39 protein-coding genes and 1 riboswitch are annotated in these 57,671 nt (G+C 63.1%); of the genes, 21 read left to right on the forward strand and 18 right to left on the reverse strand.

The annotated features are described in order from the left end of the window. Positions 1-196 precede the first annotated feature (196 nt). Complete coding sequence (locus ACVOLR_RS08755) at positions 197-2,839, reverse strand: PAS-domain containing protein (protein ID WP_481536107.1); 2,643 nt, start codon at positions 2,837-2,839, stop codon at positions 197-199. Positions 2,840-3,022: 183 nt separating this feature from the next. Here ACVOLR_RS08755 and ACVOLR_RS08760 point away from each other — a divergent pair, with 183 nt between their 5' ends. Together ACVOLR_RS08760 and ACVOLR_RS08765 are read left to right on the forward strand one after the other, a co-directional pair. Next, positions 3,023-4,354: a dicarboxylate/amino acid:cation symporter gene (locus ACVOLR_RS08760; RefSeq protein WP_481536108.1), complete on the forward strand. Its 1,332-nt coding sequence runs from the start codon at positions 3,023-3,025 to the stop codon at positions 4,352-4,354. 233 nt (positions 4,355-4,587) lie between these two features. Further along, entirely contained in the window at positions 4,588-6,879 is a 2,292-nt protein-coding gene (locus tag ACVOLR_RS08765; RefSeq protein ID WP_481536109.1) for an NADP-dependent malic enzyme, read from the forward strand. A gap of 237 nt (positions 6,880-7,116) precedes the next feature. Here the strand turns inward: ACVOLR_RS08765 and ACVOLR_RS08770 are convergent, their stop codons facing one another. Then, positions 7,117-7,482, reverse strand: a complete 366-nt coding sequence (locus ACVOLR_RS08770; RefSeq protein ID WP_481536110.1) for a helix-turn-helix transcriptional regulator — start codon at positions 7,480-7,482, stop codon at positions 7,117-7,119. 399 nt (positions 7,483-7,881) lie between these two features. On the opposite strand from ACVOLR_RS08770, the gene ACVOLR_RS08775 reads away from it, so the two are divergent. The 5 genes from ACVOLR_RS08775 to ACVOLR_RS08795 all read left to right on the forward strand — a co-directional run bounded on the left by ACVOLR_RS08775 (position 7,882) and on the right by ACVOLR_RS08795 (position 14,877). Beyond that, the gene (locus ACVOLR_RS08775; protein WP_481536111.1) at positions 7,882-9,033 is read left to right on the forward strand and encodes an HlyD family secretion protein; all 1,152 of its coding nucleotides are present in this window, start codon (positions 7,882-7,884) and stop codon (positions 9,031-9,033) included. 184 nt (positions 9,034-9,217) lie between these two features. Continuing rightward, the gene (locus tag ACVOLR_RS08780; RefSeq protein ID WP_481536112.1) at positions 9,218-11,962 is read left to right on the forward strand and encodes a M16 family metallopeptidase; all 2,745 of its coding nucleotides are present in this window, start codon (positions 9,218-9,220) and stop codon (positions 11,960-11,962) included. 279 nt (positions 11,963-12,241) lie between these two features. After that, a complete protein-coding gene (locus ACVOLR_RS08785; RefSeq protein WP_282267169.1) occupies positions 12,242-12,439 on the forward strand; it encodes a zinc-finger domain-containing protein in 198 nt (65 codons plus the stop codon). A 10-nt stretch (positions 12,440-12,449) separates the two neighbouring features. Then, positions 12,450-13,562 carry a glycosyltransferase gene (locus ACVOLR_RS08790; protein WP_481536113.1) on the forward strand — a complete coding sequence of 371 codons (1,113 nt, stop codon included), beginning with the start codon at positions 12,450-12,452 and terminating at the stop codon, positions 13,560-13,562. Continuing rightward, positions 13,543-14,877, forward strand: coding sequence for an O-antigen ligase family protein (locus ACVOLR_RS08795; protein WP_481536158.1), 1,335 nt, complete (start codon positions 13,543-13,545; stop codon positions 14,875-14,877). The genes ACVOLR_RS08790 and ACVOLR_RS08795 overlap by 20 nt, the downstream gene beginning before the upstream one ends. A gap of 13 nt (positions 14,878-14,890) precedes the next feature. Here the strand turns inward: ACVOLR_RS08795 and ACVOLR_RS08800 are convergent, their stop codons facing one another. Next, entirely contained in the window at positions 14,891-15,811 is a 921-nt protein-coding gene (locus ACVOLR_RS08800; protein WP_481536114.1) for an LpxL/LpxP family Kdo(2)-lipid IV(A) lauroyl/palmitoleoyl acyltransferase, read from the reverse strand. Between the two features lie 449 nt (positions 15,812-16,260). Between ACVOLR_RS08800 and waaA the strand changes: the two genes are divergently transcribed. Together waaA and ACVOLR_RS08810 are read left to right on the forward strand one after the other, a co-directional pair. Further along, positions 16,261-17,568 (forward strand): lipid IV(A) 3-deoxy-D-manno-octulosonic acid transferase, encoded by a 1,308-nt coding sequence (waaA, locus tag ACVOLR_RS08805; protein WP_481536115.1) that lies wholly within the window; start codon positions 16,261-16,263, stop codon positions 17,566-17,568. Positions 17,569-17,884: 316 nt separating this feature from the next. Next, entirely contained in the window at positions 17,885-18,205 is a 321-nt protein-coding gene (locus tag ACVOLR_RS08810; protein WP_481536116.1) for a hypothetical protein, read from the forward strand. Between the two features lie 55 nt (positions 18,206-18,260). Here ACVOLR_RS08810 and ACVOLR_RS08815 read toward each other — a convergent pair whose 3' ends face one another. The 3 genes from ACVOLR_RS08815 to ACVOLR_RS08825 all read right to left on the reverse strand — a co-directional run bounded on the left by ACVOLR_RS08815 (position 18,261) and on the right by ACVOLR_RS08825 (position 21,069). Further along, complete coding sequence (locus ACVOLR_RS08815) at positions 18,261-19,601, reverse strand: TolC family outer membrane protein (protein ID WP_481536117.1); 1,341 nt, start codon at positions 19,599-19,601, stop codon at positions 18,261-18,263. A 20-nt stretch (positions 19,602-19,621) separates the two neighbouring features. Beyond that, complete coding sequence (locus tag ACVOLR_RS08820) at positions 19,622-20,269, reverse strand: protein-L-isoaspartate O-methyltransferase family protein (protein WP_282267184.1); 648 nt, start codon at positions 20,267-20,269, stop codon at positions 19,622-19,624. Positions 20,270-20,394: 125 nt separating this feature from the next. Next, positions 20,395-21,069, reverse strand: a complete 675-nt coding sequence (locus ACVOLR_RS08825) for a TetR/AcrR family transcriptional regulator (protein WP_481536118.1) — start codon at positions 21,067-21,069, stop codon at positions 20,395-20,397. 106 nt (positions 21,070-21,175) lie between these two features. Here ACVOLR_RS08825 and ACVOLR_RS08830 point away from each other — a divergent pair, with 106 nt between their 5' ends. The 3 genes from ACVOLR_RS08830 to ACVOLR_RS08840 all read left to right on the forward strand — a co-directional run bounded on the left by ACVOLR_RS08830 (position 21,176) and on the right by ACVOLR_RS08840 (position 28,563). Further along, positions 21,176-22,303, forward strand: coding sequence for an efflux RND transporter periplasmic adaptor subunit (locus tag ACVOLR_RS08830; protein WP_481536119.1), 1,128 nt, complete (start codon positions 21,176-21,178; stop codon positions 22,301-22,303). 3 nt (positions 22,304-22,306) lie between these two features. After that, on the forward strand, positions 22,307-25,468 hold the full coding sequence (locus ACVOLR_RS08835; RefSeq protein WP_481536120.1) for an efflux RND transporter permease subunit: 3,162 nt from the start codon (positions 22,307-22,309) through the stop codon (positions 25,466-25,468). 206 nt (positions 25,469-25,674) lie between these two features. Further along, a complete protein-coding gene (locus tag ACVOLR_RS08840; protein ID WP_481536121.1) occupies positions 25,675-28,563 on the forward strand; it encodes a diguanylate cyclase in 2,889 nt (962 codons plus the stop codon). 166 nt (positions 28,564-28,729) lie between these two features. Here the strand turns inward: ACVOLR_RS08840 and gdhA are convergent, their stop codons facing one another. From gdhA to ilvC, 9 genes are all read right to left on the reverse strand, one after another. Further along, positions 28,730-30,073, reverse strand: coding sequence for an NADP-specific glutamate dehydrogenase (gene gdhA, locus ACVOLR_RS08845; protein WP_481536122.1), 1,344 nt, complete (start codon positions 30,071-30,073; stop codon positions 28,730-28,732). Between the two features lie 120 nt (positions 30,074-30,193). Beyond that, positions 30,194-31,255, reverse strand: a complete 1,062-nt coding sequence (gene leuB, locus ACVOLR_RS08850) for a 3-isopropylmalate dehydrogenase (RefSeq protein WP_481536123.1) — start codon at positions 31,253-31,255, stop codon at positions 30,194-30,196. Positions 31,256-31,426: 171 nt separating this feature from the next. Continuing rightward, positions 31,427-32,005 carry a 3-isopropylmalate dehydratase small subunit gene (gene leuD, locus ACVOLR_RS08855; RefSeq protein ID WP_481536124.1) on the reverse strand — a complete coding sequence of 193 codons (579 nt, stop codon included), beginning with the start codon at positions 32,003-32,005 and terminating at the stop codon, positions 31,427-31,429. Beyond that, on the reverse strand, positions 32,005-33,423 hold the full coding sequence (gene leuC / locus ACVOLR_RS08860) for a 3-isopropylmalate dehydratase large subunit (protein WP_481536125.1): 1,419 nt from the start codon (positions 33,421-33,423) through the stop codon (positions 32,005-32,007). The genes leuD and leuC overlap by 1 nt, the downstream gene beginning before the upstream one ends. Before the next feature lie 35 nt (positions 33,424-33,458). Then, the gene (locus ACVOLR_RS08865; RefSeq protein ID WP_481536126.1) at positions 33,459-35,012 is read right to left on the reverse strand and encodes a 2-isopropylmalate synthase; all 1,554 of its coding nucleotides are present in this window, start codon (positions 35,010-35,012) and stop codon (positions 33,459-33,461) included. Continuing rightward, a complete protein-coding gene (locus tag ACVOLR_RS08870; protein ID WP_481536127.1) occupies positions 35,009-36,109 on the reverse strand; it encodes a threonine dehydratase in 1,101 nt (366 codons plus the stop codon). Before ACVOLR_RS08870 ends, ACVOLR_RS08865 begins: the two co-directional genes overlap by 4 nt. Before the next feature lie 111 nt (positions 36,110-36,220). Next, the gene (locus ACVOLR_RS08875) at positions 36,221-36,472 is read right to left on the reverse strand and encodes an ACT domain-containing protein (protein ID WP_481536128.1); all 252 of its coding nucleotides are present in this window, start codon (positions 36,470-36,472) and stop codon (positions 36,221-36,223) included. Beyond that, on the reverse strand, positions 36,456-38,183 hold the full coding sequence (gene ilvG, locus ACVOLR_RS08880) for an acetolactate synthase 2 catalytic subunit (RefSeq protein ID WP_481536129.1): 1,728 nt from the start codon (positions 38,181-38,183) through the stop codon (positions 36,456-36,458). Before ilvG ends, ACVOLR_RS08875 begins: the two co-directional genes overlap by 17 nt. Positions 38,184-38,315: 132 nt before the next feature. Continuing rightward, a complete protein-coding gene (ilvC, locus tag ACVOLR_RS08885) occupies positions 38,316-39,290 on the reverse strand; it encodes a ketol-acid reductoisomerase (protein WP_481516359.1) in 975 nt (324 codons plus the stop codon). Between the two features lie 641 nt (positions 39,291-39,931). On the opposite strand from ilvC, the gene ACVOLR_RS08890 reads away from it, so the two are divergent. Both ACVOLR_RS08890 and ggt read left to right on the forward strand, forming a co-directional pair. After that, a complete protein-coding gene (locus ACVOLR_RS08890) occupies positions 39,932-40,759 on the forward strand; it encodes an AfsR/SARP family transcriptional regulator (RefSeq protein ID WP_481536130.1) in 828 nt (275 codons plus the stop codon). Between the two features lie 272 nt (positions 40,760-41,031). Further along, positions 41,032-42,735, forward strand: coding sequence for a gamma-glutamyltransferase (gene ggt / locus ACVOLR_RS08895; protein WP_481536131.1), 1,704 nt, complete (start codon positions 41,032-41,034; stop codon positions 42,733-42,735). Between the two features lie 112 nt (positions 42,736-42,847). On the opposite strand, the gene ACVOLR_RS08900 is transcribed toward ggt, so the two are convergent. Further along, positions 42,848-44,428 carry a BCCT family transporter gene (locus tag ACVOLR_RS08900; protein ID WP_481536132.1) on the reverse strand — a complete coding sequence of 527 codons (1,581 nt, stop codon included), beginning with the start codon at positions 44,426-44,428 and terminating at the stop codon, positions 42,848-42,850. A gap of 270 nt (positions 44,429-44,698) precedes the next feature. Next, a riboswitch (TPP riboswitch) is annotated at positions 44,699-44,800 on the forward strand. A gap of 115 nt (positions 44,801-44,915) precedes the next feature. On the opposite strand from ACVOLR_RS08900, the gene thiC reads away from it, so the two are divergent. From thiC to ACVOLR_RS08930, 6 genes are all read left to right on the forward strand, one after another. Continuing rightward, entirely contained in the window at positions 44,916-46,790 is a 1,875-nt protein-coding gene (thiC, locus tag ACVOLR_RS08905; protein ID WP_481536133.1) for a phosphomethylpyrimidine synthase ThiC, read from the forward strand. Between the two features lie 139 nt (positions 46,791-46,929). After that, positions 46,930-47,487 (forward strand): DUF4136 domain-containing protein, encoded by a 558-nt coding sequence (locus ACVOLR_RS08910; RefSeq protein WP_481536134.1) that lies wholly within the window; start codon positions 46,930-46,932, stop codon positions 47,485-47,487. A gap of 56 nt (positions 47,488-47,543) precedes the next feature. Then, a complete protein-coding gene (locus tag ACVOLR_RS08915; protein ID WP_481536135.1) occupies positions 47,544-48,227 on the forward strand; it encodes an ion channel in 684 nt (227 codons plus the stop codon). Between the two features lie 247 nt (positions 48,228-48,474). Continuing rightward, positions 48,475-50,742, forward strand: a complete 2,268-nt coding sequence (locus ACVOLR_RS08920) for a winged helix-turn-helix domain-containing protein (RefSeq protein WP_481536136.1) — start codon at positions 48,475-48,477, stop codon at positions 50,740-50,742. Between the two features lie 133 nt (positions 50,743-50,875). Next, entirely contained in the window at positions 50,876-51,778 is a 903-nt protein-coding gene (locus ACVOLR_RS08925; RefSeq protein WP_481536137.1) for a helix-turn-helix transcriptional regulator, read from the forward strand. Between the two features lie 62 nt (positions 51,779-51,840). Then, positions 51,841-54,711 carry a TonB-dependent receptor domain-containing protein gene (locus tag ACVOLR_RS08930; protein ID WP_481536138.1) on the forward strand — a complete coding sequence of 957 codons (2,871 nt, stop codon included), beginning with the start codon at positions 51,841-51,843 and terminating at the stop codon, positions 54,709-54,711. Between the two features lie 312 nt (positions 54,712-55,023). Here the strand turns inward: ACVOLR_RS08930 and ACVOLR_RS08935 are convergent, their stop codons facing one another. Next, on the reverse strand, positions 55,024-56,139 hold the full coding sequence (locus ACVOLR_RS08935) for an HDOD domain-containing protein (protein ID WP_481536139.1): 1,116 nt from the start codon (positions 56,137-56,139) through the stop codon (positions 55,024-55,026). Between the two features lie 161 nt (positions 56,140-56,300). After that, positions 56,301-56,846, reverse strand: coding sequence for an inorganic diphosphatase (gene ppa, locus ACVOLR_RS08940; RefSeq protein ID WP_481536140.1), 546 nt, complete (start codon positions 56,844-56,846; stop codon positions 56,301-56,303). Positions 56,847-57,067: 221 nt separating this feature from the next. Here ppa and ACVOLR_RS08945 point away from each other — a divergent pair, with 221 nt between their 5' ends. After that, the gene (locus tag ACVOLR_RS08945; RefSeq protein ID WP_481536141.1) at positions 57,068-57,568 is read left to right on the forward strand and encodes an RNA polymerase sigma factor; all 501 of its coding nucleotides are present in this window, start codon (positions 57,068-57,070) and stop codon (positions 57,566-57,568) included. The last annotated feature ends 103 nt before the right edge of the window (positions 57,569-57,671 follow it).

The raw sequence follows: 57,671 nt of genomic DNA on the forward strand, positions 1-57,671 counted from the left end.
TCGCGTGGGGTGTCTTCAAGAGCGGCCGGGATTTCGATCCGACCATGCTGAGAGTAGGTCAAGCCTGCTTCCAGCAGGCTTGACCGCGAACATAGGATCTCGGCTCTACAGTGAGGCCTTCCTGGTAAGGCCCAGCGCAGCATGGCTGCGCATCTATAGATGCAGGAGTGGCTATTGCCCGTGATCAGCACCGCAATCAGCTCCCACGCTGATATAGATGTGTCATCAGCGAACGCAGCGCGGCAGTCCGCGCCTGCTTGGAAACAAAGCCCCAGTTGCGGTCGCGTGCGAGCTCGCACAGGTCTGGGTCTTGTTCGGCGGTGAACAGGATCACGCCGGGCTCGCTGCCCCAGCCTTCCACCAGCAGGGGCAGCAGGTCGGGGCCGCTGATATCGCCCATGCGTACGTCCAACAACAACAGGTCGGGAACATCGTCGCCCCGTGTTGCTGCCCGTGCGTCGTCCACGCCGCCGGCGAACTCCACCTGGCAGTCCCAGCGTTCCAGCAGCAGGCGGGTGGCCAGGCTGATGCGCGGGTCATCGTCGATGCACCAGACCCGGCATCCGGCCAGCAGAGAGTCTGCTTGTGGTTCTTCCGCCGGCGTCACCGGCAGCGTGCAGCTGCCGACATCGCCGCGTGGCACGGTGACCGAAAATACGCTGCCGCGCCCGGGCGTGGAACGCAGGCCGATGCGGTGACCCAGTAGGTGGGCGATGCGGTCGACGATGGCCAGCCCCAGGCCGGCGCCGGGCTCTTCGCTGCCGGCGTTGTCGAGCCGACGGAACTCTTCGAAGATTTCCTGCTGGCGCGCTTCTGGAATGCCGGTGCCGGTGTCGTGTACTTCGATACGCAGTTGTTCACCGTCGCGGCGGCAGCCGATGACGATGCGGCCGCTGCGGGTGTAGCGCACTGCGTTGGACAGCAGGTTCTGCAGAATCCTTCGCAGCAGGGCCTCATCGCTGCACACCACCGCGGTGGTAGGGACATGGCTGACCAGCAGGCCACGCGCATTGGCGAGGATGCCGAACTCGATGCTCAGCGCGTCCAGCAGCGGTTCCAGCGCGAAGTCACGGACCCGCTTCTCAAGTGCACCGGATTCAAGTCGCGAGATATCGAGCAAGCTGGTCAGGATGCCGTCCTGCGCGGTCAGCGCGTTGTCGACGTTGTCGGCGATATCGCGGCTATCGTTGTCGGTCAGACGGCTGCGCAGTGCTGACAAGAACATGCGCGCTGCATTCAAGGGCTGCAGCAGATCATGCACGGCAGCGGCTACTAGTCGTGTCTTGGCTTGATTGGCTTCTTCGGCATCACGCTTGGCGCCAGCAAGATCGCGCGTGCGCTCGTTTACGCGCAGGCTTAGCGTGTCAGCCAGTGAGCGCAAGTCGCGCGCGGCATTGCGGTAGGCGGTGATGTCGGTATAGCTGGTGACAAAGCCGCCGTCCGGCAGCGGATTACCGCGGATCTCGATCACGTTGCCGTCGCCGCTCTCACGCTCGTGCATATGCGGGGTGGCCGAGCGCAGGTGATTGAGCCTGCGTTCGATGGCTTCCTCCACCGGGCCGGGACCGAGCAGGCCGCGGCGTGCGTTGTAGCGGAACACGTCGGCAATCGGCCGGCCTACCTGGATCAGCCCGGGCGGGAACCGGAACAGTTCGATATAGCGTCGGTTCCAGGCCACCAGGTTGAGTTGTGCGTCAACCACGCAGACGCCTTGTGGCAGGTGCTGCAGGCTGGCGCTTTCGCCATGGTCGGTGGCGTGGGCGGCATGCACGACGCCATCCTGGGCGGTGCGTAGTTCCAGTGCATGGTGCTCAACCAATTGTTCCAGCTCGCGCCGACTGCGCTCGCGCAGACGTGCCAGGCGTTGCCGCTGCCACAGCACGTAGCCCAGCAGTAACACCGCTATCAGGCTGGCCATCACCGCGCCGGCAAAGGTGCGCGCGGTGTTGCTGCTGCTGGCGGTGCTGCGCAGCAGATGCAGGGTCCATTGCTGTTGCGGCAGATGTTGCGATACCCAGATCACATCGCCGGCGTCGGGCAGTTTCACCCGCTGTTGGTTTGGCCCCAGTCGTACGCCCTGCGAGTACTGCAGTTGCTGCTGCGGCAGATGCGTGTACTGGCGGGTGCGCAGCAGTTCTTCGCGGACACCACCATCAAGCGCATGCAACGCCAGATAGCGCCACGGGCGGTGGCTGGAGAGAAAAATCACGCCATTACTGTCGCTGACGAAGACGGTGTCGGTGGTATCTGCCCAGGTCTGTTCCAATGGCCGCAGGATGACCTTCACCACCACCACGCCCACCGGCTTGCCACTCTCCTCGTGCACCGCCTCGGACAGGAAATAGCCCGGCATGGCGGTGGTCACGCCTTCGGCATAGAAAGTGCCGTTGCCTTGCTGCATCGCCTGGCGGAAATACGGGCGGAACTTATAGTCATTGCCGACATTGTTGCTGCCGGGCGTGCGCCAGTTGCTGGCGGCCACCGCTACGCCATTGCGGTTGAGCAGGGTCAGGGTGGAGGTGGCAGCCACGCCGTTGACCCGCTCCAGCTTGCGGTTCAGGCGGTCCAGCTCTGCGCTGTCCAAGGTGGCTCGCGCCAGCGTGGTGCGTACATCCGGATCCAGCGCCAGCACTGCTGGAAGCACCCGGTGGCGTTCGATCAGTGCCTGCAGGGCCTCGCCATGCAGATGCAATTGGGTCGCCGCCCGCCCGGCATCGCTGGCAAGGCTGCTGCGCTCGAAGTGACGCAGCGCCGTCAGGCTGATCGCAGCCACGACCAGCGTGGCTGCGAGCGGTAGCAGCCAGCGCATGCGGCGCCGTTGGGTGGGGAAGAACGGCATGGCTCGATGGTCCGGCAGGGCTGCCGTGGGGGGCCATAGGTCTTGTCCGGTTATTGGCGCTGTTAGTCCGGAATCGTTGATCCGGTCCCGCTTGTGTGCGTGCAGTAACACCAATGCGTTATCGGCGACGCGCGGTTTGGCGCGTAAAAAACCTCCTAGTAGCGAAATTCGAGGTTCCCCGCCATGCACGCCCCTTCCGCCGTTGTTGCCAGCCAGCCCGCGCGCCGGCTGCCGTTCTATCGTCAGCTTTACGTGCAGGTGCTGGTAGCGATTGCGCTGGGCGTGCTGCTTGGCCATTTCGAGCCGGTGTTCGCCGAGCAGCTCAAGCCGCTGGGCGATGCCTTCATCAAATTGGTGAAAATGATCATCGCACCGGTGATCTTCCTTACCATCGTTACCGGCATAGCCGGCATGACCCACCTGCGCAGTGTTGGCCGGGTGTTCGCCAAGGCGATGGCCTACTTCATGTTCTTCTCCACCCTGGCCTTGGTGGTCGGCATGGTGGTGGCACATGTGGTGCAGCCTGGCGCCGGCATGAACATCAATCCGGCCGATCTGGACCAGGCTGCGGTGGAGGGCTATGTGGCGCGCTCACACGAGCTGAGCCTGGTGGGCTTCGCGCTGGACATCATTCCCAAGACCCTGGTCAGCCCGTTCGTTGGCGACAACATCCTGCAGGTGCTGTTTGTCGCGGTGCTGTTCGGGATAGCGCTGGCCTCGGTCGGCGAGAAGGGGCGTCCGGTGTTGACCCTGCTGGAAGCGCTGACCACGCCGGTATTCAAGCTGGTGCACCTGCTGATGCGGGCTGCGCCGATTGGTGCGTTTGGCGCCATTGCCTTCACCATCGGCAAGTACGGCATCGCCTCGCTGGTCAACCTGGCCTGGTTGGTCAGCTCGTTTTACCTGACATCGCTGCTGTTCGTGACGGTGATCCTGGGCGCGGTGGCGCGCCTGTGCGGGTTCTCGGTTTTCAAGCTTGCCCGTTACCTCAAGGCCGAACTGCTGCTGGTGCTGGGCACCTCCTCATCGGAGTCGGCACTGCCTTCGCTGATGGAAAAAATGGAAAAGGCCGGCTGCAGCAAGTCGGTGGTGGGTCTGGTGGTGCCGACCGGTTACTCGTTCAACCTGGATGGCACCAACATATACATGACCTTGGCGGCCTTGTTCATCGCCCAGGCCACCAACACCGAGTTGAGTCTTGGCCACCAGGTCGCGTTGTTGTTGGTCGCCATGCTCAGCTCCAAGGGCGCGGCCGGGGTCACCGGCGCAGGATTCATCACCTTGGCCGCGACGTTGGCGGTGGTGCCGGAGGTTCCGGTGGCAGGTATGGCTTTGATCCTGGGTGTGGACCGGTTTATGAGTGAGTGCCGCTCGTTGACCAACTTCATCGGCAATGCGGTGGCGACCGTGGTTGTTTCGCGCTGGGAAGGCGCGCTGGATCGGCAGCGCCTGCGCTCGGTACTTGATGGGGCGGAGCCGTCTGAACTGCCGCCGTCGCCATCGGTCAAGGCCTGAGGTTTACCTGTGTGTGCTGTTTTTGCGCGGGGCCAGCCACCGAGCAGGCGGCCCCGCGTTTTTTTTCGTCCCGAGCTTGTCATGCTCAGGGACGAAACTGACGCGCATGCAGTGGCGTGGAAAGGTCCGAATTGTGCGGTTGCAGCATGACTGCGACAGCGTAGCGACAGGTCCAACTGCCTTAACGGCGTTATCATCTCCCGTCCTTCTTGCCCATTAGCGCCCACAACTCGATGTCCAACGAAGATTTCAAGCAGGCCGCCCTCGAATATCACCGGATGTCGCCGCCAGGCAAGATCAAGGTGGTGGCTACCAAGCCCATGTTGACCCAGCGTGATCTGTCGCTGGCGTATTCGCCGGGTGTGGCACATGCCTGCGAAGCGATCATGGCCGACCCGGCCATGGCCAGCGAGATGACCGCACGCGGCAACCTGGTCGGCGTGATCACCAACGGCACTGCGGTGCTGGGCCTGGGCAATATCGGCCCACTGGCCGGCAAGCCGGTGATGGAAGGCAAGGGTGTGCTGTTCCAGAAGTTCGCCGGCATCGATGTGTTCGACATCGAAATCAACGAGAACGATCCCGACAAGCTGGTCGAGATCATCGCCTCGCTGGAGCCGACCTTTGGCGGCATCAACCTGGAAGACATCAAGGCACCGGAGTGCTTCATCGTCGAGCGCAAGCTGCGCGAGCGGATGAACATCCCGGTGTTCCATGACGACCAGCACGGTACCGCGATCATCGTCGGCGCTGCCGTGCTCAACGCCATGTGCATCACCGGCAAGAAGATCGAAGAGGTCAAGCTGGCCACCACCGGCATGGGCGCGGCGGGTATTTCCTGCGTCAATATGCTGGTTTCGTTGGGTTTGAAGCCGGAAAACATCCTGGCCTATGACCGCGACGGGGTTATCCACACCGGTCGTACTGATCTGGACCCGGAAAAGGCCCGCTACGCCCGCGATACCGACAAGCGCACGCTGGCCGAGATCGTCGACGGTGCCGATATCTTCCTGGGTCTGTCGGCTGGCGGCATCCTCACCAAGGACATGGTCGCCAGCATGGCGCGTGACCCGGTGATCTTCGCCCTGGCCAACCCCTACCCGGAAATCCTGCCGGAAGACGCCAATTCGGTGCGTTCGGACCTGATCATGGGTACCGGCCGTTCGGACTACCCGAACCAGGTCAACAACGCGCTGTGCTTCCCCTACCTGTTCCGCGGCGCGCTGGACGTGGGCGCAACCACCATCAACGAAGAAATGAAGGTTGCCTGCGTGCGCGCGATTGCCGCGCTGGCCCGCAAGGAAGCCTCCGACCTGGGCGCCGCTTACGGCGGTGACGTGCCCAGCTTCGGCCGCGACTACGTGATCCCGCGCCCGTTCGATCGCCGCCTGCTGGTGGAGCTGTCGGCCGCCGTGGCCCAGGCCGCGATGGATTCGGGCGTTGCGACGCGCCCGATCGCCGACATGGGCGCCTACCGCGACAAGCTGGCCCAGTTCGTCTACCGCACCAGCCTGTTCATGAAGCCGGTCTACGACCGTGCGCGTTCGGACAAGCAGCGCGTGGTCTACGCCGAGGGCGAAGAAGAAGTGGTGCTGCAGGCGGTGCAGAACGTGATCGACGAAGGTGTTGCCTTCCCGATCCTGATCGGCCGTCCAGACGTGATCGAAGCCCGCATCGAGCGCTTGGCGCTGCGCATGCGTGCCGGAGTCGATTTCGAAATCACCAACATCAACGACGACCCGCGCTTCAACGAGTATTGGCAGTACTACCACGAGATGACTGGCCGCAAGGGCGTCACCGTGGCCGCTGCCAAGAACCTGATGCGCTCGCGTCCGACCCTGATCGCGGCGGTGATGGTTGCCCGTGGCGAGGCCGATGCGATGTTGTCGGGCCTGGTTGGCCGCTTCCACAAGAAGCTGGGTTATGTGCGCAGCGTGATTCCGCTGGAGGCCAAGGTCAGCTCGACCTCGGCGATGACCGGCGTGATCAACAACCAGGGCGTGTTCTTCTTCGTCGACACGCACGTGCAGGAAGATCCGACTGTCGAGCAGATCGTCGAATCCACGCTGCAGGCGGCGTTCCGCATGAAGTTGTTCGGCATCGAGCCGAAGATCGCGCTGCTGTCGCATTCCAATTTCGGCAGCCACGATTCCAAGGACGCGTTGAAGATGCGTCAGGTGCGTGAGGCGCTGCTCAAGCGCAACCCGCGCTTGAACGTGGATGGCGAAATGCAGGGCGATACCGCATGGGATGAAGCACTGCGCGACAAGCTGTTGCCCAACAGCACGCTCAAGGGCCGTGCCAACCTGTTCGTGCTGCCCAACCTGGAAGCAGCCAACATTGCCTACAACCTGGTGCGCGTGTTCACCAATGGTGTGGCGATTGGTCCGATCCTGATGGGCATGACCAAGCCGGTGCATATCCTGACCAGCAGTGCCAGCTCGCGCCGGGTACTGAACATGACTGCGATTGCTGCGGTCGATGCGCAGATCCGCAAGCAGATGGAAGCCGATCGCGCGGGTTGATTGCCAACCAGCACGTGTCTGAGCAAAGCCGGCCTTGTGCCGGCTTTGCTTTTGCGGGTGAGCGAGGCCGCTGATCTCTTGTGGGAGCGGCGTCAGCCGCGAAGCAGGTGGCTCATCAGATCGAAAAATCGCCTGATACTTCGGCAATGCCAGCTTCGCGGTTTACACCGCTCCCACAAGCAGTGGCATGTGTTTCGGACGGGCGGCGCCGATTGAATGCTCGGTCGCCGCCGAACATCAGAACTGTGGAATCTTCTGCGCCTCCACTATCTGCAGCACCAGCTTGCGGGTGGCGGCGCGGCAGGACCGGTATGCCAACAACAACCTGCGCTCCGATGGGTCATCCACCAGCTCCGCGTTCTCGCTGGGTATGGCAGCAGAGATTGCATCCAGTTCCCCTCGTCCCGTCGCCAGCCTTTCAAATGAAACATCCGTCACCAATGCAATGGTGATCAAACGCATCGTGCTGGGTGATATTCCCGTCGGACTTTCCCAGTTTCCCACCGCGCTACGGCTTACTTTCAGTTGGCCTGCCAACTCCGCCTGCGTCATCCTCATCTTTCTCCGCGCTTTGCGGATGCGGATTCCCAGATGGTCATGCATAAATTTCTCCTCGAGCGTTGACCATGAGAGCCGACTAAAAGCCTAAGCCATTGCGAGCTTGCGCAGTCGGCAAAGACTTATTGTCAATGTTCATTACGTCCGTGGATTATCGGAACGAAACTCGTCATCGATATTGACGACTTTTGCCAATGTAAATTGCACCCTCTGTTCGCGCGGCTCGATGCCGTTAGGCTGCGGCGGAGGCGGCAATTAATGATGGATGGTCGTTGGTATAACGCTGACAGATTGATAAGTTTTTTTCTTAAGCGTTGAACTGTTGGTGTACGCGTGGCGCAAACCGAATCGAATGAAAAACTGCAGGTTGTCGATCATCGCTGGTGGTCATGGATGGAATTGAAACGGTCCGCAAAACTGTGCCTGTATTCAGCAGGTACATTCGTGTTCTTGGTTGTCGTTGCGATGGCATTGGCCATCCGTGACGGCAATGAGGCCGCCGTGGTGGTTGGTCGGCTCGTCCCGGTACAGGGAATGGCAACGGTGTTGGCGCCGGTGGGTGGTGTTGTGCGTTGGCTGGACGCTGATGACGGCAAGCGTGTGGTCGAGGGCGATACGCTTGCCCTGGTAGCCACGCCGCGCGCGATGCCCGAACTCGGGGACGCCAATCTGGCGCTGGAACATGGCCTGCAGCAGAAGCAGGATAGTTTCGTATTGGCGCGCGACGCGTTGAAAGAGCAGTTGGCGGCACAGGCCACAGGTCTGCATGAGCAGATGCAGGCGGCACGCGCAGAGGCGCAGCAGATCGCACTGGAGGTCGCCACGCGGCGGGAGCAGATTCGGGTCGCAGGCGACGTGTTGACGCGACGAAGAGGGTTTGAAATGGCATCTGCCGCGGGTCTTGCCGCTGCGGAACAGCAGGAGGCGCTGGTGCTGGAGTACACCGTGCAGCTGCAATCGCTGCGCCGGCAGCAGGCCGCGACGCAACGCCTGATCGCCCAGCTGAAACAAGCCAAGCAGGAATTGCCCGGACGGCAGAAGGCCAACGATGCCGCCTATGCGGAGCATCTGGCGCAGTTGCGCCTGGATCAGGTTGAGAATGAGGCCAGTGCTGCGTTGTTGGTGAAAGCGCCGGTTGATGGTGTGGTGGTCGCACGGATGGTCAAGCCGGGGCAGTCGGTGCAGCTGGGCCAGCCGATGCTCAGCGTATTGCCCGGCGATGGCCGGCTGGAGGCTGAGCTGATGGTGCCGGGGCGCACGATCGGGGCGATGGCGCCTGGCGACCGCGTGGTACTGCGCTATCAGGCATTCCCGCATCAGAAGTTTGGTACGCAGCATGGCGTTATTGCGCACATCAGCCGCACTGCGGTGGATAGTGAAGAGGCCAGTTTCGCGCCGGGGCTGCCGGCAATGAAGGAGGCCTTCTATCGCGTTACGGTCGAGTTGGCCGCCCAGGCCATTGTGGCCCACGGCCGCTTGGAGCCGCTCAAGCCCGGGATGATGCTGGATGCGCAGCTTTACGGTGAGCGCGAGCCGCTGAGTGATCGTTTGCTGCAGCCGATGTATTCGTTCGGCGGCTGGTTGGGCGGGCGTTGAGCGGTGATGCTGGTCCAGCTGGTTGGATGTGGCTGGATGCTGGAATGTTGGTTCGCGCACCCCGGAATCTCCCGCTTTTGCGATGATGCGTGTTGCTGCTTGGCTTCCCCTGGTGTGGCCTGGGGAGTGCCAGGCGTATGGATTCGTGTGTTGAGCGCAAACTACCGAGGACTGGATTCCGATGATGAAGCTTTCTTGTTGTGCTTGGGCGGTGGCGCTTTCGCTGGCATTGTCGCCGATGGCACAGGCAAAGCAGGCCGCCGCTGGCTTGCCTGGCAACCTGCAGGCAGGTCCCTGCGTCGAGGGGGTGTGTGAGTACCGCTTGCAGAATGGCCTGCGCGTGCTGCTGTTTGCCGATGCCAGCAAGCCAACCGTTACCGTCAATCTGGTCTACGGCGTGGGCTCGCTGCATGAGAACTACGGCGAGACCGGCATGGCACATCTGCTTGAGCACCTGATGTTCAAAGGCACGCCCAAGCACCCGGATATCCCTGGCGAAATGCAGCAGCGCGGGGTCAGCAAAAATGCGACCACCTCGCTGGACCGCACCAATTACTTCGCCTCGTTCCCGGCCAATGACGACACCTTGGACTGGTTGCTGGGGCTGGAGGCGGACCGCATGCTCAACTCCAAGGTGGCCAAGGCCGACCTGGACAGCGAGATGACGGTTGTCCGCAACGAGATGGAGGCTGGTGACAACAACCCTTACGGCGTGCTGATGAAGCGCATGCGTTCGGTGGCCTTTGATTGGCACAACTACGCCAACATGCCGATCGGTGCGCGCTCGGACGTTGAGAACGTGCCGATCGAAAATCTGCAGGCCTTCTACCGCACCTGGTATCAGCCGGACAACGCATTGTTGATCATCGCTGGTCGCATCGACGGCGAGCAGGCGCTGGCGCGGGTTGCTGCGCATTTCGCACCACTGAAGAAGCCCGCGCGGACCATGCCCGTATTCCACACCGTGGAGCCAGTGCAGGACGGCGAGCGCGAAGTAAGCGTGCGCCGTAGCAGCGATCTGTCATTGATTGCTGCCAGCTACCACGTTCCAGCGTTGGCACAGGCTGACAGCGCGCCGCTGGCCGTGTTGGGCAACGTGCTCGGTGACAACCCCAATGGGCGGCTGTACAAAGCGCTGATGGAAACCAAGCTGGCGGCATTTGCCGGCGCCAGTAGCGAGACCCTGCACGATCCGGGCTTGTTCACCCTGCTGTCGGCGGTACCCAAGGACGGTGACCCGGACAAGACCGCGGCCGAGTTGTTGAAGCAGGCTGAAGCGATCGCCGCAACGCCGGTAAGCGAAGCGGAAGTGAGTGCTGCCAAGCAGCGCATCGGCAATGCAGTTGAAAAGCGCGCCAGCGACGTCAACGCAATGGCGATGGCCTTGTCCGAATATCAGGCCGCCGGTGATTGGCGCTTGCTGTTTGTGCAGCGTGATGCGATCGAGGCGGTGACTGCTGCCGATGTGAACCGCGTCGCGGCGGCCTACCTGAAGCCGCAGAACCGTACCTTGGGCCGCTTCGTACCTACCGCCGCGCCGGACCGCGCGGTGATTCCAGCCGCGCCGCCAATTGCGACGCTGGTGGATGGCTACAAAGGCCGCGCCGCGGTCAGCGCGGGTGAGGCGTTTGATCCAAGCGTGGAGAATATCGCGGCGCGTACCGAGAGTTTTGTCATCGGCGATGGCTTGCGGGTTTCATTGCTGCCCAAGCGTAATCGCGGGCAGACGGTGACGTTCACGGCCACGTTCCGGTTTGCCGACGAGCAGACCATCACTGGCCGCAGTGAAGCCGGTAGCTGGGTTGGGCCGATGCTGATGATGGGTAGCCAGCGCCTGGATCGTGGCCAGATCGCAGCCCGCTTCGATGCGCTCGGCACCCGGGCGCAAGTAAGTGGTGGCATGCAAGCCGCCAGCATTGGCCTCAGCGGCAAGCGCGATACCTTGGCCGAAGCCCTGCGGCTGGCGGCCGACGTGCTGCGCCACCCGTCATTCCCGCAGGCCGAGTTCGAGCAGTTGCGGCTGCAGGCGGTCACCGGGCTGGAGTTCCAGCGCAAGGAGCCGGGCACCTTGGCGTCGCTGGCGCTGAACCAGTATTTCGATCCGTGGCCGGTCGGTCACCCGCTGCACGTGCAATCGATCGATGAGTCGCTGGCGCGGGTGAAGGCGGTCAAGCTGGAGGACGTGCGTGCCTATCATCAGGACTTCTACGGCACAGCCGTGGGTGAGATCGCAGTGGTGGGCGATTTCGATCCGGTGGCGATGAAAGCGGAGTTGCAGGCCCTGTTCGCCGACTGGAAGTCGCCCAAGGCCTATGCGCCGATCAGCACTCATTACCGCGATGTCGCTGCAACGAACGAGCGTTTCACCACCCCGGACAAGCCCAATGCGGTGCTGCTGGCGCGGCAGAACATCTCGATCAATCTGGCCGACGCGGACTTTCCTGCGCTGAACATCGCCGTTGCCATCCTCGGTGGCGATCCGCTCAAGGCGCGTCTGGCCGAGCGCATCCGCCAGAAGGACGGTCTGAGTTACAACGTCGGTGCCGGGTTGAGTGCCGATGAAAGCCGCATAGGCCGTGATGACAATGGCAGCCTGAGCATCCAGGCCATCGCAGCACCAGAGAACATGGGCAAGCTGGAGGCCGCGCTGCGTGAGGAGCTGGCGCGGTTGGTTGCCGACGGCATCAGTGTGGAGGAGCTGCGCAGCGCCGTGGCCGAAAAGAAGGTGGCACGTGAGCAGTCGCGGGCGGCCGATGGCGCCATCGCCGGGCTGCTGAGTGATCACCTGTACTACGGCCGCGACATGACCTTTGAAGCGCAGCGTGACGCCGCCTACCAGGCGCTGACGGTGGAGCAGGTCAATGCTGCCATCCGCAAACACCTCAAGCCGGAGCGGCTGAGCGTGTTTGTCGCAGGTGACTTCAAGTAAAGGCGGCTTCAAGTAACAGGGCAACGGGGTGGTCAGCCGCCGCCCCGTTGCTGGCAGCAATCGATCGCTCAGCGTTGCTAGCGGGCCGCCGCGGCTGTTGTGACCGGCAGGGTCGCTGCCTGCTCAGCTGAGGCTGAGCTCGGGAGCAGGGCAGGGCGGTGCTTTCCCGGTCGCGGCGGGGTCGTAACCGGCTTTTTGCTGCCCGCGCTGGATTGGCGCGGCCGCGTCGGCCCGGCGCTGCTAGAATTGCGCTGACCTGGTTTTTTTGTGAATGACGCCATGAGCCATACCGCCACCGCGCCCGCCAACGCCGAGAAGCGTTACACCGTGCACCGCGCTGACCTGCCGCTGAGCTGCCCGACGCCGGAAATGGCGCTGTGGAACTCGCACCCGCGGGTTTACCTGCCGATCGAGAACGAACCCAATGGCGAGGCTGCTTGCCCGTATTGCGGTTCGGTATTCGTACTGGCCGACTGATCGCTGACCGATGCGCCGTTTGACGGTGGTGCAGTTGCTGCCGGCGCTGCATTCCGGCGGCGTCGAGCGTTCAACTCTGGAAATTGCTGCGGCACTGGTGGCTGCCGGTCACCGGGCCATTGTCGTGTCCGCGGGCGGGCGCCTGCTGCAGCCGCTGCTGGACAGCGGTGCCGAGCACCTGACCCTGGATATCGGCCGCAAGTCGCTGCTGACCCTGCGTCACGTGGCGTCGCTGCGACGCCTGTTCAGCGAAACCGGCGCCGACATCGTGCACGCCCGTTCGCGTCTGCCAGCCTGGCTGGGCTGGTATGCGTTGCGTGGCATGCCTGCGAGCCAACGTCCGCGCTGGATGACCACCATGCACGGGCTGAACTCGCCTGGTCGCTACAGCGGCATCATGGCCAGTGGTGAACGGGTGATCTGTGTCTCGCAGACCGTGCGCGACTATCTGCTTGAGCATTATCGGCATACCGATCCGGCCAAACTGCGGGTGATACCGCGCGGCGTGGATGTGGCCCAGTTTCCGCGCGTGGAGCGCAGCGACCGCCGGTCGCGTCTGGCCGTGGCCGCGCAGCATCCGCAGCTGGGCACGCAGGCGCCATTGCTGCTGTTGCCCGGGCGCGGCACCCGCCTGAAAGGGCATGCGCATGCCGTGCAGTTGCTGGCGGCCTTGCAACGCGAAGGCCAGCCGGCGGTGTTGTGGATGCCCGGCGTCCGTGAGCCCGGCCGCGAAGCCTATGTGCGCGAGCTGGAACAGCTGGCGCAGACGCTGGGTGTAGCCGATCAAGTCGTTCTGAGTGAACCCACCAACCATATTGCCGAGGCTTACGCCGCCAGTGATCTGGTGCTGCAGCTGTCGGACAAGCCGGAAGCATTCGGCCGCACCGTGCTGGAAGCGCTGTCGGTAGGTCGCCCGGTAGTTGGATGGAACCATGGCGGGGTGGGCGAGTTGCTCAGCCAACTGCAACCTTCCGGCGTTGTCGTACACGCTGACCAACAGCAGCTGACGCAAAGCGTGCTGCAGCTGTTGCAGAATCCACCGTCACTTCCACGACGAATTCCCTATACGTTGCAGTCCATGCAGCGTGCGACCCTGGATGTCTATGCAGAACTCGGTAACTGATCGGTCTTATGTAGCGAGGCCACGGCAGGCGGGCTGGTGGGCGCCGATATGGGTGGTCACCTATGTCGCGTTGTTGCCGTTGCCTGGCATCGCCGAGTCAGTGCTGGTGCTGGGCGCCTTGTTCGCCGTGCTGCGCTTGTTGCTGTTGCGGCTGAAAGAGGGTGACGGCATCCGCAGTCTGTTGGGCGTGCCGGCATTGGCACTGACCAGCGTGCTGTTCTGTGCGTACTGGCTGCCGCAGCTTGGCTCGGCGCTAGGTGCGGAGGATCCGGGCAAAGTCTGGGGCAAGGTCGCCGCGGGGCTGCGCTACCTGCCTTTCATGTGGCTGGTGGCGATAGCGGTAGGTACAAGCCAGCGACGCAGTACAACTTTTACCGGTCTGGCGATGGTCACCGCGCTGTGGACGCTTGATGCCTTGCTGCAGGCGGGTATTGGCACCAGCCCCTTGTTCTGGAGCCTGGATCAGCTCAAGTGGCTGAGCAGTGGGCACGGCCTGTGCACCGTGCAGGAAGTAGCCGCGGCCGATCGCCTACCCGGCATCTTCGGACCGTGCAATCTGAAATTCGGCCAGGTACTGGCCAGTCTGTCGCCGTTCCTGTTGTTTTTTGTCGGCGCACGTTTTGGACGTTGGGGCTGGTTGTTGAGCGCCGCTGCAGTCGGCGTGGTGCTGGTGCTCGCCGGTTCGCGCGCCTCGCTGATCACCTATGCGCTGGTCCTGCTGATTTCCGGTTGGCGCCTGCTGGGGGCCAAGTGGATGTTGCTGGTGATGCTGGCCGGCGTTGTCGGCATTGGCGCATTGGTGGCGGGCTCGGCGCAGGTGCGTGAGCGTTTTTCGCGCACCGCGATGGCTTTCAGCGGGGGCGCCAGCGGGGTCAACGAGGCCTTGTCCGGGCGTAGTCAGATATGGTCGGCAGCGCTGTGCATGGTGCGCGAACACCCGATCAATGGCGTTGGCGCGCGCGGTTTCCGCGATGCCTATCCGCGCTGCAACCCGAGCCCGGAGCAGAATCCGGTCTGGGGCGAAGGCCCAGCCTTGCACGCCCACCAGATCGTGCTGGAGATCCTCGCTGAGACCGGTGTGCTTGGTCTGTTGCTGTGGATTGCCGGGGCGGCGATGGCGCTGCGCGCCTGGATCTACTCCGGGCCGCAGGCGCGTGATCGGGCGCGTCCGGCGGCGCTGGCCTTGGCGGTAACGGTATTTCCGCTCAATACCCATCTGGCGTTCTATTCGGCCTTCTGGGGGGGGCTGACGGTGCTGCTGGCGGCGCTGTACGCCGGCGCCCTGCTGGCCGAGCCAAACGAGCGCAATAGCTGAGCCGGCAGCCGCTTCAGTCGTAGAAGTGGCTGCGGCCTTCGGGCTGACGCTTGAAGCGGCGGTGGATCCACAGATACTGCGAAGGCGCTTCGCGCACCATCTGTTCGATGGCGGCGTTGACCTGGGCGGTATCTGCAACCGCGTCGTCGGTGGGGAAGTCGGGTAGGGGCGGTGCGATCTTCAGCACATAGCCACTGCCTTCGCGCCGGTGGAAGTAGGGCACCACGGCACAGCCGGTCATCCGCGCGAACTGATGGGTGGCGGTGATGGTGGAGGCTTGCATGCCAAAGAACGGCACGAACACCGAGTCCTTGCCGCGCATGTCCTGGTCCGGTGCGTACCAGAGAAAGCCGCCTTTCTTCAGATGGCGCACGGTGGCGCGGATGTCCTCGTTGGCAAACATCGCGCAGGCGTATTTCAGCCGGCCGCTCTTCACCGCCCATTCCATCACCGGGTTGCGGTACTTGCGGTACATGCCGGCCAACGGCACGTGATCGCAGAGCAGGCGGCCGCACATCTCCAAAGTCATGAAGTGGCCTGACACCAGCAGCACGCCACGGCCTTCGGCCTGCAATGCCTTGAGATGCTCCAGCCCTTCCCATTGCACCTGCGGGCGGATCACGTCGATCTTGCCCCACCAGGCGCGGGCAAATTCAAATATCCCCACACCGAGTGCGTCGAAGCTGTCGCGCAGCAGGCGCTGCCGCCAGGCCTCGTCCTGCTCCGGGAAGCACAGTTTGAGGTTGACCTCGGCGGCATGGCGGCGGCTGCGGGCCAGATGCAGGGCCAGCCAGCCAATGCCGCGGCCGAGGGCGCGCTGCAGCGTCCATGGCAGGCGCGCGGCGACGAGGGCGATGCCAAGCCAGGCAAAGGTGGGCCAATGACGTGGCTGCAGCAACGAGGGCCGGGTGGCGGTGGAGGGTGAATCGGACATGGGTCGATTCTAAGCCACGGGGATGACGGCTGGAGCAGGGTGTAGTGCTGTTGACTTAAGCGTTTGAGCCACTCAGAACTCGATGCCAGACTTCTGGCGCCGGATTTTTTGTGGGAGCGGCGTAAGCCGCGAAGCGTGAACATCATCAGATGGCGCAGGTTTCGGAGGGGGGCAGCGTCAGCTTCGCGGCTTACGCCGCTCCCACAGGCAAACGCCAGGCCGGTGCACTACCTGCTTCGCTTGCGTGAACAGCATTAGGAGCGGGGTCGGGTTTGTTGGAGTGCCGGATGTGGGTGCTGGATCAGGGCGGGGCTCGGGGGTGAAGGCAAAAAGCCGGTGCACCCCTCCTCAATCCTCCCCTGCGCTGCGCGCCAGGGAGGAAGCAAAGCAGGCGCGGTTGGCGGCTCTTCGTCTCACGCAGTTCCGCTGTTCTCCCGTATCCTTCGCCGATGCGTAAGGATCCAGTCGAATTTCTGCTGCGCGGCATCTATTCCGTCGTGCTCTATCTATTGCTGCCCATCACTGTGTACCACCTGGTGTGGCGCGGGTTTCGTGTGCGCGAGTATTTTCAGCGCTGGGACGAGCGATATGCCTCCTACCCGGAAAGTGGCGGTCAGCCGCGGGTGTGGTTGCATGCGGTGTCGGTGGGAGAGGTCAATGCGGCCGCGCCGCTGGTCAATGCCCTGCGTGCGCAGCGGCCGGATATCCGTTGGATCATCACCACCATCACTCCGACCGGTTCGCAGCGGGTGCGCGCGCTATGGGGTGATGCGGTCGATCATGTGTATCTGCCCTATGACGTGCCCGGCAGTGTCAGTCGATTTCTGGGCCATTTCCAGCCCAGCCTGGCGCTGATCCTGGAAACCGAGTTGTGGCCGAACATGTTGTTCGGTTGCCGCGATCGCGGCATTCCGGTGTACATCCTCAATGCCCGCCTGTCGGCGCGGTCGCTGAAGGGCTACCGGGCGTTGAAGGCGCTGGTTGGTCGCGCGCTGCGCACGGTCACCTGCGTGGCGGCGCAGTCGCAGGCCGATGCCGACCGCTTTATCGAGCTGGGGGCGATGCCCGAGCAGGTGCAGGCCTTGGGCAATCTGAAGTTCGATATCCATCCGCCGGATCCGACGGCGGTGCTGCAGGCCTTCCACCAGCACGTGGCGGCGACGCGGCCGATATGGATTGCCGCCAGCACCCACGAAGGCGAAGAGCAGGCGGTGATCGAAATCCATGCGCGTTTGTTGCAGCAGCATCCGGATGCCTTGCTGCTGTGGGCGCCACGTCACCCCGAACGTTTCGCCAAAGTTGAAGCATTGGCGCGCGAGCCGGGCTGGCGGGTGGCCACGCGCAAAGCGCAGCAATGGCCGGGCGCGGATGCGCAGGTATTCGTGATCGACACGCTGGGTGAGTTGATGGCGTTCTATGCCTGCGCGCAGGTGGCGTTTGTCGGCGGCAGTCTGCAGGCTATCGGTGGCCATAATCTGCTGGAGCCGGCGGCGATGGGCACGGCAGCGGTTACTGGCCCGCATCTGCATAACTTCGCCGAGATCTCGCGGCGGATGGATGAGGCTGGAGCGCTGTGCATCTGTGCTGATGCGGCGGAAGTGGGTGCAGCCGTGTCGCGTCTATTGCAGGACGAAGCCGAGCGCGAACGCATGGTTGCTGCGGGACGCGCACTGGTGGCCAATGGCCGTGGCGCGCTTGAGCATACGATTGCGTTGATCACCCCGCAGTTGCCGCCGCCGAGTGAGTCCGCGTCGTAGCGGTTTACCCGCTGCCTTGGTGGTGATTGTCTGTGGGAGCGGCGTAAGCCGCGAAGCTGACCTTGCTGAAGCCCTTGGTTCCGGTGCCATCTGATGATGCCCATGCTTCGCGGCTTACACCGCTCCCACAAATGAGCAGTGTCGGGCGACATGGCACGGGTATGCACAGTGAGCCGGGAAGGCGTGCACAACGTTGTTTCCTGTGCGCGCTACGCCTGGCTGAGCTACGGTGCCGACGGCAATTTTGAAGGCTGCCACTACCGAGGATTTTGTGCCCGGAGTGTTGCCACATCATGTCCGGAATCTTTGCCGGATCATGATCTCGCTGCACTTTCGCAGCGATCAAGGAGAATGTGTGATGTTGATGAACATTACCCCGAAACTGCTGGTAGCCGGAATCTTGGCTACGGCGTTGGGCGCTTTCTCTGCCCCCGCGTCTGCTTCATATGGGTATGTGACGACTCAAGGTGTGGGTCCTACCTATGCAGCGGCGGTCGCCAATGCAAACGAGATCGCGGGTATTGCCTGCGCACGACAAGGGGGGAATCTGATCAGCAGTTTTGTAACGTTTTCCTATCAATACCCGGTCGGTGGATGGACCCTTTCGCTTGCTGGGACGTGTTTCATCTATCCATAAAAAAGCGGGCCCTAAAGGGCCCGTTTTTTGTGACTGCCTGTGACTGCGGATTGCTTCACTGCTTCGAGCTCGCATCCACCGTCAGCAGGCGGTTGATGTCCTGGATTTCGCTGATATCCAAATCGCCGATGGCCTGGCTCAACTGCAGGCGGGCCTGCAAGAAGTTGTAGCGCGACGTTGCGTAGTCCAGCTGGGCCTGGAACAGGGTGCGCTGGTTCTGAACCACGTCCAGCACGGTACGGGTACCGACTTCCAGACCGACCTGCGAGGCGTCGTAGGCGCTCTGTGCCGAGACCACGGTCAGGCGACGCGCTTCCACTTCGCTGATACCGGCAACCAGTGCCTGGTAGGCATTGCGGGTGTTGCGGTCGAGGGCACGCTTCTGCTGCTCGAAGGTATCCTGGGCGATATCGCGACGGGCCAGCGCCTGGCGTACGCCGGACTGGGTGGCACCACCGGCGAAGATTGGCACGTTCAGGGTCAGGCCGATCGAGTTGGTGGTGGCGTCCGGAGCGACAGAGCCGCTACCAGTGGTGTCACCCCAACGCGCGCTCTTGCCCCAGCTGCCGCCCAATGACAGGGTCGGGTAGTGGCCACCACGGGCGGAGGAGACGTTGGACTCGGCGGCGCTGACCTGCAGCTCCTGCGCCTTCAGTGCCGGGTTGCGCGAGACCGCATCGGCGACCAGCTGGTCGACGTTGCCGCGGTTGGCTGGCACTTCCGGGCGGAAGTCTACCGGCAGGCCGCGCAGGTCGCGCACCGGCTGGCCGGTCAGCTCGGTCAACGCCTGGTAGGCGTCTTCTAGTGCATTGCGGGCAATGATGGTATTAGCACGTGCCTGGTCAAACTGGGCCCGGGCTTCGTGCATGTCGGTGATCGGTGCCAGACCCACTTCCAGACGCTTGTCGGCATAGTCGAACTGCTTCTTGGCAGCGGCTTCGTTGGTCTCGGCGGCAGTCAGCGACTCGATGCCGACCAGCACATTGAAGTAGGTGGTCGCAGTACGCACGACCAGTTCGTCGTTGGCCGACTCGAGATCGAAATCGGCAGCCTTGCTGACGTCACGCTGCGCGCGCAGGTTGGCGAACTGGCTCCAGTTGAACAGGGTCTGGCTGCCGTTGATGCCGTAGTTGCGGGTCTTGGAGGTGGAGCTGCCGCTGATGTCGTCGTAACTGGTGCGGGTACGGTTCAAGGACGCTTCACCGCCGATCTGCGGCAACAGCGCGGCGCGGGCCTGCACCTGGCCTTCCTTGTTGATCAGGCGCGTGGATTCAGCCGCAGCCAGCTGCGTGTCACCGTTGCGGGCCATTTCGTAGACCTGCAACAGGTCGGCGGCATGGGAAGTCAGCGGAGTGAGAGCGACTGCCAGCGCAAGGGTGAGGGATCGGCGGATCATTGCGGCTTCCTTGGACGGTTTTAGAGTTGGAATTGCGGTGCGGGCGCAGCGCCCTGCAGATAATCAAGATCGGTTTCGAACAGCGAGGCAATGCTGCCATCGGCCTGGACCAGCACCGCTTCCATCACCGGCGAGACGCCGCGGATGGCAAACAGGCGGCCGCCGCTGCGCAGCAGCTTCAGCAGTTCCACTGGAACGGTTTCTACCGCACCGGTGATGCAGATGGCGTCGAACTGACGCTGGCTCTGCCAATTCAGGCCATCGGCCACTTCAATGCGGACATTGCTGCCCAGCTTGGCGGCGTCCAGGTTCTGGCGGGCACGCTCGGCCAGCTCCGGCTGGATTTCCAAGCTCAGCACTTCGCGGGCCAGCTGGCCCATGCAGGCGCTCAGGAAGCCGCTGCCGGTGCCGATTTCCAGCACTTCATCGGTCGGCTGCAGATCCAGCGCCTGCAAGGTACGGCCTTCGATGACCGGCTTCATCATCTTCTGGCCATGGCCCAGCGGCAGCTCGATGTCGGCATAGGCCAGGGCGCGGTGCGATTCGGCGACGAAGGCTTCACGCGGCAGGCGGGCCAGCACGTCCAGCACGCGGACCTCCAGCACATCCCAGGGCCGGATCTGCTGTTCAACCATCATTTCGCGGACGTGGGAGTAATCGATCGTCATGGGAAGCTCATCATTCCAGCGCAGTGGGCCGGCCATTTTACCGGTTACCAGACACAAAGTACGGGTCCAACATTGCGGCGAGGGCCGCGTTGGACGCAGTGCCGGAAGTCATTCGCACCTCCGGTTCATTCAGCTTGCTGGCGCGGGGCGTAGGCCCGGAGGAAGAAATCAACGCTGGCGGCGATATGCACGTCGGCATTGAGCTGATCCGGGGCGGCGCACAGGCCACACATCATATGCGCATGGACTTCGCCCTTGATCAGGCAGAAGAACTGTCGGGAGGCCAGGGCCAGGTCGTCAATGGCCAGCTGGCCGCGGGCAACGCGGGCGCCGAGGAACTCGGCCAAGGCGGTCTCGGTACGGGCCGGGCCGGCCTGCCAGAACATCTGCCTGACCCGGTCGTCGGTGTCCGGGGTCATCATCATGCGCTGGGTGGCGATGGCCGCATCGCTGCTGATCAGGGTGAAAAAGGCATGGCCAATGCCCAGCAACTGGCCGCGCAGCGGCGCTTCGTTATCGGTGACAAACAGCTCGTCCGGCATCATTTCCACGCACTTGGCCTGGATCGCCTCGCTGAACAAGGTGTCCTTGTCGCCAAAATGGCTGTAGACCGTCAGCTTGGAGACGCTGGCACGGGCCGCAATCTCGTCCATGCTGACGCCGTTGAAACCCTGCTCGATGAACAACTCCTTGGCCGCGTCCAGGATGGCCGCGCGCTTGCCCAGGTCCTTGGGGCGACCCGGACCGGAGCTGCGTGGCGCCGCTGCTGAGGGCGCTGGGGAGGGTTTCTTCGGAGACATCAGGTAATACTAGACCAGCTGGTTCGATATTTATACTATACCGATGCGTTTAGTAATGGCGGTGAAATCCCGTCCCCTCTCTCCCCTTGCGTCAGCGACCTTATTTATGACCCACCTTCGATGGATTGGCTGTTGCCTGCTGTTGCCCTTGCTTGCTGCCTGCGGCAAGCCTGAAACCGCGCCTGTACATGCTGTACCTGTGTTGGTGGAGCACCCGGCCGGTAATGGCGGAGTGGCGATCGGCGCCTATCCGGGCGAGGTGCGTGCGCGCGAGGAAACCGCACTGTCCTTCCGCGTCGGCGGCAAGCTGCTGCGGCGCGAAGTGGATGCCGGTCAGCGGGTGAGCAAGGGACAGTTGCTGGCCGAACTCGATGTTGCCGACTACAACCTGCAGGCGCGTGCTGCGCAGGCACAGTTCGCTGCCGCTGAGGCTGATCTGGTGCGTGCCCGCGACGAGCACAAGCGCTATCAGGCGCTGGCCAGCCAGCAGCTTGTCAGCCAGTCGGCGCTGGATGCGCAGACTGCGGCATTGAAGGCCGCGCAGGGCCAGGCCGATGCGGCGCGGGCCAATCTCGATGTTGCGCGCAATCAATCCGGCTATGCCCAGCTGCATGCGCCGGAAGCCGGCATGATCGCCAGCCGCGAGGCCGAGGCCGGGCAGGTGGTTGCCGCTGGCCAGACCATCTACACATTGGCCGCTGACGGCGCGCGTGAGGTTGCCATTGCGCTGCCGGAAAGCACGATCCGCGATTTCAGCGTCGGCCAGGCAGTGCAGGTTGAGTTGTGGAATCAGCCAAGCAAGCCCTTGTCAGGCAGCATCCGCGAGATTGCCGCCGCCGCCGATCCGCAGGCGCGTACCTATGCCGCCCGAGTCAGTCTGGCTGCTGATGCACTGGACGCAGTCGAACTCGGGCAGAGCGCGCGGGTGTTCATCGCCCACGGCAAGGACGGTGTGATGAGCGTGCCGCTGGCGGCGGTGCAGGCTGGCAAGCAGCCGCAGCAGGGCAGTGTCTGGGTGGTGAATCCGGCTGATGGCAAGTTGCAGGCGCGCACGGTGACGCTGGGTGCCTATGGCCCGGAAAGCGTGCCGGTGCTGCAGGGTTTGAAGGCTGAGGATTGGGTGGTTGCCGCCGGTGGGCATCTGCTGCGCGAAGGCCAGCAGGTAACTGCTGTTGATCGCAGCAATCGGCCGGTGCTTGCGCCTGCCGCCGCGTCCGCAAAGAAAGGGGAGTGAGGCGTGAAACGCTTCAATCTCTCCGAATGGGCGCTCGGTAACCGACCGCTGGTGCTGTTCATGATGATCGCCATGGCGATCATCGGTGCCTGGTCGTACAAGCACCTGGGGCAGTCCGAAGATCCGCCGTTCACCTTCAAGGCGATGGTGGTGCAGACCATGTGGCCGGGGGCCACCGCCGAGCAGGTGTCCAAGCAGGTCACCGAGCCGATCGAAAAAGCGCTGATGAACACTGGCGAGTTCGAGTTCATCCAGGCCTATTCGCGCCCGGGTGAGTCGCAGGTGATCTTCATGGCGCGCGATTCGATGCCGTCCAAGGATGTGCCCGAGCTGTTCTACCAGGTGCGCAAGAAGGTCGGCGACATCCACTCGCAGTTGCCGGCCGAGGTGATCGGGCCGTTCTTCAATGACGAGTTCGGCGACACCTTCGGCAATATCTATGCGTTGACCGGCAAGGGCTTCGACTATGCCTTGATGCGCGACTATGCCGACCGCATCCAGCTGCAGCTGCAGCGCGTGGACGATGTGGGCAAGGTCGATCTGCTCGGCCTGCAGGACGAGAAAGTGTGGATCCAGCTGTCCAACACCAAGCTGGCCACGCTGGGCGTGTCTATGCAGCAGGTACAGCAGGCGCTGGCGCAGCAGAATGCGGTGGCCCCGGCCAGTTGGTTCGAGACTCCGACCGATCGCGTGCAGCTGCGCGTCAGCGGTCAGTTCACCTCGGTCGAGGACATCCGCAACTTCCCGATCCAGGCCGGTGAACGCACCGTGCGTCTGGGCGATATCGCTGAAGTGAAGCGCGGTTTCGCCGACCCTGCCTCGGCCAAGATGCGCTTCATGGGCGAGGACGCCATCGGTATCGCCGTGGCGATGAAGAACGGTGGCGACATCCTCAAGCTGGGCAAGACCCTGGACAGCGAGTTCGAGCAGTTGCAGAAGACGCTGCCAGCGGGCATGCAGCTGCGCAAGGTATCCGACCAGCCGCATGCGGTGAAGGAATCGGTTGGCGAGTTCGTCAAGGTGCTGACCGAGGCGGTGGTGATCGTGCTGCTGGTGAGCTTCTTCTCGCTGGGCTGGCGCACCGGCCTGGTGGTGGCGGTATCGATCCCGCTGGTGCTGGCGATGACCTTCTTCGTCATGCATCAGTTCGATATCGGCCTGCACAAGATCTCGCTGGGCGCTTTGGTGCTGGCGCTGGGTCTGCTGGTGGATGACGCGATCATCGCGGTGGAAATGATGGCCACCAAGATGGAGCAGGGCTACGACCGCCTGCGCGCGGCCAGCTTTGCCTGGACATCCACCGCCTTCCCGATGCTGACCGGCACCTTGATTACCGCGGCCGGCTTCCTGCCGATTGCCACCGCTGCATCCAGCACCGGTGAGTACACACGTTCCCTGTTCCAGGTGGTGACCATCGCGCTGGTGGTGTCGTGGATTGCCGCGGTGCTGTTCATTCCGTACCTGGGCGACAAGATGCTGCCGGACCTGCACAACCCGCAGCCGCCCAAGCCGGGCAGCATCGCCGGGCGCTGGCATGCGCTGCGGTTGCGCTGGGCTGATCGCAACCCGGCCGTGGCCAACCTGATCAAGCCCAAGGAACTGGCGCACGATCATGATCCGTACAAGAGCGCGTTCTACCAGCGCTTCCGGGTGTTCCTGGATGCCTGCCTGCGCCGCCGTTGGCTGGTGATCATGGCCACAGCTGGTCTGTTCGTGTTCTCGCTGGTGATCTTCCGCTTCGTACCGCAGCAGTTCTTCCCGGATTCGACCCGGCCCGAGCTGATGGTGGATATCGAACTGGCCGAAGGCGCATCGCTGACCGCCACCCAGGCGCAGGCGCAGAAATTCGAAGCGCTGATCAAGGACCACAAGGGCGTGGCCAACTTCGTCGGCTATGTCGGCAATGGTTCGCCGCGTTTCTACCTGCCGCTGGACCAGCAGCTGCCGGCCACCAACTTCGCCCAGTACGTGGTGCTGGCCGAGGACACCAAGGCGCGCGAGCAGCTGCGTGATTGGCTGTTGAAGGAGGTCGTGCCCAAGTTCGGTGACGTGCAGCTGCGTGTGACACGGCTTGAGAACGGCCCGCCAGTTGGTTACCCGGTGCAGTTCCGTATTTCCGGCGAGCATATCGAGCGGGTACAGGCGATTGCCGCGCAGGTGGCGGAGAAGGTGCGGCAGAACCCGCATACCACCAACGTCAATCTCAACTGGAGCGAGCCGAGCAAGGTGGTGCGTCTGGTCGTGGACCAGGACCGTGCCCGCGTACTCGGCGTGAGCAGTGCGCAGATCGCGCAGTTCCTGACCAGTTCGCTGTCGGGCATGACGGTCAGTACCTACCGGGAGGGCAACCGCCAGATCGGCATGTTGCTGCGCGGCCCGGATGACGAGCGCGCGCGCCTGGACATGCTGGGCAGCCTGTCCATTCCGACCGCCAGCGGTAAGTCGGTGTCGTTGTCGCAGGTGGCCAAGCTGGAATATGCCTTCGAAGACGGCATTATCTGGCATCGCGATCGTCTGCCAACCGTCACCGTGCGTGCCGATATCGGCGACAGCATGCTGCCGGTAGGCGTGGTCGAGCAGATCGTGCCGACCTTGAGCGAGATCCGCGACGCCCTGCCCAGCGGTTACCTGCTGGAAACCGGTGGCACCGTGGAGGACTCCGCACGCGGGCAGGACTCGATCAAGGCCGGTATGCCGCTGTTCCTGGTGGTGGTGGCGACCTTGCTGATGGTGCAGCTGCGCAGCTTCTCGCGGGCGGCGATGGTGTTCATCACCGCACCGCTGGGCATCATCGGCGCGACCTGGTTCCTGCTGCTGTTCCAAGCGCCGTTTGGCTTTGTGGCGATGCTGGGCACGATTGCCCTGGCCGGCATGATCATGCGCAACTCGGTGATCCTGATCGACCAGATCCAGCAGGACATCGACGCCGGCCACGACCGCTGGCACGCCATCATCGATGCCACCGTGCGCCGCTTCCGGCCGATCGTGCTGACCGCGCTGGCGGCAGTGCTGGCGATGATCCCGTTGTCGCGCAGTGCCTTCTACGGCTCGATGGCGATCTCGATCATGGGTGGGCTGATCGTTGGTACGGTGCTGACCCTGGTATTCCTGCCGGCCCTGTACGCGGCCTGGTTCCGGGTGCGCCCGGACGAGGCCAGCCACTGAGGGCCACGCAGCAGTGATCCGTCATCGTGAAGGCTGGCCGTAGGGCAGGCCGTAAGAAACGATGACGGTTTTCACGGTTGGGATGGTAAATTGGCGCGCCGACGGGGGAGTCGGCGCGACCTGCGGAGGCGGGTTTGTACAGACGCCAGAGGATTGCTGACGCTACAACTGCATTGTTTGCAGGCCGGAATCGGCTGGCGGCTGGGTTGTGCGCCCTGCTGGTAACCGCACTGCTATGGGTGGCCACCTTGCCCCTGGCACAGGCCTCGCGGCATACCGTGGCCGGTTGGGGCATGGAGCAGGGCTTGCCGCACAACCTGGTGCAGTCGGTGGCACAGGGCAGTGACGGCTTCATCTGGCTTGGCACCTGGGAAGGCGTGGTCCGCTTCAATGGGCGCAGCTTTACAGTATTTGATCGCCAGAACACGCCCGGGGTTGAGCTTTCCGGGGTGCTCAGCATCTTGCCCGAGGCCGACGGTGCGATGCTGTTCGGCACGGTTTCCGATGGCGTCTACCGCTATCACCGCGGGCGCTGGGAGGCGCTGGGCGGTGCCGATGCACGGCATCTATCGGTCAATGCCTTGCTGCGGGATTCCTCCGGCGGCCTGTGGATTGCGGCCAAGGAAAAACTGCTGCGTTTGCTGCCCTCCGGGCAGCTGCTCGATGCTGGCGGCATGCTTGGGTTGCCCGAGGTGTCGGTTACCGCACTACGCCAGAGCGCGGACGGTGCGGTATTGGTAGCCACCGAAAAAGGTGTCTACCAGGTGCAGGAGGACCGCCTGACAGCGTGGAACGGTACCGCCGGCTGGGTGGTGCGTGACCTGGTCGAAGATGGCAGCAACGGCTGGGTGGTTGCTGCCGACGATGGCGTTCATTGGCTGCACGGCGATGGCCAGCGCCAACATCTGCTGCGCGGTGAACGCGTGGATGCAGTGCGTCATGACGCTGCGGGTGCACTTTGGCTGAGTCTTTCCGCTGGCCGATTGGTGCGGCTGGCAGCAGGCAAGACCGAGCGCATCGCAGTTCCCGGACAGGTCAGTCCCGCCCTGTTGATCGATCGCGAAGGTCTGGTCTGGGCGGGCAGCACTGATGGTTTGTTCCGCATCGATGAGGGCGCCGCGCGCGGTTTGACCAGCGAAGACGGGCTGGGCTCTGACTATGTGCGTGTGCTGATCCAGTCTGACAACGGCGATGTCTGGATCGGGCATTCCGAAGGCCTGAATCGCATGCGTGATGATGTGATCAGTCCGGTGCGGTTGTTGCCTGGTGCTGGCCGCGACGCATCGGTGCTGGCACTGGCCACGCGTGGCGACGCGGTGTGGGCGGGCACTTACAACCAAGGCGTGTTCCGCCTGGATGGTGCTGGCCGTATCGTGCAGCAGATTGTTTTGCCCGGTACCGGGCAGCCGTTGATCCGCAGCTTGCTGAGTGAGAGCGACGGCGGCCTGTGGATAGGCAGCTCGGAGGGCTTGTTCCACTACCAGCAGGGCAATCTACGTCACTACGGACTGGAAGAAGGCTTGCCGGGCCTTACGGTGCATGCTCTGTATCGCGACGCGTCCGGTGTGCTCTGGGTAGGTACCAACGGTGGCATGGCCAGTTTTGAGAAGGACGGCAAGCTGCAGGCGTGGTCGCCCGAGACGGGTTTCCCGGCACGCTATGTGTTCGATTTCCTCGGCGATGACAACGGTGATCTGTGGATTGCCAGCGACCACGGACTGCTACGCAAGCGCGGGCTGGATCTCATCGTTTTCGACCATCGCAATGGACTGCCGCGCGACAAGGTGTTCCGGGTGATCGGCGATGGTGCTGGCCATCTATGGTTGTCCAGCAACCAAGGTGTGTTCCGGCTTGATCGCAGTGACCTGATAGCGGTGGCTGCCGGCGCACGCACGCACCTCGCGGTACAGGTGCTGGATCACACCGATGGCATGCCGAGCAGCCAGAGCAACGGCGCCTCATCGCCTGCAGGTTGGTTCACGCGCAAAGGTGAACTGCTGATTCCCACCGGCGGCGGCCTGGCGGTGATTGAACCGCAGCGGGTAGATGGAAATTCGCGTTTCCGCAAGCTGCCAGTCGCCATTGAAAGCGTGGTCATTGATGGCGAACCGCAGCCGGTGCGCGGCGCCTATTCCCTGCCAGCCGGGGTGGATCGTATTGCCGTCGCCTTTGCCGGGTTGGGCTTCCGGGCGCCGGACAAGATGCGCTACCGCTATCGAATGGAAGGCTTTGATGCCGATTGGGTGGACGCTGGCAGCCGCATCGAGGCGGTCTATACCAATCTGCCGCCAGGCAAGTACCGCCTTCGCATCCAGGCAATGTCATTGCCGCTGGATTGGGAGAACACCAGTCGTGGCGGCGAGGCGGTGCTGAATCTGGATATCGCCGCCCCGCTATGGCAGCGGCCTTGGGTGCGCTGGCTGAGCGGTATTGCCGTACTCGGCCTGATCCTGTTGCTGGCAGGTTGGCGTGCGGCCAGCTATCGACGCGGACAGCAGCGCTTGAGCAATGAGATCGCTGCGCGTACACAGGAACTGAGCGAGAAGAACCGCGCGCTGGAGCAGGCCGACTTTGAACGTGCCAGCCTGTTGCAGCGGCTGGAACACCAGGCCATGCACGATGCGCTGACCGGCCTGCCTAATCGGCGTGCGGGCGACGCCCATTTGCAGCAGGCGCTGCAGCGCGCCACAGCCGAAGGCACGGAACTGAATGTGGCTTTGGTGGACGTGGATCATTTCAAGCAGATCAATGATCGCTACGGCCATGATGCCGGCGATCAGGTGTTGCGCGATATCGCCAGCCTGTTGCAATTGCGGCTTGGCAAGGAGCAGTTTGTGGCGCGCCACGGCGGCGAGGAGTTCCTGGTGGTGATACACGGCATGCCGTTGCAGGAAGCAATGGCGGCGCTGCACGAACTGCGGATCCGTTTGGCACGGCTGCGCTTCGATGACGTTGGTGCCGAGGTCAATGTCACCGTCAGTATCGGCGTTGCGGCATTGGGCCCGGGTCAGGCCGACGGACGCACCTTGTTGGCAGCGGCGGACAGGCAGCTTTATCGCGCCAAGCGCGAAGGTCGCAATCGCGTTTTTTCGTGATGCTCGTAGTGGATGCGATCACGCAGTGGGCAGCTCGGTAGTCCGGATCTCTGCTGGTTGGCAGCAAAGTTGCGCTGATCGCGGATGAGTCGAACTGCCATCTGGATGAAACAACGACGGCGCCCGAAGGCGCCGCCACTTGGAATCCAAGCGCAGTCTGGACGACTCAGTACAAGCCCTGGGCCAACATCGCATCAGCAACTTTGACGAAGCCGGCAATGTTTGCGCCGTCCACATAATTGACGCTGCCATCGGCACGTACGCCGTGGTGCACGCAGTTGGCGTGGATCTCTTTCATGATCACGTGCAGGCGCTCATCGACATCGGCGTGACGCCAGGACAGGCGCAACGCGTTCTGGCTCATTTCCAAGCCGGAAGTTGCCACACCGCCGGCATTGCTGGCCTTACCCGGTGCGTACAGGGTACCGGCCTGCAGGAACACATCCACCGCTTCCAGCGTAGACGGCATGTTTGCGCCTTCAGCCACGCACAGCACGCCGTTGTGGACCAGGGTGCGTGCGTCGGTTTCGTCCAACTCGTTCTGTGTGGCGCAGGGCAGGGCGATATCGGCCGGGATATGCCAGGGGCGACGGTCGGCGAGGAATTCAAAGCGGGCATCGTCGCCGAGCTCGGACAGGCGGCCACGGCGCTCGTTCTTCAACGCCATCACTTCCTGTATGGCGGTTTCGTCGAAACCATCGCGTGCGTACAGGGTGCCGCCGGAGTCGGAGAAGGTCAGTACCTTGGCGCCGAGTTCGCTGGCCTTGATCGCCGCGTACTGGGCAACGTTGCCGGAACCGGACACCAGCACCTTGGCACCGTGGGTCTGGCGCTTGGCGTGGTGCAGCATCTGCTCGACGAAGTAGACCGTACCAAAGCCGGTAGCCTCCGGCCGCATCAGGCTGCCGCCAAAGGCCAGACCCTTGCCGGTGAACACGCTGGAGGCGTCGTTGCTGAGCTTCTTCATCATGCCGGCCATGAAGCCGACCTCGCGTGCGCCAACGCCGATGTCACCGGCCGGCACGTCGGTATCCGGGCCGAGGTGGCGGTACAGCTCCAGCATCAAGGCCTGGCAGAAGCGCATCACTTCGCCATCGCTCTTGCCCTTGGGGTCGAAGTCCGAGCCGCCCTTGCCGCCGCCCATCGGCAGCGTGGTCAGCGCGTTCTTGAAGGTCTGCTCGAAGGCGAGGAACTTGAGGATGGACAGGTTCACCGACGGATGGAAGCGCATGCCGCCCTTGAACGGACCAATCGCCGAGCTGTGCTGCACGCGCCAGGCGCGGTTGACGTGGGTTTGGCCCTTGTCATCGGCCCAGGCGACGCGGAACTGGATGACCCGCTCCGGCTCGACCAGACGTTCCAACAACCCATATTGCGTGTATTTCGGGTTCTGCTGCAGGAACGGCCACAGGCTGTGTGCCACTTCCTTTACCGCCTGCAGGAACTCGGATTGGTTGGGGTCGCGCTTGGCCACATAGGCCAGGAAGTCGTCGGGGGTACGGTAGTTCAAAGTCATTCCTTTGTTGGTGCGGGACCTGAAGCGACAGGTCCAATGAAGAAACGGCGTGGTATCCACCCAGCGGGAACGGCCCGCAAAAAAAGACGCGGCCAAGGGCCGCGTCGAGTTACATCAGTTCAACTGCGCAAGCACGGCTAGCCCGGCTTGCTGGGTGTTGAGCGCCTGCCCCTGTGCGGCCAGGTCGGCAGTGAAGTGACCGCCGTCGAGTGCGGTACTGACCGCTTGCTCGATCGCGGCGGCTTCCGCCTCCAGACCCAGTGAGTGACGCAGCAGCATCGCCGCGCTGAGGATGGTGGCGTAGGGGTTGGCGATGCCCTTGCCGGCGATGTCCGGCGCCGAGCCGTGGATCGGCTCGTAGATGCCGACCTTGCCCTGTTCACCCAGCGAGGCCGACGGCAGCAGGCCCAGCGAACCGGCCAGCATCGAGGCTTCGTCGGTGAGGATGTCGCCGAACATGTTCTCGGTGACGATCACGTCGTAGACGCGCGGCTTGGCGATCAGGTGCATGGCCATGGAATCGACCAGCTGGTGTTCCAGTTCCACATCCGGGAATTCTTCGCGGCCGATGCGTGCGGCGATGTCACGCCACAGGCGCGAGGTTTCCAGCACATTGGCCTTGTCCACCGAGGTGAGCTTGCCGCGACGCTGCTGGGCCAGGCGGAAAGCGCTGCGCAGCACGCGTTCGATCTCGACCACGGTGTAGCGGCACAGATCGCTGGCGCTGTCGGCGTCGCGGCTCTTCTCGCCGAAGTAGATGCCGCCGGTCAGTTCGCGCACCACCACGAAGTCCACGTCCTTGAGCAGTTCGGGCTTGATCGGCGAGGCGTTGAGCGCGGCCGGGTGGGTGCGTACCGGGCGCAGGTTGGCATACAGGCCAAGCGCCTTGCGGATCGCCAGCAGGCCTTGTTCCGGGCGCACCTTGGCATTCGGATCGGACCACTTCGGGCCACCGACGGCGCCGAGCAGGACCGCATCGGCCTTGCTGCAGGCGTCCAGGGTGGCTGCCGGCAGCGGCTCGCCATGATTGTCGATGGCGATGCCACCGATGTCGTGTTCGCTGAAGCTGAAGCTATGGCCGAAACGGATTGCGATGGCCTTGAGCACGTCGACGGCAACGGCGGTGATTTCAGGACCGATGCCGTCACCCGGCAGTACGACGATGTTGGCTTGCATGTATGGGTTCCGGTTGCTGTTTGTTGGGAGCTCCCTCCCTTGCGCCGAAGGCGCAGGGGAGGGCTGGGGAGGGGTAGCTTCTGCTGTTGCCGTTTGAGCAATACAAGCCAAAAGCCAACCCCCTCCCGACCTCCCCCTGCCGGCTGCGCCGGCAAGGGGAGGGGTGTTTAGTCAGGCCGCGTGCGCAGCCTCATACCGCTCAATCTCATCCACCCGGCCCAGCAGCCAACCCAGCTGATCCACGCCCTCCAACAGACAGGTCTGCGAGAAACCATCCAACGGGAAGCTATAGGTCTTGCCGCTGGATGTACGCAGCTCACGCGCCGATACATCCACTGTCAGTTCGTCATCCGGATTCTGCATCAGCGCCTGCACGTCGGCTTCGTCCAGCACGATCGGCAGCAGGCCGTTCTTCAATGAGTTGTTGCGGAAGATATCGGCGATCTCGCTGCTGACAATCGCCTGCAGACCCAGATCGGTCAGTGCCCATGGCGCATGCTCACGCGAGGAGCCACAGCCAAAGTTCTGTCCGGCCAGCAGAATCGCGCGGCCTTGGTTATGCGGTTGGTTGAAGGCGAACTCCGCATTCGGTGAGCCGTCGGCCTGCCAGCGCCAGTCATTGAAGGCGTTCTTGCCCAGGCCGGCACGTTCGGTGGTGGACAGGAAACGCGCCGGAATGATCTGGTCGGTGTCGATATTGGTCTGGCGCAGCACCACGCTGCGCGAAACGATGCGGGTCAGTGCGGCCATCACGCCACCTCCTTGGCAAACAGATCGCGGGTATCGGCAACGCGGCCATTCACCGCCGCCCATGCCGCACTCATCGGCGAAGCCAGCAAGGTGCGCGAGCCCGGCCCTTGGCGGCCTTCGAAGTTGCGGTTGCTGGTGCTTACCGCCAGCTGCCCCGGTGCGACCAGATCACCGTTCATGGCGATGCACATCGAGCAGCCCGGCTCACGCCATTCGGCACCGGCGGCACGCACGATCTCGTGGATGCCTTCGGCCTCGGCATCGCGCTTGACGATCTCCGAGCCAGGCACCACCAGCATGCGCACACCATCGGCGACGTGGCGGCCGCGCAGTACCTGCGCAACTTCGCGCATGTCGCTCAGCCGGCCATTGGTGCAGGAACCAACAAACACCACGTCCACCGGCGTGCCAATCAAACTGTGGCCGGCTTCGAACTTCATATAGTCCAAACCCTTCTGCGCGGCGGCATCGTTGGCAGCCGGGATCGGCGCATCAACGGCAATCGCGGTGCCCGGGTGCGTGCCCCAGGTCAGGGTCGGGCGGATGTCGGCGGCATCGATCTGCACTTCCACATCGAAGCGTGCGCCTTCGTCGCTGTTCAATGAGGACCAGTACGCCACGGCCTTGTCGAAGTCGGCGCCCTTGGGGCCGCGCGGGGTCTTGGCGACCCAGTCGAAGGTGACCTGGTCCGGTGCCACCATGCCGGCGCGGGCGCCGGCTTCGATCGACATGTTGCACAGGGTCATGCGCTGTTCCATGTCCATCGCGCGGATCGCCGAGCCACGGAATTCCAGCACATGGCCGGTGCCACCATTGACGCCGATCACACCGATGATGTGCAGGACAACGTCCTTGGCACCCACGCCCGGCGCAACGGCGCCATCGACGGTGATGGACATGGTCTTGGCCTTGCGCTGCAGCAGGCATTGCGTGGCCAGCACGTGGCCGACTTCGCTGGTGCCGATGCCGAACGCCAGCGAGCCGAATGCGCCATGCGTGGAGGTGTGGCTGTCACCGCAGACGATGGTCATGCCGGGCTGGGTGAAACCCTGCTCCGGAGCGATGACGTGGACGATGCCGCGGTTGGCCGAGGACAGGTCGAACAGCTCGATGCCGTACTCGGCGCAGTTCTTGGCGAGGGTTTCGACCTGCGCTTCGGATGCCTTGCTGGCGTAGGGCAGCTTGCCGTCGGGGCCGGCCGGCAGGGTCGGCGTGGAGTGATCCATCGTCGCCTTGGTGCGATCGGTGCGGCGCGGCTTCAGGCCGCGGTCGCGCAGCTCGGTGAAGGCCTGCGGCGAGGTGACCTCATGGATCAGGTGCAGGTCGATGTACAACACGGCCGGCGCGCTGTCGCTTTCGGGAACGACAACGTGGGCGTCCCACAGTTTGTCGTACAGGGTTTTGGGTGCGGAGCTCATTGGTTCGTTCCGTTGCCTATGTTCTGCCGTCGCGCTCAGGCGCTGACGGCTTCCTCGGTGGTGCTGCTTTCACGCTGGCGCAGCAGGCGGTTGGTGACATCCAGCCACGCCAAGGCGCTGGCTTCGATGATGTCACGGCTGGTGCCGGTGCCTTCGAGGATCTCACCTTCGTGGCGCACGCTCAGGTTGGCTTCGCCGCGCGCATCGGCGCCGATACCGACGCTGTGCACGTGGTAGCTGTCCAGGGTCAGCTGTACGCCGGTGGCGGCCGACAATGCAGAGAACAGGGCATCAACCGGGCCGTCGCCCTGCGCGGTTTCGGCCACGCGGTTACCTTCCGGATCAGACAGCTCGACCAGTGCATTGGCGCGGCTGCCGACATCGCTGATGGTCATCGAGGCCAGGCGGTAGCCGTCGCTGCTGGAGGTGCCCTGCATCAGGGTCTGCAGGTCGGCGTCGGTGACCACGCGCTGCTGCTCGCACAGTGCCTTGAACTGCTCGAAGATCAGCTTCAGCTCTTCTTCTTCCAGCCAGTAGCCCAGCGCACGCAGGCGTGCCTCGACCGCGGCGCGGCCGCTGTGGCGGCCCAGCACCATCTGCGAGGACTCCCAGCCCACGTCTTCCGGACGCATGATTTCGTAGGTGTTGCGGTTGCGCAGCATGCCGTGCTGATGGATGCCGGACTCATGCGCGAACGCGTTGGCGCCGACAATGGCCTTGTTGCGCTGGACCGGCATGCCGACCAGACGCTGCAGCAGCTGCGAGGTGGGCACGATGCGCTGGGTGTCGAAGCCGGTATCGAAGTTGTAGAAGGCGTTGCGCACCTTCAGCACCATCGCGATTTCTTCCAGCGCGCAGTTGCCGGCACGCTCGCCGATGCCGTTGATCGAACCTTCCACCTGCCGCGCACCGCCTTCGATGGCAGCCAGCGAGTTGGCCACGGCCAGGCCCAGGTCGTTGTGGCAGTGGGTACTGAACACCACCTTGTCGGCACCGGCCGCATTGGCGATCACGTGCTGGAACATCGCGCGGATTTCTTCCGGCGTGGTGAAGCCAACCGTGTCGGGCAGGTTGATGGTGCGCGCACCGGCGGCGATCGCGACCTGGGTGACCTCGGTCAGGAAGTCCAGTTCGGTGCGGGTGGCGTCCTCAGCGGAGAACTCGACATCGTCCAGATAGCCGCGCGCCATGCTCACATGCTTGTGCACCGATTCCAGCACCTGTTCCTTGCTGATGCGCAGCTTGTGCTCGCGGTGCAGCGGACTGGTGGACAGGAACAGATGCAGGCGCGGGCGCGCTGCGGCTTCCAATGACTTCAGTGAGGTTTCAATATCGCCGGCCAGGCAGCGCGACAGCACTGCCAGGACCGGCTGTCGTACCTCGCGGCAGATCAGGGCCATGGCTTCGCGGTCGGACTGCGAACTTGCGGGGAAACCGGTTTCGATCACGTCCACGCCCAGTTCCGCCAGCGCCCTTGCCATCACCAGCTTCTGTGGTGGGGTCATGCTGCAGCCGGGTGATTGCTCACCGTCGCGCAGGGTCGTGTCGAAGATGGTAATTCGCGGGGTATTGTTGGTTGGAGTATTCACCAGAGGGTCTCCTCGACTGCGGCGGTAACGGAAAATTTGGGGGATTCGGATTTGGAACTGCGCTGTGTCGATGCAACGACACGGCTTCTAAGTCGTTCGGCGTTACGCCGTCGAGGTTTGCGCGGTGGACTGGGGCGTACTTCAGACAACAAGGTCGACAATACCGTGGCATCGATGTTGCCGCCGGATACCACCGCACACTTACGCTTGCCGGAGACGCGGCGGCCAGCGGCCAGTGCCAATGCACCAGCACCTTCGGCGATGACGTGTTCCTCCAGCGCCAGCCGCACCAGGGTTTCGCGCAGCTCGGCTTCACGCACGATGACCACATCGTCGAGCAGGCTGGCGCAGAGGCGGCGGGTGAGGAAGCCCGGGATTTTCACCTTGACGCCGTCGGCCAGGGTCGGCACCGGGTCGATCTCGCGCACGTCGCCCTTGATCGCGCGGGCCATCGAGTCCACGCCTTCAACCTGCGCACCGATGATGCGTACGCCCTGCGATTTCAGGGCCAGCGCGACGCCGGAGGCCAGGCCGCCGCCGCCGATCGGCACGATCACCACGTCCGGTGCATGCGGTGCCAACTCGATGCCCAGCGTGCCTTGGCCGGCGATTACGTCGGGGTCGTCGAAGGCGGACAGGAAGCGGTAGCCGTTCTGCTCGGCCAGTTCGCGGGCGAAGGCGAAGGCCTCGTCGTAGCTGTTGCCGTGTTGGCGCACGGTGGCGCCCCAATGCTGGACGCCGGCAATCTTGGTGGCGGGTGCGCCATGCGGCATCACAGTGATGGCCTGCACGCCCAGCCGATGCGAGGCCCAGGCGACGCCTTGGGCGTGGTTGCCTGCGGACGCGCAGATCACCGGGCGTTCGTCGCCGCGTTCCAGTGCAGCCAGCATCGCGTTCAAGGCGCCACGCACTTTGTAGGAGCCGGTGCGCTGCAGGTTTTCCAACTTCAACCAGGTGCCGAAACGCTCGGCGTAATGCAGTGGAGTAGGCGGCAGAAAACGGCGCAGGCGTGCCTGCGCGGCCAATACGTCGGCAACGCTGACGTTCAACGCGTCAGCGGGTGTTGCAACTGCGACGGCGCGGCCACGGTCAGGCATGTACGTGGCCGTCACCGGATACGAGCGAACCAGCTGTCGGCTGTTCGCGTCGAAGAAGACGCCTCCGTTGTTTGCGGCGGCGTACTACCGGTACGCCACTTACATCGCTGCTCATACGCTGGCACCTGCTACGGCCACCAGTTGCACGGATTCGCAGTCATAGACTTTCTGCAGCTGGTGGCACAGGGTTTCCGGCGGGCGCGTGCCATGGATGTCCATCTGCACGTGCCAGCGGCCGGCATCGTCGGCATTGCGATTGCCGGCGATGTTGCTGGGGGCAAAGCCGCGCCGTTCGACCATGCCGATCACGCGCACCAGCGCGCCTTCGGCAGGCTTCAGCACCAGGTCAAGCCGGTATTGCATTGGAACTCTCCTGCGCTGCCTTGGCGTGGGCTGGGTTGCTGTCCAGCATGGTGCTGTTGGCGTTGTTGGGTGGCACCAGCGGCCACACGTTGGCGCGTGCATCGATGGACACATGCAGGAACGCCGGGCCGGGCGTATCCAGCATGGCGGCCAGTGCATCTTCAACCTGCGCGCGCTGGGTGATGCGGGTGGCGGGGATGCCGAACACCTGCACCAGCGCGGCGAAATCCGGGTTGTCGGACAGGTCGATCTCGCTGTAACGCTCGGCGAAGAACAGCTCCTGCCACTGGCGGACCATGCCCAGCGAGGAGTTGTCCAGCAGCACGATCTTCACCGGCAGGCGGCAGCGGGCGATGGTGGCCAGCTCCTGCACGTTCATCATGAAGCTGCCATCACCGGAGACCAGCACCACGGTGCGATCGGGGCAGGCGAACTGCGCGCCCATCGCCGCCGGCAGGCCGAAGCCCATCGTGCCCAACGCGCCGGATGTCAGGTGATTGCGCGGGTGATTGAAGCGGCAGTGCTGCGCCACCCACATCTGGTGCTGGCCGACATCGCAGGCGATCACGGTATCCGGCGGTGCCACTTCGCTCAGCCGCTTCAGCAGCGCCGGGGCATAGATGTCATGGCCGGGGGCGTCATAGCGGGCGGCGAACTTTTCACGGTTGGCGGCACAACGTGCACGCCAGCTGTTGCAGCTGCTGCGGATGCTGGTCAGTGCCTGCAGGCCGGTTTTGACGTTGCCGGGAATGGCGATGTCGACCGCGCGCAGCTTGGAGATTTCGTAGGCATCGGCATCCAGATGGATGACGCGGGCGAACGGGGCGAACTCAGCCAGCTTGCCGGTGGCACGGTCATCGAAACGGGCACCGACCACGATCAGCAGGTCCGACTCCTGCACCGCCATGTTGGCGGCGCGGGTGCCGTGCATGCCCAGCATGCCCAGGTATTGCGGATGATTGGCCGGCAATGCACCCAGGCCGCGCAGGGTCAGCACGGTCGGAATGCCGGAGCTTTCGACGAAATGACGGAACTCGCCAACCGCATCGGCCAGACCGATGCCGCCACCGCCGTAGATCACGGGTTTTTCGGCCGCGGCAATCATTTCCACCGCAGCAGCCAGGCGTTCGGCTGACGGTGCCGGTACCGGATCCACCGATGCAGGCACGTGCTCGGGCAGATGCGAGGCATCACCCAACTGCACGTCCTTGGGCAGGTCGATCAGCACCGGACCGGGCCGCCCTTCGCGGGCGACACGGAAGGCTTCGGCAACCACGTGCGGCAGCTCATCAACGCTGCGCACCAACCAGCTGTGCTTGACGATCGGCAAGGTCATGCCGAACACATCCAGTTCCTGGAACGCATCGGTACCCAGCAGCGGGGTAGCGACCTGACCGGTCAGGCACACCATCGGTACCGAGTCGAGCATGGCGTCGGCAATGCCGGTGACCAGGTTGGACGCACCCGGGCCGGAAGTGGCCACGCATACGCCTACCTTGCCGCTTGCGCGGGCATAGCCATTGGCGGCCAGTGCGGCGCCTTGCTCGTGTCGTACCAGGATGTGCTTGAGGCTGGAGTCCACCAATGCGTCGTAGAACGGCATGATGGTGCCGCCCGGGTAGCCGAACAGCGTTTGCACGCCTTCGGCTTCCAGGGCCTGCGTCAGCCAGCGTGCGCCGTTACGGGGCGCAGCGGGGGTGGAAGTGTTCATGCAGCGACCTTTGCCTGTTGCGGGTGGGGGACCGCGGGATGGAACCTGGCTGCGACCGTAGCGTGCATGCCCCGTGGCCCGCGCTTGGCGCGGGACACGGGATGTTGCGCTGGACGATTCGCCGGCACGTTCTTACGCCGTCTGACCTTGCAGCCAAACCATCTTGGCGCGCAGTTCCTTGCCAACCTTTTCGATCGGGTGTTCCTTGTCGGCCTGCTGGAACTTCTTGTAGTTCGGCAGACCGGCTTCGTACTCGGCTTCCCAGTTCTTGGTGAAGGTGCCGTTCTGGATGTCGGTCAACACGTCCTTCATGCGTGCCTTCACCGAGGCATCGATGACGCGCGGGCCGCTGACGAAATCGCCGTACTGCGCGGTCTCGGAGATGAACTCCAGCATGCGGGTGATGCCGCCTTCGTAGAACAGGTCGACGATCAGCTTCAGTTCGTGCAGCACTTCGTAGTAAGCGATTTCCGGCTGGTAACCGGCTTCCACCAGCGTTTCGAAGCCGGCCTGCACCAGCGAGGAAGCACCGCCGCACAGCACGGCCTGCTCGCCGAACAGATCGGTTTCGGTCTCTTCCTTGAAGGTGGTCTTGATGATGTTGGCGCGGGCGCCGCCCAGGCCAGCCGCATAGGCCAGTGCGAACTGCTCGGCCTTGCCGCTCTTGTCCTGGTAGACCGCGTAGATGCACGGTACGCCGCGGCCGATTTCGTACTCGCGACGCACCAGTGCGCCCGGGCCCTTGGGTGCGACCAGCACCACGTCCAGGTCGGCGCGCGGCTCGATCATGCCGAAATGCACGTTCAGGCCGTGCGCGAACAGCAGGCAGGCGCCCTGCTTCATGTTCGGGGCCAGTACCTCGTTGTACAGCTTCTTCTGCACCATGTCCGGGGTCAGCACGGCGACCAGGTCGGCGTCCTTGACCGCTTCGGCCGGGCTCTTGACGGTGAAGCCATCGGCCTGGGCCTTGACCTCGGTGGGGCCGCCGGCGCGCAGGCCGACAACCACGTCGAAGCCGGATTCACGCAGGTTCATGGCATGGGCGCGGCCCTGGCTGCCGTAACCGACGACGGCGATTTTGATCTGGGGCAGTTCGTTGGTGCTCATGGTGCTTGGTTTCCTTGCAATGAAGAGAGTCAGGCAGAAATAAAAACGGCCGTTGCGTCAGGACGCAGCGGCCGGGGCGGGCGGGGCAGGCACCATGCAGGTCGCAGCGCTGCGGCAGGCGGCGTTGGCGGTGTGTTTGTTGGAGGTGTCTGGGGTCGGATACATGGTTTCAGATGAAATAGAAGCTGGAAACGAAAAACCCCGCGCCGGGGCCGGTGCGGGGTCTTTGTTCGAATCTGGCATTTTCTGCTACGCGCCAGCTCGCCCCGCCCCTGTAGGTTCGGTAATAAGTACGAGTACAAGCAGCGACGCCGCGGCGTGAGCCGGGGTCGAAAGCGTGTTGGCGGTGGTGTTGTGGCGTTGCAGCATTCGTCGAGATAACCACCGTAGGTAGGTGCGTGTCAACGCTTGCAGGTGTGATTTTCTGGATTCGGTGCGTAAGCCCCGCCGTGGCGGCATGGTTGCGGCTGAAACCTACATGTTCAATCAACGGCTGAGGCTGGATTGCGCGGATTCGGGCCAATCCGGAAGCTTGGATTGGCGCGGGAGAAAAATATTGCCCGGTGGTGATTGGATCGCGCCGCTTTTGCCGGTTTAGGAAGTAAGAGGCTCTTTTCTGGGCCTGCCGGAGGATGGAAGCCATGATGCAGTTAACAGGACAGGACATCACGTGTGCAGGCGTGCACCGCTGTGACGGACCCAGCGGCGAGCTGACGCCAGGTCTGGTGCAGCTGATGGGCCAGGGGGTTGGCCTACCTGCACCGCTGATCTATCGGAAGGGGTGGGCCCTGCTCGGCTACCTGGCGATCGAGTCCAACCGCATGCATTCGCGGACGGCGCTGGCGGCGTTGTTGTGGCCAAACCTGGGTGAGACCAGCGCCCTGACCAACCTGCGTCAGGTGCTGAGCAACCTCAATCGCTTCTGCAGCCTGGCATTGGGGGAGCGCAGGCTGCGCATCGAGCGCTCGGCGGTTGGTCTGATGCGTGGCAGTGAGCCACTGTTCGATGTCGATCTGCTGCAGCAGATGCCGTGTGAGTCGATTCACCTGATGGCCGAGCAGCGGGTGTTCCTGGATGGAATGGAGGATATTGCCGATTCCAACTTCCAAAGCTGGCTGGCCAGCACCCGGCAATTGCTGGACGCGCAGCTGCTTGATGCGGCGGCGCGCTGCTGCGATGAAATGCTGGATGCAGCGCGTTGGGAGCCTGCCGTACAGCTGGCCAGTGCCTTGAGTCAGCTTGATCCCTGGAACGAGGCACATACCCGGCGGGTGATGCGCGCCCATGCCGGCACTGGCATGCGTGCTGCGGCGCTCACTGTCTACCAGCGATTCGAATCGGTACTGCGGCAGGAGCTGGGTCTGGATCCAGGCCAGGAGACGCGCGGCCTGCTGGAGCAGATCAGTAGCGCGCCCAGCGGCGGACACGAGGCAGCTGGCTTGATGGGATTGGCGTCTGCGCGGATGTAGGGCTGGGTTGCCAGTGGTGATCTGCGGGCCTGCTGTTTGTCTGTGGGAGCGGCGTGAGCCGCGAAGCTGAGCTTGCTCAAACCGCTTCATCTGAAGATGTCTATGCATCGCGGCTGACGCCGCTCCCACAAAGACTGTCCGATGCCTGTGGTCCAGCTTGGCTGGTTCGAGCACTTGGATGACGGGGAGTGCAGCACGAGGCGCACGCGCAAGACGTGCGTCGTTGCGGTGGCTGGGCTATCGTCCAGCCATTCCCTTGTTGGTTGCCCGCCATGCTGCGTACCGCGTTGTTGCTTGCTCTATCTACTGTGCCGGTAACGGCGTTTGCCGCAGACCGTATCACCGGGCATGAATTTGCCACCCGCTCGGAAGTCATCGCGCCGCATGCAATGGCGGCCACGTCGCAGCCGCTGGCCACACAGATCGCACTCGACGTGATGAAGGGCGGCGGTTCTGCGATGGACGCGGCTATCGCCGCAAATGCTGCGCTGGGCTTGATGGAACCTACCGGCAACGGCATTGGCGGCGACCTGTTCGCGATTGTCTGGGACCCGAAGACGCAAAAGCTCCATGGCTACAACGGCTCGGGCCGTTCGCCGCGCTCGCTGACGCTGGCGGAGTTGCAGCGGCGCGGTTTGAAGGAAATTCCAGCAACCGGACCACTGCCGGTGTCGGTACCCGGCGCGGTGGATGGCTGGTTCGCGTTGCACGAGCGCTTCGGTCGCAAGCCAATGGCGGAGAATCTGGCGCCGGCAATTGCCTATGCGCGCGCAGGGCATCCGGTATCGGAGGTCATCGCCTACTACTGGGATCGCTCGGTGCCCAAGCTGTCGCAGTATCCAGGCTTCAAGGAGCAATTCACCATCGATGGGCACGCGCCGCGCAAGGGGCAGATGTGGCGTAATCCGAATCTCGCAAACACCTTGCAGCAGATTGCCGACGGCGGCCGCGACGCATTCTACAAAGGCGACATCGCCCGCAGCATTGGTGACTACTTCAAGGCCAATGGCGGCTATCTGAGCTACGAGGACATGGCCGCTCACCAAGGCGAGTGGGTCGATCCGGTCAGCAGCAATTACCGTGGCTATGACGTGTGGGAGCTGCCGCCGAATAGCCAGGGTATCGCCGCGCTGCAGATCCTCAATGTGCTGGAAGGCTACGATTTCTCGAAGATTCCCTTTGGCTCGGCAGAACATATCCATTTGTTCGTCGAGGCCAAGAAACTGGCCTTCGCCGATCGCGCACGCTTCTACGCGGACCCTGCATTCTCGCCTGCGCCGGTACAGCGGCTGATCTCCAAAGAGTACGCCGCACAGCGGCGTGCGCTGATCTCGATGGACAAGGCCTTGAAGGAAGTGCAGCCGGGCACGCCCAGGCAGTTGGAGCAGGGCGACACCATCTACATGACCGTGGCTGATGCCGACGGCATGATGGTGTCACTGATCCAGTCCAATTATCGCGGCATGGGCAGCGGCATGGCGCCGCCGGGGCTGGGCTTCATCCTGCAGGACCGCGGCGAGATGTTCGTGCTGCAGAAAGATCACCCCAACGGTTATGCACCGGGCAAGCGGCCGTTCCAGACCATCATCCCGGCCTTCATCACCAAGGACGGCAAGCCGTTCGCCAGCTTTGGTGTGATGGGCGGCGCGATGCAGCCGCAAGGCCATGCGCAGATCGTGATGAACCTGGTCGATTTCGGCATGAACCTGCAGGAGGCCGGCGACGCACCGCGGATCCAGCATGAAGGCTCCACCGAGCCGACCGGGCAGGCCACGGCGATGAGTGACGGCGGCGAGGTCAATCTTGAAACCGGCTTTGCCTATGAGACGGTGCGCAGCCTGATGCGCAAGGGCCACCGCGTGGTGTTTGCCGACGGTCCTTATGGTGGTTATCAGGCGATCATGCGTGATCCGGAGAGCGGCGTTTACTATGGCGCTTCGGAAAGCCGCAAGGATGGGCAGGCTGCGGGTTATTAAGGCTCGTTGCTGAGCAAGCGGTGCTGTAACTGCGCCCATCCGTCGGCCAGAGCCAAAGGGGAGGGCGCTTTGAACTTGAGTGCAACTCCGGGACGCCGCCGATTGTCTGTAGTCAGGGGTCGGCGTTGGTGTCTGCTTCTGCGGCCATGCGTGCTTCTTCCTGCGCTGCCTGCTCGCGTTCGATCCACGCCTCCATCATGTGTCGCGCGCGCTGTGCGAGCCGACGTTGGCGGTTGTGCTCGGCGTCCAGTACCCGGTACAGCGAAATCATCACCAGCACCATCAACAACGCGAATGGCAATGCTGCAATGGTGATCATGCCCTGCAGTGCTTCAAGACCGCCTGCCAGCAGCAGCACCGCAGCGATCAGTGCAATGGCAATGCCCCATACCAGCTTGCGCGACAACGGAGGATCGCCGGCGTCATCGGTGGACATGCTGGCCAGCACCAGTACCGCAGAATCGGCGGAGGTGACGAAGAAGATGACCAGTAGTACCAGCGCCAAGCCCGACAGCAGCAACGAGGCCGGCATGCTGTCGAACAGCGTGAACAATACCGTTTCATAGCCATTGCCCAGCGCCTGGACCAGATCGGCCTGACCAAACAGCTGCGCCCACAGCGCGGTGCCGCCAAACACCGAGAACCACAGGAAACCGAGCAGGGTTGGCGCCAGTACCACCCCGACCACGAACTCGCGGACGCTGCGGCCGCGCGACACCCGCGCAATGAACGCGCCCACGAACGGCGCCCAGGCGATCCACCAGGCCCAGTAGAAGATGGTCCAGTCCGCGACCCAGGTGCTACCCGAGAAGGGCGACATGCGCAGGCTCATTGTCACCAGCTGGTTGAGGTAGGAGCCCAGCGTGGTGGTAAAGGTATCGAAAATAAAGCCGGTGGGGCCGAGCACCAGCACTGCGGCCAGCAGCAACGCCGCCAACGCCAGATTGAAGTTGGACAACCACTTGATGCCACGGTCCACGCCGCTGGTGGTGGAGATCATGTAGAGCACGAAGGCGATGGCGATGACGGTCATCTGCAGTGGCACGCCTGCGCTCACGCCGAACACCCGTTGCATGCCGGCGGCGATCTGGATGGTGCCGAACCCCAGCGTGGTGGCGACACCGATGGCAGTGGCTACCACGGCGGCAATGTTCACCAGCTTGCCGACCCAGCCACGATGATGGCGGCCGATGACCGGTTGCAACATGTCGCTGATCAGACCCCGGCCATTGCGGTTGTACTGGAACCAGGCCATTGCCAACCCGATCAGCGCATAGATCGCCCACGGGTGCAGGCCCCAATGAAAGAATGAGTAGCGCATCGCGGCACGGGCGGCATCCATGCTTTGCGGCGTCAGGCCTTCCGGCGGGGTGACGAAATGCGATACAGGCTCGGCCGCCCCCCAGAACACCAGGCCGATGCCCATGCCAGCGGCGAACAGCATCGACAGCCAGCTTGCACGGGAAAAGTCCGGCTCGGCGTCTTCGCCACCGATGCGCAGGCTGCCGAAGCGCCCGAACGCCAGATACAGCAGGAACGACAGCGTCAAAAACACGATCAGCAGGTACATCCAGCCGGCCCCGCGCACAACCTGGGTCAGCGCGGCCTGCACCACGTCGTTGAAGGGGCCTGGCGCGAGGCCAGCAATCAGCACCAGCAGCGCGACCAGTGCGATGGAGACACGAAACACCATGGAGGAGCTTCTCCGATCAAATAAGCGATTGAGGGGAGCGAGCCAGAGCTTGCAGGACAACCGGCGTGCACGATGGCAACGGGCCGGGAAAGGGGGAGCGGCAAGCGCCGCAAGGCAGTCATTGGGAACCAGCCGCAGCAGCATGCTACTGAATGGCACGTCACGATTACGTTAGTGAGCTGTGAGGTCATGTGCTTGACGGCTGTACCCGCAGCTAGCCAATCCTCGTTCCCGCCGGGTTGGCATTCTCGTCGATTGCAGGTCTAATGACGCCCGAAGCGGGGGTACCGCGGCCACTGGGCCACGGTTGAGACATACCCTTCGAACCTGATCCGGCTCATACCGGCGTAGGGAAGCTTCGTGTGCCGCCAGTCGATGTGCCCGCAATGGGCCAGGACCGGCTGGCGTACGCCTTCGCTTCGTTCCGTCATGCGAATCCCTCGCGTGGCCTTCGCACTTCGCGTGTGGATAGACAGGACGAATGCCAATGAACGCACAGCCCAGCCTGCAGCAACAGGCCCAGCAACTCTCCGAGTCGGTGACCCGGCCGATACCCGGTTCGCGCAAGATCTTCGTCGGGGGCTCGCGCCCGGACCTGCAGGTGCCGATGCGTGAGATCGCGCTGACCCGCACACCAACCCTGTTTGGCGGCGAAGAGAATCATCCGGTCACCGTGTATGACACCTCCGGCCCGTATACGGACCCACAGGCCAATATCGATCTGGCAGTTGGGCTGGCGGCGGTGCGCAGCGCCTGGATCGAGGAACGCGGCGATACCGAGCAGTTGGCCGGGCTCAGTTCAGAGTTCGGTCGTGGTCGCCAGCACGATGCCAGACTCGATGCCGTGCGTTTCCCCGGCCGCACGCTGCCCCGGCGTGCCATCGGCACTGCCAATGTCACCCAGATGCACTATGCGCGCCGTGGCATCGTTACCCCTGAGATGGAATACGTCGCCATCCGCGAGAACCAGCGACTGGACGCGGTGCGTGATGCCGGTCTGCTTGCGCAGCATCCGGGGCAGAGCTTTGGTGCCAACATCCAACAGATCATCACGCCGGAGTTCGTACGCGATGAAATTGCGCGTGGCCGTGCGGTGTTGCCGAACAACATCAACCATCCCGAGTGCGAGCCGATGATCATCGGCCGCAACTTCCTCACCAAGATCAACGCCAACATCGGCAACAGCGCGGTGTCGTCGGGTATCGCCGAGGAAGTGGAGAAGCTGGTGTGGGCGATCCGCTGGGGCGGCGATACGGTGATGGATCTGTCTACCGGCAAACATATCCATGAGACGCGCGAATGGATCGTGCGTAACTCGCCGGTGCCGATTGGCACCGTGCCGATCTACCAGGCGCTGGAGAAAGTCGATGGTCGCGCTGAAGCGCTGACCTGGGAGATCTTCCGCGACACCTTGATCGAGCAGGCCGAGCAGGGCGTGGACTATTTCACCATCCATGCCGGCGTGCTGCTGCGGCATGTGCCGCTGACGGCAAAGCGCGTTACCGGCATCGTCTCGCGCGGTGGCTCGATCATGGCCAAGTGGTGCTTGGCACATCACAAGGAGAACTTCCTTTACACACACTTCGAAGATATCTGCCAGATCATGAAGGCGTATGACGTCTCCTTCAGTCTCGGTGACGGCCTGCGCCCGGGCTGCATTGCCGATGCCAATGACGCGGCGCAGTTCGGTGAACTGGAAGCGTTGGGCGAGCTGACCAAGATTGCGTGGAAGCACGATGTGCAGACCATCATCGAAGGCCCCGGCCATGTGCCGATGCAGCTGATCAAACAGAACATGGACAAGCAGCTGCAGGAGTGCGGTGAAGCACCGTTCTATACGTTGGGGCCACTGACTACCGATATCGCGCCGGGTTACGACCACATCACCAGTGCGATCGGTGCGGCGATGATCGGCTGGTATGGCACGGCGATGCTTTGCTATGTGACGCCGAAGGAACACCTGGGTCTGCCCAACCGGCAGGACGTGCGCGACGGCATCATGGCTTACAAGATCGCCGCGCATGCCGCCGATCTGGCAAAGGGCCATCCGGGCGCACAGGTCCGTGACAACGCCTTGAGCAAGGCGCGCTTCGAGTTTCGTTGGGAAGATCAGTTCAACCTCGGTCTGGATCCGGAGAAGGCCAAGGAATTCCATGATGAGACGCTGCCGAAGGACGCGCACAAGTTGGCCCACTTCTGCTCGATGTGCGGCCCGCATTTCTGCTCGATGAAGATCACCCAGGATGTGCGTGAGTACGCTGCCGAGCAGGGGGTGGATGAGGCGCAGGCGCTGGTGACCGGGATGGCCGAGAAATCGGCGCAGTTCCGCGAGCAGGGCGCGCAGGTCTACCGGGTCGAATAAGCCGGTGAGTCGGGGCCGGGCATCCACGCGGGTGCCCCGGCCGCTGATTGACGCCAGCACGGGTACGGACGTGTTAGCGTGCAGCCGTCCACACCAGGGGTAGATCATGAAACTTCGCTTTGTTTCTCTGCTTTTCGTCTTGTCCACGCTGCTCCTGCTGGGCGCCTGCGCCAGCACCCCGCGCGTCGCCAGCCAGGCAGATCCTACTGCCGATTTTTCGAGCTACCGCAGCTTCGCGTTCTTCAGCCCGCTGGCGCTTGAGCAGCACGGCTATACCACCATCACCAGCAACCGCATCCGCGCGGCGGTGCGCGCGCAGATGGAGTCACGCGGTTACCGTTTCGATGAAGCCAATCCGGACCTGTGGGTGAACCTCAACGCCTATATGCAGGACAAGACCCAGGTCACCACGATGCCGGAAGTGGATTACGACTATTACTACAGCTATCGCGCCCGCGGTTATGTTGCCGTGCCGTACTGGCGCGACCGCACTGATGTACGTCAGTACACGGAAGGCACCTTGAACGTGGACGTGGTGGATGTGCGGAAGAAGCAACTGGTTTGGGAAGGCGTTGCGGTCGGCACAGTCGGACGGCTGAAGCCGGAACAGCGTGGCGAGCGGATCGATGCGGCGGTGGCAGCGATCTTTGCCACCTATCCGTATCGCGCCGGGATGGCAGCTAGCCCGACCCCCTGAGCTCCGCGCCTGCGGGCTTTGGATCAACTACACCGCTCGGCACTGGCAATGAAAGGATGCGTATGCACTCGCGCTTGAGGTGGATCGTGATGGCGCGCAGGCACCCGTCGGCATGGTTGCTGGCGGTGCAGCTGCTCGGTGTACTGCTCTACCCTGCGATGGAACACATGCCGGCCGGACGCGCGCTGTTCGGCGCGTTCGGCATGCTGGTGCTGGGTTTGGCGGTATGGGTGGTGCGGCGTAGCCCGCTGCTGTTGTGGCTGGCGTTGACGCTGGCGATCCCGGCGGTGGTGTTCTCGGTCGCCGGTGCATTGTTGGGGCGCCATTCGCTGATCGCGGTAGCGCAGGCATTCGAGAGCCTGCTGTATTTCTATACCTCATGTAGCTTGATTGCCTACATGCTGCAGGACCACAAGGTGACCCGCGATGAGCTGTTTGCCGCCGGCGCCACTTTTACCTTGCTGGCTTGGGCATTCGCGTTTGCCTATTCAGTATGCCAACACGTCTATCCAGGCAGTTTTGTCGCCACCAGCGAGGGTGATTTCAGGAGCTGGGTCGAGTTGCTTTATCTCAGCTTCAGCTTGTTGTCAGGGGTAGGCCTGAGTGACGTGGTTCCTGTGCATCCACAGGCACGTGCGTTGGTGATGCTGGAGCAGTTTGCAGGCGTTATGTACGTTGCGTTGGTGGTTTCACGGCTGGTTGGCCTGACCATCTACAAGGCAGAAAAAACTGAACGCTAGATAAAAAAAACGCGCCAGAAGGCGCGAATCATGTAGCTGATTATGTAATTTCGTCGGCGAGAGAGAGCCTGATGTCGTCCACGTTTGGCACGTGGGGAACTTCGTTAGAGTAATATCTGTTCCAGATAAAACATTTGCTCTGTGCGTTGATGCCTTTTGCGGAATTTGGCGGCTTGTAAGGGTTTGGACCCGGAAAGCTGGACACAGGATTGGTGTCCGCCAGCGATTTTGAAAGACCGCGATGGCAATGAACCCCACCGAAAAACCAAGCTCTGACCGACTGCGCGTCGGTGAGTGTCTGGTGGTGCTTTCCTCTCGTGAGGTGCATCTGCCAGGGACACGCAAGATCCAGCGGCTCACACCCAAATCGGTGGGGGTGTTGTTGGCGCTTGCGCGCAGGCCGGGGCAGGTGGTGACACGCGACGAGCTGTTTGCCGAGGTCTGGCCGGACACCATGCCGACCAATGACGTGCTGACCCAGGCGGTAACCCAGCTGCGCAAGACGTTTGCCGCAAGCGAGGCCGGTGAGGGTGCACCTTATATAGAAACCATCGCCAAGACAGGATATCGACTGCTTGCCGCGGTGGTTTGGGAGTCGAGTCCGGAAACTGCGATTGTTGATGCGCTCGAGAGCGCTGACGCGGCAGTCGCTGATCCAGCGTCTGCGGACACGCGCGAATCAGCACGCTACAAACGTCGCAAGGTGCGTCGTTATGGCCTGCTGGTAATCGGCATTGCCTTGTTGCTCAGCACGCTGGTGATGGCATGGTTGCTGTGGGGGCGTGGTACGCCTTCGCAGGCGGATGCTACGGTTGTCGAGGGCAATCGGGTGGTGGGCAGTCCTGCGCGCCCGTATCGGCTGATTACCGCTAGCGAAGACGTTGAGGTCAATCCTTCACTCTCACCCGATGGTGCGTTGGTTGTGTTCGCGCGCGAGAAGGACAACAGCTCCAGCTTGTGGATACAGAGTGTAAGCAACGCGACCGCCACGCCGCTGCTGGTGACGCCCGCCGGGGCCTCGGACCGCTTCCCGGTGTGGTCACCAAATGGCCGCAATATCGCCTTTGCGCGCTTCCTCGCGCAGGGCGACTGCGAGGTGCTGGTAGTGTCGGCGACCGGTAACGGCTTGCGCCGCGCCACGCGTTGCGACGGTGCCGACATGCTCAGCTTTGACTGGGCGCCGGACGGTGCGAGTCTGTTGTTTGGTTCCATGACCGGCCGTTATGCGAGCCGCGGCATCCGCAGTCTGGACCTGGCCTCAGGACGCTGGTCATCGTTGCAGTACGAGATGGGGGCCGACGATTTCGACTATGCGCCGCGCTATTCGGCGGACGGGAAAAAAATCGGTTTCGTGCGCAATCCCCAGGTGGGCGACATGTGGGTGATGGATGCCGATGGCAGCAATGCGCAGCGCTTGACCGACGAGGCCGCCGAAATCAGAGGTTGGAGTTGGTTGGGCTCGGATGAAATGGTGTTCGGCCGCCGTATCGACAGCGAAGCGCGCCTGTATCGCTTGGATGTGGCGACGCGCGCCTTGCGTGACATGGGAATTGACAACGCACAGAGCCCCGCGGTGTCGCGTGGTGGTGGCAACCTGGCGTTCATGCGCAGCCAGCCGCAGTACGGCTTGTTCCGCATCCCGCTGGGAGCCGATCCAGGCACGTCGCAGCGACTGTTTGGGTCTTCGGCGCGTGATGGCCAGCCAATGGTCTCGCCAGATGGTGCGCAGTTGGCTTTCACCTCCGACCGTTCCGGTGCGTTTGCACTGTGGTGGGCACGCCTGAATGAACCTGCGTCTCTGCAGATGATCGAAGGGGTACGCCCTGAGGCGCGGCAGCCCATGGACTGGTCTGCCGATGGGCGGCGCCTGTTGGTGACCGGGCGTGATGCTGATGGTTCACCGGGTATTTATGAGGTGGCGCCTGAGGAAGGTCACTGGGTGAAGTTGGCGGTGCCTGTACGTGAGCCGCTGCAGGCGGTGTATGGGCCTGCCACTGATACGTTGCTGGTGGTTGAGCGCGGTGATGATGAGCGGATGGCATTGACCTTGTTTGATCGCAGTCAGCAGCCGTGGAAACGCTTGGCATCATTGGAGGGCGTGTCGCAGGTGCGTTACGACAATGCAGGACAGCGGGTGTTGTTCACGCGTTTAGCCAGTGGCGGGCTTTGGCAGGTGGCACCGGACTTGAGCCAGGACAGTGTGAAGGCCGTGCACGCTGAGCTGCCAACTCGCTGGCGGTACCGCGCTTGGGCCGTGGCTGCCAGCGGCGCCGTGGAATACCTGGACATCAGCCGGGATTGCAGTAGCCGGCTCACTGCAATCGCCGCTGATGGCAGCAGCCAGTGTCTGGATAAGAGCCGTTTCAGTGCGAGCAACGGCCTGAGCCTGGCGCCGGATGGAAGGGCGGTTTTCATTGCCTTGGCCGCCGCTGACAATACCGATATCGGGATGATGCGCATTCCGCAACGTGCGCCGCGACGGGTGATGGGCTTGGCTAAGTGGTTGTCGCCGTAGGATATAGTGGCTTCGGAAATATTTCGTAGTCCTTATCGGGAAGAATTCGCAGCATTCTCAGCGGACTTTCCTGACCATCGTCGCCAAAGTTGGCAAAACGTTCGCTCAATAAAAGCAAACGATGGTGTGCGACATGCGGCAGGTTTCGTGGGTGGATCGTGGTCAGTCGGTTTCGTTCGAAAAACCAGTAGAGGATGGCCCGCGGCCAGCCTGTGTCGGTGTGGCGCGGCTGGGCAGCCTGCAGACCTCGGGCACGGTATTCACGGTATGGCTGCAGCTGCGTGGCACCGCATGGGTTGAATCCAAGGAAGGCAAGTTCCGCTTGCGCCAGCGCGAGTGGATTGCCTTTGAAAAAGAATCGCGTCCGCTGATCCAGGCTGGTCGTGATGGCATGTGCATTGGCATCAGTCTGGATGCCGATGCATTGCGCATGCTCGGAACCTTGGCCGATTGCAGTGTCTATACCGGGCGCGGCCGCATGAGTCTGGGCGAAGCGCGCTTGGCGCTGCGCCTATGGCGTGAGGCGCAGGCATCCGGTGCGACCATCCATCAGCTGCGCCCCTTGCTGTTGCATCTTGCCTCGCTGCAGCGCGACCTAGCTGGCACCGTGCAGCGTTGCCCGGGGCGTTCGCGCATCCGCAAGCGTCAGGTATTTGGCCGTATGCAGCGTGCACGCATGTATCTGGAAGGCAACAGCCATCGCGTCGTACGCATTGGTGAACTGGCCGAACTGACCAACTTCTCCAGCTGGTACCTGTCCAAGACCTTCCAGAGCCTGTATGAAGAGAGTCCCCAGTCCTTGTCGGCGCGGTTGCGACTGGAACGTGCAGCGATGCTGTTGCGTGATACCGACATGATGATCGGTGAAGTGGCCTCTGCCAGCGGTTTTGATAACTGCTGCAGCTTTGCACGTGCGTTTCGTGCACGTTTTGGCGCATCGGCCACCCAGTACCGTGAGATGCCGGAAGCCTTGAAGCCAGACTCGGCAAAGCTTAAGGATGGCTCGCGCAAAACCAAGGTGGCACTACGAACGTAACGTTCAGGGGTGTTTAACACACCGCTAACTTTGTCGTTTGTTTTAGCTCTTTGGAGAGATTGATGAAGCTTCGTAATTCTGCAGTGCGGTTGGGCTTGCTCCCGGCCGGCATTGCTATTGCCTTGACCCCCTCTTTTGCTTCGGCGCAGGAAGCTGCTGCCGGTGCGACCACTCTGGATCGCCTGGAAGTCACCGGCTCGCGTATTCGCGGCGCTGACATGGAAACCCAGCAGCCGGTCGTCACGCTGACCCGCGAAGCACTGGAAAAGCAGGGTTTCACCTCGGTTGCTGACGTTCTGCAGAACCTGACCTCGGCCGGCTCCCCGGCCATCTCGCGTTCGCAGTCGCTGTCTTCTGGCGAAAACGTCGGCGGCTACTACGTCGACATCCGTAACCTGGGCGCGCAGCGCACCCTGGTACTGATGAACGGCAAGCGCCTGGGCGCTACCACCGCCGGTATGCAGGATCTGAGCCAGATCCCGATGGGCGCAGTTGAGCGCATCGAAATCCTGAAGGATGGCGCCTCGGCCATCTACGGTTCGGACGCCATCGCTGCTGTGGTCAACGTGATCACCCGCAAGCGCTTTGACGGCGGCGAAGCTTCTGCCTATGTCGGCCAGTACGGCGAAGGCGACGGCGAGACCACCCAGTACTCGATGACCCTCGGTACCCAGGGCGAGCGCGGTGGCATCACCATGGCCGCTGAGTACTACAAGGCCAAGCCGGTGTGGGCCAAGGACCGTGACTTCAGTGCTTACGGCAACTCCGGCCCGGCTTACCCGGGTGCTGGCGCCAGCGCCATCAATGAAAAGGGTTCGTTCTGCGACCCGTGCGCTACCCCGGGCATCAAGCCGGGTCAGCCGGGTTACGTGGCCAACAAGGATGTGCTGTGGTACACCTTGAAGGACGGCGGCAACCCCTCCAACCGTTCGGACTACCGCCTGCAGACCGCTGAAGATTCGGTCAATGCCAACCAGCAGATGGGCGTGCAGACCGGCATCGAGCGCAAGTCGTTGTATGTCAACAGCAACTACGACCTGACCGACTCGATCACCTTCAATGCGGACGTGATCTACAACGAGCGCAGCACCGATCAGCAGATCGCTGGCTACCCGTACCAGTCCACCGCGATGGGTACCCCGCTGTCGGCTGACAGCGTGTTCAACCCGAATGCTACGGACACAACGTTCCGTCGTCGTCTGTGGGAAGTGCCGCGCACCACCGAAAGCAAGCTGAAGACCCTGCGCTTCGCCCCGAGCATCGAAGGTTACTTCGAGTTCGCTGGCAAGACCTTCGACTGGGACGTCGGTGCGCTGTGGAACCGTAACGAATCCACCAAGGTCGGTCATGGCGACATGAGCCTGATCGCTTCCGAGCAGGCCCTGGGTGCTTCGTTCATCAACAAGGATGGCGTCGCTCAGTGCGGTACCGCTGCCAACCCGGTTGCGCTGTCTGATTGCCGTCCGTGGAACCCGCTGCTGCCGTACGGCGTGGCTGGCCCGGGCTCGCTGGCCGATGCTGCCACGCAGGCATTCCTGTTCCCGCAGTTCACCAACACCGGCCTGACCAAGACCACCAGCTTCACCGCCAACATCGCAGGTTCGGTCTTGACCCTGCCGGCCGGTGACCTGGGTGTCGCGATGGGCGTTGAGCACCGCGAAGAGCAGGGCCGCTATGTGCCGGACGCATTCGCGCAGTCGGGCATGAGCACCGGCCTGGCTTCGACCACCACCTCGGGCAAGTACGAGCTGGACGAAGTCTACCTGGAGCTGAACATCCCGGTCCTGAGCGACATGCCGTTCGCCAAGGAACTGAGCTTCAACGTTGCAAGCCGTTACTCGGACTACAGCAACTTCGGTGACACCATCAACTCGAAGTTCGGCTTCGTGTGGCGTCCGATGAGCGAGCTGCTGGTTCGCGGTACCTATGCTGAAGGCTTCCGTGCCCCGACGATTGACGATCTGTACGGCGGCATCAACAGCAGCTTCGAGACCTACACCGATCCGTGCGGCATGGGCGCAACCAACAGCGTCAATGGCAATGCTGCCTGCAACAACGCAGGCGTTCCGCTGGGCTACACCCAGCTGGACCAGAGCATGAAGCCGTGCACCTCGTACCCGTGCGCTACCCCGGACCAGTTCATCTCCGGTGCCAACGCCAACCTGACCCCGGAAACCTCCAAGAGCAAGACCGTTGGTCTGGTGTGGAGCCCGCGTTGGGTGCAGGGTCTGGACATCTCGCTGGATTGGTACCGCTACGAGATCAGCGACATGATCATCAGCGACAGCGTGGACCGCATCCTGCGTGACTGCTACGTGCTGGGCAATGCTGCTCGTTGCGAAGGTATCACCCGCGCATCGGACGGTCACATCAGCGCCATGACCTATGGCCTGGCCAACCTGGGTGAGATGAAGACCGAAGGTTACGACCTGGGTGTCAAGTACCGCCTGCCGGAATTGGCTATCGGTCAGTTCAACATCGATTGGCAGACCAGCTACCTGTCCACCTACGACGAGCAGGGTCAGAACGGCAACGGTGACAACATCACCATCGGCCGCGTTGGCGAAGCTGGTCTGTTCCGTTTGCGTTCCAACGTGGGCGTGAACTGGTCGAAGGGCGACTTCGGCGTTTCCTACATGGCCCGTTACTACTCGGGTATGAAGGAAAGCTGCGTCACCAACCGTCCTTGCACCGAGCCGGATCACATGGCAAATGGTGAAGGCGATGCCATCCGCAAGACCGGCTCCAACACCTTCCACGACCTGCAGGTCAGCTGGAAGGCGCCGTGGGATGCAACCGTGGCCGTTGGTGCGAACAACCTGTTCAACCACCAGGGTCCGATCATGTTCTCGGCACCGAACTCGAGCTTCCCGTACTACGGTGGCTTCGACATCGGTCGCTTCCTGTACATGAAGTACACCCAGCGCTTCTGATCCATCGAAGCACTGTGATGCATGACAAAGGGTGGGCCGCAAGGCCCACCCTTTTTCTTTGTAGGTTTAGTAGTGGTTGGATCAGGGCTGCTTTGAACGCCAGTAAGCATCCCTGTGAAAGCAGGGCGGCACGCAATCCATCACCACACGTCTGGCTCGTAGCCCGGGTACGCGCAGCGCACCGGCGAAGCGGAGCAACGCAAGCCAATGCCGTTCGGGCAGATAAGCCACGTTCGACACGCAGAAACAACAACGGCTGCTATGCGGCCGTTGTCATTCAATCCTGGTTTCGCAGCGTAATGAAGCGCAGTCTCACGCCTCGAGGCTGACGCCCATCAGCTCATCGGCCATTGCCCGCCACTGCTCCAGCTTGGGCAGTACGCCGACGTTGGCCAGATACTGCTCATCAACTGCGGTACCAGCGGCCAGTGCAGTGGCGACGTGGACGGCACCGGCCACCCAGAAGCTGCGCACATTGGAGCGTCCCGGCTGCAGCTGGAAGGCGACTGCTTCGATGATCGGCATCGGCAGGCCCCACAGGCCCATCAGATAGGCACCGGCCTCGGCATGGCCGGGACGGGGATCTTCTGCATCGGCGGGCAGGCGCTCGTCGCGCACGCCGGGCAGCAACAGGCCGATATCGGCCAGCAGTGCGGCGGTGGAGCCCAGCTCGGCGCTGGATGCAGGCAGCATCTTGGCGGCCAGGCGTGAGGCCATCAGTGCGCGTGATTGCAGTGCGTTGCGGTCGGGCCCGGACATGCCGGGCAGGGCGAATACTTCACTGGCCAGGACCAGGTCGCGCAGGGTGGCCATGCCCAGGCGGGTGACCGCGCCACGCAGATCGGAGATGGCACGGCCGCTGTTGAAGAACGCCGAGTTGGACAGCTGCAGTACCTTGGCGGCGATGGCCGGGTCGGCTGCGATCAGCTTGGCAATCTCCGCAGAGTCGCTTTCCTCGTCTTCTTCCAGCGCGTGGGTCAGGCTGATGTACAGGTGCGGCGGTGAGGGCAGCTTTTCGATGCGGCCGATGGTCTGGCGCAGGTGCGGGCTGTCCAGCAGTTCGCGCAGCTCCTCCAGGCTGGTCAGTGCTTCAAGCAGCACTTCCGGGGCCAGTGGTAGCGGCAGGAAGCGATGGGCCACGCCAATGATGCGGGCCGATGGCACGCGCTGATTGTTGTCGCCGTCGATCAGTGCGATGCGGATGGTTTCCGGGCGCAGCGTGCGGATCTGGCCGAGCAGGGTGGCCGGGGCCAGGTCGGGCAGTACCGGCGCAACGATGATCGCGTCGATGGTGGCCGAGGACACCGCAACGATGGCGGCACTGCCATCCGGGACCGACTGTACTTCCCACTCATCGCCCAGATCGGCGACGTATTCAAGCAGCTCGGCCGACAGGTTGGCTTCGCCGCCGACTAACAGGATTCGCAAGACACTTCCCCTTGGACAAAACGCAAAAGCCGCACAAAAAACAGGCCGGAAACCGGCCTGTCAATGTAGCTGCTTGCTGGCAAAGGGTCATGCCCTCTACCAGGAAAACGTGATGGTTGTCGCTACGCAGGGCCGAGTATTACGGCCGCACGCAGCGCCAATCAGACGTCCTGTTCCTGGCTGGCAAGGTAGCTCTTGTGCGCTTCGACCAGGATCTGCTTGGCTTCGGCGGCGTCGCCCCAGCCTTCGATCTTGACCCACTTGCCCTTTTCCAGGTCCTTGTAATGCTCGAAGAAGTGACCAATGCGCTCCAGCCAGTGGCTGGACACCTGGGCGATGTCTTCGACGTGGGCGTAGCCACTGAAGATCTTGGCGACCGGCACGGCGAGGATTTTCTCGTCGCTACCAGCCTCGTCGCTCATCTTCAGCACGCCAACCGGGCGGCAGCGCACAACCGAGCCCGGGACCAGCGGCAGCGGCAGCACCACCAGCACGTCGGCCGGGTCGCCGTCGCCGCACAGGGTCTGCGGCACGAAGCCGTAGTTGCAGGGGTAGCGCATCGGCGTGGACAGGATGCGATCGACGAACATCGCGCCGCTTTCCTTGTCCATTTCGTACTTCACCGGCTCCGAATCCTTCGGGATCTCGACGATGACGTTGATTTCTTCCGGCGGGTTCTTGCCCGGCGAGACCAATTTCAGGCTCATTGCGCTGACTCCGAATCGTTGTTGGTTGAAAAAGAGCTCCATTCTACGCGTACCACTATTGCGACGCACCAAACCTCAGTCGGGTGGGCGATCCAAGGGCCGGGTGGGTGTTGGGACACACTGTCGCGCGATACATATGAGAACCATTATCATTATCAATGTATGCTTTCCCGCCCCAGGGCGCCTTGTGCAGGCGGCCCGTCCTGCCTTCACAGCCTCCAATGTCCAGCAACTCCACTACCTTGACCGAACTGCTGATCCGCGAACGCCCGGCCTTGCTGCGTCTGGTGCGGCAGATCCTCGGCGCTGACGGCGGCGCCGACGACGTCATCCAGGGCGTGTGGTTCAAGGTACGCGGGGTCGGCAACGAGCAGGTCATCGGCAACCCGCGTGCCTACCTGTACCGCTTGGCCAGCAATCTGGCCACCGATCATGGCCGTGAACGCACGCGCCGACTGCGCCTGCAGGCCGAGAATCACCTGTGGGGGCCGGACGAGGTGCTGTCCACGGAAGAGCAGGTGATGGCGCAGGACGAGCTGGCACGGGTTCTGGAAGCGGCCGAGCACCTGCCCGAGCCCACCCGCAGCATGTTCCGCCTCAACCGCCTGCAGGGCCTGACCCAGCCGGAAGTTGCGCGGCGGATGGGGGTATCGGTAACCACGGTGGAAAACCATCTGCGGTTGGCCCTGCAGCGGCTGGCCTGGGCGCGCAGCGGCGGTTAGCGTTGCAATTCATCTTGGGTATGCAGTGGCGTGATTCGTCATGTAGTTAGACCGCTGTCCTGTACTCCGCCCGTCGCCATCACAAACAAAAGCAGCAACGCCA

It is taken from the genome of Stenotrophomonas sp. STEN030 (assembly GCF_056759995.1).

Coding starts and splice junctions, on each gene's coding strand:
- ACVOLR_RS08755 (WP_481536107.1), bottom strand. CDS start 2,839: ATGCCGTTCTTCCCCACCCAACGGCGCCGCATGCGCTGGCTGCTACCG.
- ACVOLR_RS08760 (WP_481536108.1), top strand. CDS start 3,023: ATGCACGCCCCTTCCGCCGTTGTTGCCAGCCAGCCCGCGCGCCGGCTG.
- ACVOLR_RS08765 (WP_481536109.1), top strand. CDS start 4,588: ATGTCCAACGAAGATTTCAAGCAGGCCGCCCTCGAATATCACCGGATG.
- ACVOLR_RS08770 (WP_481536110.1), bottom strand. CDS start 7,482: ATGCATGACCATCTGGGAATCCGCATCCGCAAAGCGCGGAGAAAGATG.
- ACVOLR_RS08780 (WP_481536112.1), top strand. CDS start 9,218: ATGAAGCTTTCTTGTTGTGCTTGGGCGGTGGCGCTTTCGCTGGCATTG.
- ACVOLR_RS08785 (WP_282267169.1), top strand. CDS start 12,242: ATGAGCCATACCGCCACCGCGCCCGCCAACGCCGAGAAGCGTTACACC.
- ACVOLR_RS08790 (WP_481536113.1), top strand. CDS start 12,450: ATGCGCCGTTTGACGGTGGTGCAGTTGCTGCCGGCGCTGCATTCCGGC.
- ACVOLR_RS08795 (WP_481536158.1), top strand. CDS start 13,543: ATGCAGAACTCGGTAACTGATCGGTCTTATGTAGCGAGGCCACGGCAG.
- ACVOLR_RS08800 (WP_481536114.1), bottom strand. CDS start 15,811: ATGTCCGATTCACCCTCCACCGCCACCCGGCCCTCGTTGCTGCAGCCA.
- waaA (WP_481536115.1), top strand. CDS start 16,261: ATGCGTAAGGATCCAGTCGAATTTCTGCTGCGCGGCATCTATTCCGTC.
- ACVOLR_RS08810 (WP_481536116.1), top strand. CDS start 17,885: ATGATCTCGCTGCACTTTCGCAGCGATCAAGGAGAATGTGTGATGTTG.
- ACVOLR_RS08815 (WP_481536117.1), bottom strand. CDS start 19,601: ATGATCCGCCGATCCCTCACCCTTGCGCTGGCAGTCGCTCTCACTCCG.
- ACVOLR_RS08820 (WP_282267184.1), bottom strand. CDS start 20,269: ATGACGATCGATTACTCCCACGTCCGCGAAATGATGGTTGAACAGCAG.
- ACVOLR_RS08825 (WP_481536118.1), bottom strand. CDS start 21,069: ATGTCTCCGAAGAAACCCTCCCCAGCGCCCTCAGCAGCGGCGCCACGC.
- ACVOLR_RS08830 (WP_481536119.1), top strand. CDS start 21,176: ATGACCCACCTTCGATGGATTGGCTGTTGCCTGCTGTTGCCCTTGCTT.
- leuB (WP_481536123.1), bottom strand. CDS start 31,255: ATGCAAGCCAACATCGTCGTACTGCCGGGTGACGGCATCGGTCCTGAA.
- leuD (WP_481536124.1), bottom strand. CDS start 32,005: ATGGCCGCACTGACCCGCATCGTTTCGCGCAGCGTGGTGCTGCGCCAG.
- leuC (WP_481536125.1), bottom strand. CDS start 33,423: ATGAGCTCCGCACCCAAAACCCTGTACGACAAACTGTGGGACGCCCAC.
- ACVOLR_RS08870 (WP_481536127.1), bottom strand. CDS start 36,109: ATGCCTGACCGTGGCCGCGCCGTCGCAGTTGCAACACCCGCTGACGCG.
- ACVOLR_RS08875 (WP_481536128.1), bottom strand. CDS start 36,472: ATGCAATACCGGCTTGACCTGGTGCTGAAGCCTGCCGAAGGCGCGCTG.
- ilvG (WP_481536129.1), bottom strand. CDS start 38,183: ATGAACACTTCCACCCCCGCTGCGCCCCGTAACGGCGCACGCTGGCTG.
- ilvC (WP_481516359.1), bottom strand. CDS start 39,290: ATGAGCACCAACGAACTGCCCCAGATCAAAATCGCCGTCGTCGGTTAC.
- ACVOLR_RS08890 (WP_481536130.1), top strand. CDS start 39,932: ATGATGCAGTTAACAGGACAGGACATCACGTGTGCAGGCGTGCACCGC.
- ggt (WP_481536131.1), top strand. CDS start 41,032: ATGCTGCGTACCGCGTTGTTGCTTGCTCTATCTACTGTGCCGGTAACG.
- ACVOLR_RS08900 (WP_481536132.1), bottom strand. CDS start 44,428: ATGGTGTTTCGTGTCTCCATCGCACTGGTCGCGCTGCTGGTGCTGATT.
- thiC (WP_481536133.1), top strand. CDS start 44,916: ATGAACGCACAGCCCAGCCTGCAGCAACAGGCCCAGCAACTCTCCGAG.
- ACVOLR_RS08915 (WP_481536135.1), top strand. CDS start 47,544: ATGCGTATGCACTCGCGCTTGAGGTGGATCGTGATGGCGCGCAGGCAC.
- ACVOLR_RS08920 (WP_481536136.1), top strand. CDS start 48,475: ATGAACCCCACCGAAAAACCAAGCTCTGACCGACTGCGCGTCGGTGAG.
- ACVOLR_RS08925 (WP_481536137.1), top strand. CDS start 50,876: ATGCGGCAGGTTTCGTGGGTGGATCGTGGTCAGTCGGTTTCGTTCGAA.
- ACVOLR_RS08930 (WP_481536138.1), top strand. CDS start 51,841: ATGAAGCTTCGTAATTCTGCAGTGCGGTTGGGCTTGCTCCCGGCCGGC.
- ppa (WP_481536140.1), bottom strand. CDS start 56,846: ATGAGCCTGAAATTGGTCTCGCCGGGCAAGAACCCGCCGGAAGAAATC.
- ACVOLR_RS08945 (WP_481536141.1), top strand. CDS start 57,068: ATGTCCAGCAACTCCACTACCTTGACCGAACTGCTGATCCGCGAACGC.